Source organism: Planococcus soli (assembly GCF_016881065.1).
Lineage (GTDB): Bacteria > Bacillota > Bacilli > Bacillales_A > Planococcaceae > Planococcus > Planococcus soli.
In genome coordinates this window covers 1-57382 of record NZ_WXYN01000003.1, presented here as the reverse complement: position 1 = coordinate 57382, position 57382 = coordinate 1, and the positions used below count along the sequence as shown (strand labels likewise).

The 57382-nt window shown below is 45.5% G+C and carries 58 protein-coding genes, 1 rRNA gene and 1 riboswitch (1 of these 60 cut by a window edge); of the genes, 40 read left to right on the top strand and 19 right to left on the bottom strand.

Annotated features, from left to right (window positions below; translation table 11 throughout):
* The 6 genes from GJB59_RS00845 to GJB59_RS00825 all read left to right on the top strand — a co-directional run.
* A protein-coding gene (locus GJB59_RS00845) for a cytochrome ubiquinol oxidase subunit I (protein ID WP_142829879.1) crosses the window boundary here: on the top strand, positions 1–453 show its end. The gene continues 894 nt to the left of window position 1, outside the view; 453 of the gene's 1347 nt are visible here — the last part of the coding sequence; the start codon falls outside the window, past its left edge; its stop codon occupies positions 451–453.
* Positions 450–1478, top strand: a complete 1029-nt coding sequence (locus tag GJB59_RS00840; protein ID WP_142829876.1) for a cytochrome d ubiquinol oxidase subunit II — start codon at positions 450–452, stop codon at positions 1476–1478. The genes GJB59_RS00845 and GJB59_RS00840 overlap by 4 nt, the downstream gene beginning before the upstream one ends.
* 14 nt (positions 1479–1492) lie before the next feature.
* Entirely contained in the window at positions 1493–1603 is a 111-nt protein-coding gene (cydS, locus tag GJB59_RS19365) for a cytochrome bd oxidase small subunit CydS family protein (protein WP_407676716.1), read from the top strand.
* Between the two features lie 73 nt (positions 1604–1676).
* A complete protein-coding gene (gene rlmD / locus GJB59_RS00835; protein ID WP_142829874.1) occupies positions 1677–3038 on the top strand; it encodes a 23S rRNA (uracil(1939)-C(5))-methyltransferase RlmD in 1362 nt (453 codons plus the stop codon).
* Between the two features lie 146 nt (positions 3039–3184).
* Complete coding sequence (fbpA, locus tag GJB59_RS00830; protein ID WP_142829872.1) at positions 3185–3343, top strand: Fur-regulated basic protein FbpA; 159 nt, start codon at positions 3185–3187, stop codon at positions 3341–3343.
* 44 nt (positions 3344–3387) lie between these two features.
* A complete protein-coding gene (locus tag GJB59_RS00825; protein ID WP_142829869.1) occupies positions 3388–4836 on the top strand; it encodes an amidase family protein in 1449 nt (482 codons plus the stop codon).
* A 33-nt stretch (positions 4837–4869) separates the two neighbouring features.
* Here the strand turns inward: GJB59_RS00825 and GJB59_RS00820 are convergent, their stop codons facing one another.
* On the bottom strand, positions 4870–5730 hold the full coding sequence (locus tag GJB59_RS00820; protein ID WP_142829867.1) for a TetR/AcrR family transcriptional regulator: 861 nt from the start codon (positions 5728–5730) through the stop codon (positions 4870–4872).
* A gap of 174 nt (positions 5731–5904) precedes the next feature.
* Between GJB59_RS00820 and GJB59_RS00815 the strand changes: the two genes are divergently transcribed.
* From GJB59_RS00815 to GJB59_RS00800, 4 genes are all read left to right on the top strand, one after another.
* On the top strand, positions 5905–7374 hold the full coding sequence (locus GJB59_RS00815; RefSeq protein WP_142829865.1) for an MDR family MFS transporter: 1470 nt from the start codon (positions 5905–5907) through the stop codon (positions 7372–7374).
* A 106-nt stretch (positions 7375–7480) separates the two neighbouring features.
* Positions 7481–8641, top strand: a complete 1161-nt coding sequence (locus GJB59_RS00810) for a DEAD/DEAH box helicase (protein WP_142829863.1) — start codon at positions 7481–7483, stop codon at positions 8639–8641.
* Positions 8638–9867 (top strand): aminopeptidase, encoded by a 1230-nt coding sequence (locus tag GJB59_RS00805; RefSeq protein ID WP_142829861.1) that lies wholly within the window; start codon positions 8638–8640, stop codon positions 9865–9867. The genes GJB59_RS00810 and GJB59_RS00805 overlap by 4 nt, the downstream gene beginning before the upstream one ends.
* Positions 9868–9879: 12 nt before the next feature.
* Complete coding sequence (locus tag GJB59_RS00800) at positions 9880–10791, top strand: SGNH/GDSL hydrolase family protein (RefSeq protein WP_142829859.1); 912 nt, start codon at positions 9880–9882, stop codon at positions 10789–10791.
* Between the two features lie 93 nt (positions 10792–10884).
* On the opposite strand, the gene yxzF is transcribed toward GJB59_RS00800, so the two are convergent.
* Both yxzF and GJB59_RS00790 read right to left on the bottom strand, forming a co-directional pair.
* A complete protein-coding gene (yxzF, locus tag GJB59_RS00795) occupies positions 10885–11031 on the bottom strand; it encodes a small protein YxzF (RefSeq protein ID WP_185960110.1) in 147 nt (48 codons plus the stop codon).
* A gap of 67 nt (positions 11032–11098) precedes the next feature.
* Positions 11099–12172 carry a M20 family metallopeptidase gene (locus GJB59_RS00790; RefSeq protein WP_142829942.1) on the bottom strand — a complete coding sequence of 358 codons (1074 nt, stop codon included), beginning with the start codon at positions 12170–12172 and terminating at the stop codon, positions 11099–11101.
* 147 nt (positions 12173–12319) lie between these two features.
* A riboswitch (TPP riboswitch) is annotated at positions 12320–12418 on the top strand.
* A 97-nt stretch (positions 12419–12515) separates the two neighbouring features.
* On the opposite strand from GJB59_RS00790, the gene thiT reads away from it, so the two are divergent.
* A complete protein-coding gene (gene thiT, locus GJB59_RS00785; protein ID WP_142829857.1) occupies positions 12516–13091 on the top strand; it encodes an energy-coupled thiamine transporter ThiT in 576 nt (191 codons plus the stop codon).
* A gap of 134 nt (positions 13092–13225) precedes the next feature.
* Positions 13226–13978, top strand: coding sequence for a type I methionyl aminopeptidase (gene map, locus GJB59_RS00780; protein ID WP_142829855.1), 753 nt, complete (start codon positions 13226–13228; stop codon positions 13976–13978).
* A gap of 125 nt (positions 13979–14103) precedes the next feature.
* Here map and GJB59_RS00775 read toward each other — a convergent pair whose 3' ends face one another.
* Positions 14104–14838, bottom strand: a complete 735-nt coding sequence (locus GJB59_RS00775; RefSeq protein ID WP_142829853.1) for a TspO-related membrane protein — start codon at positions 14836–14838, stop codon at positions 14104–14106.
* A 194-nt stretch (positions 14839–15032) separates the two neighbouring features.
* Between GJB59_RS00775 and GJB59_RS00770 the strand changes: the two genes are divergently transcribed.
* The 3 genes from GJB59_RS00770 (at position 15033) to GJB59_RS00760 (ending at position 17950) form a co-directional block, all read left to right on the top strand.
* Positions 15033–16832: a M3 family oligoendopeptidase gene (locus GJB59_RS00770; RefSeq protein ID WP_142829851.1), complete on the top strand. Its 1800-nt coding sequence runs from the start codon at positions 15033–15035 to the stop codon at positions 16830–16832.
* A gap of 1 nt (position 16833) precedes the next feature.
* Positions 16834–17382 (top strand): GNAT family N-acetyltransferase, encoded by a 549-nt coding sequence (locus GJB59_RS00765; RefSeq protein ID WP_142829849.1) that lies wholly within the window; start codon positions 16834–16836, stop codon positions 17380–17382.
* 85 nt (positions 17383–17467) lie between these two features.
* The gene (locus tag GJB59_RS00760) at positions 17468–17950 is read left to right on the top strand and encodes a DinB family protein (RefSeq protein ID WP_142829847.1); all 483 of its coding nucleotides are present in this window, start codon (positions 17468–17470) and stop codon (positions 17948–17950) included.
* A 7-nt stretch (positions 17951–17957) separates the two neighbouring features.
* Here the strand turns inward: GJB59_RS00760 and GJB59_RS00755 are convergent, their stop codons facing one another.
* The 4 genes from GJB59_RS00755 to GJB59_RS00740 all read right to left on the bottom strand — a co-directional run bounded on the left by GJB59_RS00755 (position 17958) and on the right by GJB59_RS00740 (position 21838).
* Positions 17958–18524 (bottom strand): beta-class carbonic anhydrase, encoded by a 567-nt coding sequence (locus GJB59_RS00755; protein ID WP_142829844.1) that lies wholly within the window; start codon positions 18522–18524, stop codon positions 17958–17960.
* Positions 18525–19189: 665 nt separating this feature from the next.
* On the bottom strand, positions 19190–20197 hold the full coding sequence (mreBH, locus tag GJB59_RS00750; RefSeq protein ID WP_142829842.1) for a rod-share determining protein MreBH: 1008 nt from the start codon (positions 20195–20197) through the stop codon (positions 19190–19192).
* Positions 20198–20379: 182 nt separating this feature from the next.
* Complete coding sequence (locus tag GJB59_RS00745; protein ID WP_185960109.1) at positions 20380–20520, bottom strand: hypothetical protein; 141 nt, start codon at positions 20518–20520, stop codon at positions 20380–20382.
* A gap of 85 nt (positions 20521–20605) precedes the next feature.
* Entirely contained in the window at positions 20606–21838 is a 1233-nt protein-coding gene (locus GJB59_RS00740; protein WP_142829840.1) for an aminopeptidase, read from the bottom strand.
* Between the two features lie 147 nt (positions 21839–21985).
* On the opposite strand from GJB59_RS00740, the gene GJB59_RS00735 reads away from it, so the two are divergent.
* The 4 genes from GJB59_RS00735 (at position 21986) to GJB59_RS00720 (ending at position 26390) form a co-directional block, all read left to right on the top strand.
* Complete coding sequence (locus tag GJB59_RS00735; RefSeq protein ID WP_142829837.1) at positions 21986–23080, top strand: carbohydrate kinase; 1095 nt, start codon at positions 21986–21988, stop codon at positions 23078–23080.
* Positions 23077–23988, top strand: a complete 912-nt coding sequence (locus GJB59_RS00730) for a pseudouridine-5'-phosphate glycosidase (RefSeq protein ID WP_142829835.1) — start codon at positions 23077–23079, stop codon at positions 23986–23988. Before GJB59_RS00735 ends, GJB59_RS00730 begins: the two co-directional genes overlap by 4 nt.
* Before the next feature lie 111 nt (positions 23989–24099).
* On the top strand, positions 24100–25407 hold the full coding sequence (locus tag GJB59_RS00725) for an FAD-dependent oxidoreductase (RefSeq protein WP_185960113.1): 1308 nt from the start codon (positions 24100–24102) through the stop codon (positions 25405–25407).
* Positions 25404–26390 carry a class I SAM-dependent methyltransferase gene (locus GJB59_RS00720; protein ID WP_142829831.1) on the top strand — a complete coding sequence of 329 codons (987 nt, stop codon included), beginning with the start codon at positions 25404–25406 and terminating at the stop codon, positions 26388–26390. Before GJB59_RS00725 ends, GJB59_RS00720 begins: the two co-directional genes overlap by 4 nt.
* Positions 26391–26714: 324 nt before the next feature.
* Here GJB59_RS00720 and GJB59_RS00715 read toward each other — a convergent pair whose 3' ends face one another.
* A complete protein-coding gene (locus GJB59_RS00715) occupies positions 26715–26936 on the bottom strand; it encodes a DUF1128 domain-containing protein (protein ID WP_142829829.1) in 222 nt (73 codons plus the stop codon).
* A 58-nt stretch (positions 26937–26994) separates the two neighbouring features.
* Positions 26995–28356, bottom strand: a complete 1362-nt coding sequence (locus tag GJB59_RS00710; protein ID WP_142829827.1) for an alanine/glycine:cation symporter family protein — start codon at positions 28354–28356, stop codon at positions 26995–26997.
* Between the two features lie 189 nt (positions 28357–28545).
* Between GJB59_RS00710 and GJB59_RS00705 the strand changes: the two genes are divergently transcribed.
* Both GJB59_RS00705 and GJB59_RS00700 read left to right on the top strand, forming a co-directional pair.
* Positions 28546–29085 carry a YtxH domain-containing protein gene (locus GJB59_RS00705; RefSeq protein WP_142829825.1) on the top strand — a complete coding sequence of 180 codons (540 nt, stop codon included), beginning with the start codon at positions 28546–28548 and terminating at the stop codon, positions 29083–29085.
* Positions 29030–29992, top strand: coding sequence for a YihY/virulence factor BrkB family protein (locus tag GJB59_RS00700; protein ID WP_236015325.1), 963 nt, complete (start codon positions 29030–29032; stop codon positions 29990–29992). Before GJB59_RS00705 ends, GJB59_RS00700 begins: the two co-directional genes overlap by 56 nt.
* A 26-nt stretch (positions 29993–30018) precedes the next feature.
* Here the strand turns inward: GJB59_RS00700 and GJB59_RS00695 are convergent, their stop codons facing one another.
* The 3 genes from GJB59_RS00695 to GJB59_RS00685 form a co-directional block, all read right to left on the bottom strand.
* A complete protein-coding gene (locus GJB59_RS00695; RefSeq protein WP_142829822.1) occupies positions 30019–31887 on the bottom strand; it encodes a heavy metal translocating P-type ATPase in 1869 nt (622 codons plus the stop codon).
* A 202-nt stretch (positions 31888–32089) separates the two neighbouring features.
* Positions 32090–32284, bottom strand: a complete 195-nt coding sequence (locus GJB59_RS00690; RefSeq protein ID WP_142829820.1) for an SE1561 family protein — start codon at positions 32282–32284, stop codon at positions 32090–32092.
* A 332-nt stretch (positions 32285–32616) separates the two neighbouring features.
* Positions 32617–32997, bottom strand: a complete 381-nt coding sequence (locus tag GJB59_RS00685; protein WP_142829818.1) for an OsmC family protein — start codon at positions 32995–32997, stop codon at positions 32617–32619.
* A gap of 79 nt (positions 32998–33076) precedes the next feature.
* Here GJB59_RS00685 and GJB59_RS00680 point away from each other — a divergent pair, with 79 nt between their 5' ends.
* Positions 33077–34255 carry an MFS transporter gene (locus tag GJB59_RS00680; RefSeq protein WP_142829816.1) on the top strand — a complete coding sequence of 393 codons (1179 nt, stop codon included), beginning with the start codon at positions 33077–33079 and terminating at the stop codon, positions 34253–34255.
* 427 nt (positions 34256–34682) lie between these two features.
* Here the strand turns inward: GJB59_RS00680 and rlmD (GJB59_RS00675) are convergent, their stop codons facing one another.
* Together rlmD (GJB59_RS00675) and GJB59_RS00670 are read right to left on the bottom strand one after the other, a co-directional pair.
* Positions 34683–36047, bottom strand: coding sequence for a 23S rRNA (uracil(1939)-C(5))-methyltransferase RlmD (gene rlmD, locus GJB59_RS00675; RefSeq protein WP_142829813.1), 1365 nt, complete (start codon positions 36045–36047; stop codon positions 34683–34685).
* 41 nt (positions 36048–36088) lie between these two features.
* Complete coding sequence (locus GJB59_RS00670) at positions 36089–36988, bottom strand: TIGR01777 family oxidoreductase (RefSeq protein ID WP_142829811.1); 900 nt, start codon at positions 36986–36988, stop codon at positions 36089–36091.
* Positions 36989–37197: 209 nt separating this feature from the next.
* Between GJB59_RS00670 and recX the strand changes: the two genes are divergently transcribed.
* The 3 genes from recX to GJB59_RS00655 are packed head-to-tail and all read left to right on the top strand — an operon-like array spanning position 37198 to position 38585.
* The gene (gene recX / locus GJB59_RS00665) at positions 37198–38004 is read left to right on the top strand and encodes a recombination regulator RecX (RefSeq protein WP_142829809.1); all 807 of its coding nucleotides are present in this window, start codon (positions 37198–37200) and stop codon (positions 38002–38004) included.
* Complete coding sequence (locus GJB59_RS00660) at positions 37997–38329, top strand: YfhH family protein (protein WP_142829807.1); 333 nt, start codon at positions 37997–37999, stop codon at positions 38327–38329. The genes recX and GJB59_RS00660 overlap by 8 nt, the downstream gene beginning before the upstream one ends.
* A 4-nt stretch (positions 38330–38333) precedes the next feature.
* Entirely contained in the window at positions 38334–38585 is a 252-nt protein-coding gene (locus GJB59_RS00655) for a YfhJ family protein (protein ID WP_142829804.1), read from the top strand.
* Between the two features lie 104 nt (positions 38586–38689).
* Here the strand turns inward: GJB59_RS00655 and GJB59_RS00650 are convergent, their stop codons facing one another.
* Positions 38690–39670, bottom strand: a complete 981-nt coding sequence (locus tag GJB59_RS00650) for a metal-dependent hydrolase (protein WP_142829802.1) — start codon at positions 39668–39670, stop codon at positions 38690–38692.
* Positions 39671–39817: 147 nt separating this feature from the next.
* On the opposite strand from GJB59_RS00650, the gene mutY reads away from it, so the two are divergent.
* The 9 genes from mutY (at position 39818) to GJB59_RS00605 (ending at position 49840) form a co-directional block, all read left to right on the top strand.
* Positions 39818–40867: an A/G-specific adenine glycosylase gene (mutY, locus tag GJB59_RS00645; protein ID WP_142829800.1), complete on the top strand. Its 1050-nt coding sequence runs from the start codon at positions 39818–39820 to the stop codon at positions 40865–40867.
* Between the two features lie 2 nt (positions 40868–40869).
* Entirely contained in the window at positions 40870–41616 is a 747-nt protein-coding gene (gene fabL, locus GJB59_RS00640; RefSeq protein WP_142829798.1) for an enoyl-[acyl-carrier-protein] reductase FabL, read from the top strand.
* 103 nt (positions 41617–41719) lie between these two features.
* Positions 41720–42265: a nucleoside tri-diphosphate phosphatase gene (gene ntdP / locus GJB59_RS00635; RefSeq protein WP_142829796.1), complete on the top strand. Its 546-nt coding sequence runs from the start codon at positions 41720–41722 to the stop codon at positions 42263–42265.
* A gap of 59 nt (positions 42266–42324) precedes the next feature.
* Positions 42325–44070, top strand: a complete 1746-nt coding sequence (locus GJB59_RS00630; RefSeq protein WP_142829794.1) for an ABC transporter ATP-binding protein — start codon at positions 42325–42327, stop codon at positions 44068–44070.
* Positions 44071–44221: 151 nt separating this feature from the next.
* The gene (locus GJB59_RS00625; protein WP_142829792.1) at positions 44222–45241 is read left to right on the top strand and encodes an ABC transporter ATP-binding protein; all 1020 of its coding nucleotides are present in this window, start codon (positions 44222–44224) and stop codon (positions 45239–45241) included.
* The gene (locus tag GJB59_RS00620; RefSeq protein ID WP_142829789.1) at positions 45216–46199 is read left to right on the top strand and encodes an ABC transporter ATP-binding protein; all 984 of its coding nucleotides are present in this window, start codon (positions 45216–45218) and stop codon (positions 46197–46199) included. The genes GJB59_RS00625 and GJB59_RS00620 overlap by 26 nt, the downstream gene beginning before the upstream one ends.
* Positions 46200–46228: 29 nt before the next feature.
* Complete coding sequence (locus GJB59_RS00615) at positions 46229–47845, top strand: ABC transporter substrate-binding protein (protein ID WP_142829787.1); 1617 nt, start codon at positions 46229–46231, stop codon at positions 47843–47845.
* An 85-nt stretch (positions 47846–47930) separates the two neighbouring features.
* Entirely contained in the window at positions 47931–48935 is a 1005-nt protein-coding gene (locus tag GJB59_RS00610; protein ID WP_142829938.1) for an ABC transporter permease, read from the top strand.
* A 53-nt stretch (positions 48936–48988) separates the two neighbouring features.
* On the top strand, positions 48989–49840 hold the full coding sequence (locus GJB59_RS00605; protein WP_185960111.1) for an ABC transporter permease: 852 nt from the start codon (positions 48989–48991) through the stop codon (positions 49838–49840).
* Between the two features lie 32 nt (positions 49841–49872).
* Here the strand turns inward: GJB59_RS00605 and GJB59_RS00600 are convergent, their stop codons facing one another.
* Positions 49873–50958, bottom strand: coding sequence for an FUSC family protein (locus GJB59_RS00600; RefSeq protein WP_142829782.1), 1086 nt, complete (start codon positions 50956–50958; stop codon positions 49873–49875).
* A gap of 40 nt (positions 50959–50998) precedes the next feature.
* On the bottom strand, positions 50999–52285 hold the full coding sequence (locus tag GJB59_RS00595) for a glutamate-1-semialdehyde 2,1-aminomutase (RefSeq protein ID WP_142829780.1): 1287 nt from the start codon (positions 52283–52285) through the stop codon (positions 50999–51001).
* Between the two features lie 125 nt (positions 52286–52410).
* Here GJB59_RS00595 and bcp point away from each other — a divergent pair, with 125 nt between their 5' ends.
* The 4 genes from bcp to perR all read left to right on the top strand — a co-directional run bounded on the left by bcp (position 52411) and on the right by perR (position 54962).
* Entirely contained in the window at positions 52411–52887 is a 477-nt protein-coding gene (bcp, locus tag GJB59_RS00590; RefSeq protein WP_142829778.1) for a thioredoxin-dependent thiol peroxidase, read from the top strand.
* A gap of 14 nt (positions 52888–52901) precedes the next feature.
* A complete protein-coding gene (locus GJB59_RS00585) occupies positions 52902–53843 on the top strand; it encodes a D-2-hydroxyacid dehydrogenase (RefSeq protein ID WP_142829776.1) in 942 nt (313 codons plus the stop codon).
* Between the two features lie 2 nt (positions 53844–53845).
* Entirely contained in the window at positions 53846–54397 is a 552-nt protein-coding gene (locus tag GJB59_RS00580) for a cob(I)yrinic acid a,c-diamide adenosyltransferase (protein WP_142829774.1), read from the top strand.
* 121 nt (positions 54398–54518) lie between these two features.
* Positions 54519–54962, top strand: coding sequence for a peroxide-responsive transcriptional repressor PerR (gene perR, locus GJB59_RS00575; RefSeq protein ID WP_142829772.1), 444 nt, complete (start codon positions 54519–54521; stop codon positions 54960–54962).
* A gap of 77 nt (positions 54963–55039) precedes the next feature.
* Here perR and GJB59_RS00570 read toward each other — a convergent pair whose 3' ends face one another.
* Positions 55040–55393 (bottom strand): YgzB family protein, encoded by a 354-nt coding sequence (locus GJB59_RS00570; protein WP_142829770.1) that lies wholly within the window; start codon positions 55391–55393, stop codon positions 55040–55042.
* A gap of 268 nt (positions 55394–55661) precedes the next feature.
* Here GJB59_RS00570 and GJB59_RS00565 point away from each other — a divergent pair, with 268 nt between their 5' ends.
* Both GJB59_RS00565 and GJB59_RS00560 read left to right on the top strand, forming a co-directional pair.
* Complete coding sequence (locus GJB59_RS00565) at positions 55662–56528, top strand: nucleotidyltransferase-like protein (RefSeq protein ID WP_142829768.1); 867 nt, start codon at positions 55662–55664, stop codon at positions 56526–56528.
* A 628-nt stretch (positions 56529–57156) separates the two neighbouring features.
* A 16S ribosomal RNA gene (locus GJB59_RS00560) occupies positions 57157–57382 on the top strand; the annotation flags it as partial.

The following is a 57382-nucleotide window of genomic DNA, read 5'->3' as shown; positions in this document are numbered from 1 at the left end:
GCTGAAGTTACCGGGCTCAATGAATTCCCGGAAGATGAAAGGCCGCCGCTGTGGATCCATTATCTTTTTGATACGATGGTCACCATCGGCATGTGGCTGGCATTCTTCTCCTTTGTCTATGTCGTTGCCGCTTTCCGCAATTGGTCGTTCATCCGGACAAGATGGTTCCGCTGGCTCACAGTGGCGGGAGGGCCATTGGCGCTCATCGCCATTGAGGCAGGATGGTGGTTCACGGAAGTTGGACGCCAGCCATGGATTCTCAGAGGCCATATGAGGGTAAGTGAAGGAGCAACCACCAGCGGAAACGTAGATCTCATGATTGTGTTGTTTGCTGGTCTGTATATTATTCTCGGTATTGGTACAGCTGTCGTATTAACCCGCATGTACAAGCGCAATCCGGTTGAAAAAGAGTTGGCAGCACGTGAAAATGCCAAAGGCGGTGAAGAAGAATGACATTAGAAATTGTTGGCATATCCGTTCTTTGGCTGTTTCTGTATCTGTATGTCATCGTGGCGTCGATCGATTTCGGCGCCGGCTTCTTTAATGCCTATAGCTCTTTTGTCGGCAAGCAGCACATTTTGACAGGGGTCATCCAGCGTTACTTGTCGCCGGTCTGGGAAGTCACCAACGTGTTTTTTGTATTCTTCTTTGTCGGGATCATTGGATTTTTCCCGCAAACCGCTTTTTACTACGGCACGACCTTGTTGGTTCCAGCCAGTCTGGCGCTGATCCTGTTGGCAATCCGCGGTTCTTATTACGCGTTTGCGACTTACGGGGCTAAAATCAATCATAGAGGCTATATTTATATGTACGGCCTGTCTGGACTGTTGCTGCCGGCTGCCTTGTCGCCGGTGCTGGCTATGTCAGAAGGCGGCTTTATCCAAATGGAGAACGGCCAGCCTTATCTGGACTATTGGGCACTGTTCACCAGCCCGTTGATGTGGAGTATTGTGGTCCTGAGCTTAACGGCAGTCCTGTATATTTCAGCTGTGTTTTTGACCTGGTATTCTTCAAAAGCGGGCGATGCCAAAGCCACTGATTTAATGCGCAAATATGCGCTGGTTTGGGCTGCGCCTGCCATTATCACAGCAACCGGGATTATATATGAACTGCGCGGCCACAACCCTGAGCATTTCGCTCGCATTCTCGACTTATGGTGGGTATTTGCTGTATCATTCCTGCTGTTTGCGGGAACGGTCTACCTGATCTGGAAAAAACGCCATTACGGCTGGGCTTTCATTTTGTTGATGGGGCAGTTCTTTACCGCATTTTTCGCATATGGGGCGTCGCACTATCCGTATTTGCTGTATCCGTATTTGACGATCTATGACAGCTTTACGAATGAAGCCATGGCGATTGCATTGATCATTGCGTTTATCGCTGGACTTTGCCTGTTGCTGCCATCGCTGTACTTATTGTTCCGTCTGTTCTTGTTCGATAAAGATTACATCGAAGGAAAATCGGATTACCACGCATAGAGGAGGCATTATCCATGCAGGATTTCATGATATTTTATGCACCATTTTTAGTTTTGTTTGGTGCCATCATTTTTGGTTTCTGGTTCTCACTGAAAGACGGTCCCGTTACGAAAGACCGGGACTAAGAGCGCGTGCAGGCTTTTGCCTGCCGCGTTTTTTTGTTGTATGATAGTTAGATGTGAAATGGAGTGAATATTTTTGAAACCAGTAAATAAAAATGACCAGATAACGGTCCATGTAGAAGACTTGACGCATGACGGTGCAGGCGTAGCGAAAGTAGACGGATACCCGCTGTTCATCCCAGGCGCCTTGCCGGGTGAAGATGTGTTGGTGCATGTATTAAAGACCTTAAAATCTTATGGCTTTGCGAAGCTAATTGAAATACAGCAGGCTTCACCTTTTCGTGTCGAAGCTCCATGTCCGGTATTCGATACGTGCGGAGGCTGCCAAATACAGCACCTGTCTTATGAAGGACAGATGACGTTCAAGCAGAAGTTGGTGCGCGATGCCATTACCCGAATCGGCAAGCTGCCGGACGTACCGGTTCATCCAGTGAAAGGCATGGAAGATCCATGGCGCTACCGCAATAAATCCCAGATTCCATTTGGTACACAAAATGGCAAAGTGGTGGCCGGATTTTATCAGCCGAGATCGCATGACATTGCAGACACAGACATCTGTCTTATCCAGACGCCAGAAGCGGACGCCATTATGGTGTCGCTGAAAAAGAATTTGGCTGAACTCGGGATCGAACCCTATGAAGAGGCGACGCACCGGGGCATGCTGCGCCATGTGGTTGTCCGAAAAGCCCGGGCGACCGGAGAAATTATGGTAGTACTCGTGACTAAGAAAAAGAAATTCTCGCAGGCGGCGCAGGCGATTGAGTTGATCCAAGCGACCGTGCCGGAAGTGACATCAATTGTCCAGAACATCAACAGTGAAAAAACGAATGTTATTTTTGGTGATGAGACTTTGACGCTATGGGGCAAAGACGTGATAGAAGACCAAATCGGGGATGTCCGTTTTGAAATATCCGCCCGTTCTTTTTATCAGATCAATCCCGAACAGACAGAAGTCTTGTATGGCCAAGCGCTCCAATATGCCCAGTTGACCGGCAATGAAACCGTAATCGATGCATATTGCGGCATCGGAACAATTTCTTTATTTCTGGCCCAGCGTGCTAAATTTGTCATGGGGGTCGAAATTGTCCCGCAGGCGATAGAAGATGCAAAGCGCAACGCCGAGCTGAATGGATTAGCCAATACGCTGTTCGAGGCGGGTCCGGCTGAACAGGTCATACCGCGCTGGTATAAAGAAGGCAAGAAAGCTGATGTATTGGTCGTTGATCCTCCAAGAAAAGGCTGTGATGAACAATTGCTGAGGACCATCCTCAAGCAGCGCCCGACGCGTGTGGTTTATGTGTCTTGCAACCCGGCAACCTTGGCGCGTGATTTGCGCATACTCGAAGACGGCGGCTATCGCACGAAAGAAGTACAGCCAGTTGATATGTTCCCGCAATCCACGCATTGTGAAGCGGTGGCTTGGCTGGAGCTGGCATAATGCAACAATCCGATCAGTGATCCATGCTGATCGGGTTGTTTTATTATTTCCGGTTAATAAGTGCAATTTTGATCAAATGAGGGTTTTAACTGAACAGCCTACAGGGTAAAGAAAAGGGAATACTTCTTGAAGGAGAGAACGGATCAATGGAACGCATACCCGAATCAAAGTTTACAGATAAACGTGAAACCATCATACAAGGATTGGTTGAACAGAACGTATTTAAGATAAATGGGCGCCAATTATATGAAACTTCACTTTATGAATTAATGAAAACCTATACAGATACTAATCAAGCCGGCTGACTCCGGCTTTTTTCAATGGCTTATATTGAATGGGAGGAAAAACCATGCACAATAAAAAGTTGGAAGAGTATCGCCTTGAGCGGCTCGACGAAATGACAATAGCGGATATGCAGGAAGAGATGGACCAAGGCAACTTGACTTCCGAAGAACTGGTGCTGATGTATAAAGAAAATATCTCATTGCGTGGCCAACATACACACGCTGTACTTGAGTTGAATCCAGATGCGTTATTGATTGCGCAGGCACTTGACTTTGAACGCCGCCAAACCGGTCCGCGGTCAAGGCTTCATGGCATTCCAATCTTGCTGAAGGACAATATAGATACTGGGGATAAGATGCATACGAGTGCGGGATCTCTTGCAATGAAGGACCATTATGCACTGCGTGACGCCAAAGTGGCAGAAAAGCTGCGCCAGGCAGGTGCTGTGATTTTGGGGAAAACCAATATGACGGAGTGGGCCAACTTCATGTCGGATAAAATGATCAATGGCTATAGCTCCAGAGGGGGGCAAGTAAAAAATCCTTTTGGTGATTTTGATGTTGGCGGTTCGAGTTCTGGTTCGGCAGCTGCTGTTGCTTCGAATTTGGCAGCAGGAGCGATCGGAACGGAAACCTCCGGATCGATTATAAACCCCGCCGCACAAAACAGTTTGGTTGGCATTAAACCTACAGTCGGCATGGCCAGCAGGACAGGAATCATTCCGCTGTCACACACGCAGGATGTGCCGGGGTCTTTAGCACGAACCGTTGCTGATGCTGTGGCTCTTTTTGAGGTCATTGTCGGTTGCGACCCGGAAGACCCCATTACAACTTTTGCAGCACCGTTCGAAGACTATAACTGGAAGCAGCACCTGAAAAAAGATGGTCTGCAAGGTGCGAAGCTGGGAGTAGCAAGAGGGTTATTCAAAAAAATCAACGATGAACAGGCCGTGCTGTTTGAAAAGGCACTGGAAGCACTGCGCGCCAATGGTGCGGAAATTATTGATGGGATCGATTTAGGTGTTGAGCAGGAAGATTTGGGATTTGCGGTGCTGCAGCATGAGTTCAAGGCAAACCTTAACGCCTATTTGGCAAAGTCCAATCCGAACCAGCCGATCCGTTCCATGGAGGATGTCATCGCATTTAATAATAAACACCCGGAAAAAATGCTGAAGTATGGTCAAAATATGCTGGAGCAAGCGAATGGCATGACGGGCATGCTGACAGAGCGGGAATACGTGGAAGCACTTGAACGCAACCGCTTTTTAGCTGCAGAGCCGGGGATGAAGAAAGTGTTAAAAACAATTGGAGTAGACGCTTTGGTACTGCCACAGGATTATGGCTGCAATATCGGTGCATCCGCCGGGTTCCCATCGATTACCGTGCCATTTGGATATTGTGAAAAGGGCGAGCCTTTTGGCCTCACATTTTCAGGCCTGGCGTTTACCGAGCCGTCGTTGATCGAATATGCCTATGCATTCGAACAAGCTGTCAAAGGACGGCGCAAACCATAAAAAAGAGCGAAGCCTCAATGGCTTCGCTCTTTTTTATGCAATGTCAGCTAAATGCTTCCAAACCTGTTCAATCATAATCGACAGCTCAGATTCAATCCGGTTATCATTGGCAAGCGTAGTGAGAACACTTTCAATCAATACTTTTCTGGGAGTTTCCGCTGCCAGCTCTGCTGCCAGAAATTGCGCGAGCTGTTTTATGTTGTCCTGGTCTTTTAGCTTTTGGGCATACTTTTCCAGCAAGGGAGCGAGCTCTTCTAAAGTGACGTCGTCAGCAGAAGCGGCAAGCGGCAGTTTTAAATTGCCAAAAAAAGTATCTTTTGCGGCTATTTGAAGGGCGATGGTCGCCTGCAGTCGGCGGATGACGAAAGAAGAAAGTTTATCTGCCGGCAAATTATCGACAGAAACAAGGCGCCACAAGTGAATAAGCTGTTGGACATAACCGTGGACGAATGCCGCATTTTCCAATGCATAGGGCGCTGCTTCTTTGCCGAAAACATCAACGATTCGTGAAGAAATCCATTCCATTTCGAGTGAGTACTGTTTGACGGAAAAGGATTTTAATTCCGGATCCTGTGAATAGAAAATGCTTTCATAAAGCGCAAAAAGGTTTTTTTCAAGGTTCAGCTTAATGCGGATATACAGTTGTTCTGCCAATACCTCTGGATCATTTGCAGACATGCCGACTGCTGCTGCCATCCGCCGCTGCCGGATTTCACTGCCAATGGATTCCATGATTGCCATGAGGCATTCCGATTTGGATCCGAAATAATTGTAAAACGTTCCTTTTGAAACTTTGGCTTCGTCCAGAATGTCCTGAATGGAGGAAGAGTTATAGCCTTTATTGATGAAAAGATCATAGGCTGCATTTAGGATCTGTTGTTTTTTAGGGTTCATTTACCTCACCTTTATACCGTTAGTCTATTTTCATTATAACTTGAAAACACTTTCATATCAAGGTTTTGAAATATTCATAACGAAATACTTGAAATAAATATACAGCAGGTATAGAATGATGAAATGGAGAAACAGAAAAAAATATAGAGTACCATTTACGGAGGAAGTATCAATATGAAAGAACAGAAAAAAACACCTTATGGCATCATTGCCATTCTCTTTACCGGCGCATTCGTAGCCATCTTTAATCAGACCTTACTAAACATTGCACTGCCTGAAATCATGCTGGACTTGAATATCGACGCTTCTACGGCGCAATGGCTTGTGACAGGATATATGCTGGTCAACGGGATTTTGATTCCGGCCAGTGCTTTTTTCATTCAGCGCTATTCGAACCGTTCAATTTTTATAGTCGCGATGTCGCTGTTTGCGCTCGGAACATTATTGGCGGCAGTAGCGCCTGTATTCAGCATCCTGCTAGTGGGCAGAATGATTCAAGCTGCCGGTGCAGCATTGATGATGCCATTATTGATGAATGTCATGCTGGCTGCTTTTCCAGTTGAAAAACGCGGATCTGCGATGGGCGTGTTCGGATTGGTCATGGTTGTTGCACCTGCAATCGGACCGACGCTATCCGGATTTATCGTAGAGCATTACTCGTGGCGAGTGCTTTTCTGGATTGTCTTGCCGGTCGCTTTGGTTCCGCTTGCTTTAGGGATTTTCAAATTAAAGAATTTAACATTCCAGAACAGGGAGATATCGCTTGATAAAGCTTCGCTGGCACTTTCTAGTTTAGGTTTCGGGGGAGTGCTGTATGGATTTAGCTCTGCCGGGACGATGGGCTGGACCGATCCGGTAGTTGTGGTGACCATTGCAATCGGTATTATTTCACTGATTGTTTTCGGCTTCCGCCAGTTGAAACTGGATGAACCTTTATTGGAAATCCGAATTTACAAATACCCGATGTTCGCTTTGTCATCAGCAATCTCAATTGCATTATCCATGTCGATGTTCTCGGCAATGATCCTGATGCCAATTTATATTCAGACCATTAAAGGCATATCGCCAATCGACTCGGGATTATTGATGCTGCCCGGCGCGTTGGCCATGGGCTTTATGTCTCCGATTACCGGACGGCTGTTCGACCGGTTTGGCGCTAAAGTGCTTGCCATACCTGGTTTGGCCATTGTTGTGATCACGACGTATATGTTCAGCCAGTTAAGCTTGGATTCCAGCTATATCAGCATCATGCTGATGTACACATTGCGGATGTTCGGCATTTCGATGGTGATGATGCCGGTCATGACGAACGGCTTGAACACGTTGCCGATGAAATCTTATCCACATGGAACGGCAATCAACAACACGTTGCAGCAAGTAGCGGGTGCGGTTGGATCTGCCTTTCTCATCACCATCATGAACACACGTACGGATTCCACAGCACAAACCCTGGCAGCAGAAGGGGTTGCTCCTGAAAGCATCATGAACATTGCCATGCTTGACGGCATTAACTTCGCCTTTTTCGTCTCGACGTTTATAGCGTTGGTAGCATTGATCCTGGCTTTCTTCATTAAAAAACCGGTACGGCCGGTAACTGAAACAGAGAAAGAGATTGTTTATAGACAACAAGAAGCAACTGAATAATCCAGGAGGCCAGCCCCTAAACAGGCTGGCTTTTTGCATGCCAAAAAAGGCGTTAAAACAGCTAATATGGTACACTAAAAGCATTGAAAAAAAGGTGGAATCGCAAATGACTTTTATAAATGAATTAAGCCCATTGTGGCAAGAAAAATGGGAAAAGGCTGGATTTGATGCGTTAATGCCAATTCAGGAACAGATGATTCCAGAGATGCTGGCAGGCAATGATATCGTTGCAGAATCTCCAACGGGATCAGGCAAAACTTTGGCATATGTTCTGCCAATATTGCAGCGGGTCAACCCTGAAAAAAAGGCAATTCAAGCAATGATTGTAGCTCCGTCCCAGGAATTGTCGATGCAGATCGTCAATGTATTGCGTGAGTGGACAGAAGGAACAGATGTCACGGTGACGCAATTGATCGGCGGAGCGAACATCCAGCGGCAATTGGATACGCTCAAGAAAAAACCGACCATTGTTGTAGGTACGCCAGGACGTCTAAATGAATTGGTGAAAACCAAAAAGCTGAAAATGCACGAAATCCGGATTTTGGTATTGGATGAAGGCGATCAGCTGATGGCGCGTGAACACCGCGGCATTATGAAAGACTTGATTGAAAAAACGCAGCACGACCGTCAATTGGTCTTGGTGTCAGCTACGATCACTGAAGAAATCGAGTTGGTGGCGGAACGTTTGATGCAGCATCCGACACGCCTGCAGGTAACTGCGGAGGATCTGCCGATGTTCGGCAAAGTGACGCATTCATTTATCAAAGTGGATGAACGCGACAAGACCGAAATGCTGCGCAGCATTTCGCATATCCCGGGCATGAAGGGATTGGCATTCGTCAATAACCTGGATCAATTGCTGATGAAGGAAAATAAATTAAAATTCCGTGATGCGAAAATTGTCACCCTGCATTCCGAAATGAAAAAAGATGAACGCAAAAAAGCATTGGATGCTTTCCGGAAAGGCGAAGTGGCTGTGTTGATTGCGACAGAAGTAGCGGCGCGCGGATTGGATATTGACCAAGTAACGCATGTCATCCATGTCGATGTTCCGCAAACGGTCGAGCAGTATTTGCATCGCTCTGGCAGAACGGGACGAGCCGGAGCAGACGGCGAAGTGCTGACACTCTTGGCATATTCCGATGAACGCCATTATAAGAAGTTCACAAAAGAACTGCCTTCCAAACCTGTCCAGAAAGTAATCTATGGCGGAAAGCTGATAGAAGGTTCCAGCAAAACCATCGCGGCAAAGGGGAATAAACGATGAATTTCCAAGAAAAACTTGAACAATATGCCGATTTGACAGTTTCTATGGGGTTAAATGTTCAAAAAGGGCAATTGGTCGTGATCAATACCACGACCGATACGCTGGAATTTACACGGATCGTCGTCAAAAAAGCCTATGAAGCAGGCGCCAAACGAGTCCAGGTCAACTACGAAGATCCAGTCCTGACACGGACACATTTTGAATTGGCGCCGGAGGATGCTTTCAAGGAATACCCGGAATGGTCTGTCGTCCAGCGTGATGAAGTGATCAATACAGGCGGTTCTTTCCTATGGATTGATGCGGAAGATCCAGATTTGTTAACAGGTATTCCGGCGAAACGACTGGCTGATTCGCAAAAATCTGCCGGAAAAGCATTAGAACGATACCGCCAGGCAGTGGGAACAGATAAAATCGCATGGTCGATCGTAGCCATCCCATCGCCGAAGTGGGCGCAAAAAGTCTTTCCGGATTTATCAGCTGAAAAACAAATGGATGCGCTTTGGCAAGCCATTTTTAAAACCGTCCGCATTGGCGAAGGGGATGCAGTCGAGGCCTGGAAAAACCACATCGCTTTATTGGAGCAGCGGGCTAGTCAATTAAACAACAAACGCTACGTGAAATTGCACTACAGCGCACCAGGAACAGATCTGACCATTGAGCTGCCAGACAAGCATATTTGGATGTCCGGCGCGTCAAAAACGCCTCAAGGCAATCCGTTTATCGCCAATATGCCGACGGAGGAAGTCTATACCGTGCCGTTAAAGCATGGAGTAGACGGCACGGTCCGCAATACAAAGCCTTTGGTTTATCAGGGGAATATCATTGACGGCTTTACGCTTACTTTTGAAAAAGGAAAGATTGTTGGTGCAAAAGCAGAGTCGGGACAAGAATTACTCGACGAAATGATCAGTGCAGATGAAGGAGCGGCTTATTTAGGGGAAGTGGCATTAGTGCCATTCCATTCGCCAATTTCTGATTCGAACATACTGTTCTACAATACCCTATTCGATGAAAATGCTTCGAATCATTTGGCAATCGGGGATTCTTATCCAACCTGCTATGAAGGGGCACGCGATTTGGAGCGCAAACAACTGGCAGCTATCGGCTTGAATACCTCAATTGTCCATGAAGATTTCATGATAGGCAGCGAAAACATGGATATTGACGGCATTACAGCAGATGGTTCAAAAGAGCCCATCTTCCGAAATGGAAACTGGGCATTCTAAGAGGTGATCGAAATGAAGAAGTATTGGATTGCGGCAATGACAGGATTTCTGTTATTCAGCGGAACAGCTGCTGCACAGGCAGAGCTTCAAATTCCAGCAGCTTATATAGCCATCGGCGACTCGCTCGCAGCGGGGCAGACACCCGACCGCCAAATAGATGCCGGTTACGCGGATTTGATTGCCCAGGAGCTGTCGCGCAATCAACCTGTCGCGTATTATTCGAAAAACCTGGCATTTCCGGGATTTACCACTACGGATGTATTAGAAAGCATCCAAAGCGACGAAGCTGAGGAAGTTCTGTCTTCAGCCAATCTCATCACTGTATCAGCTGGGGCCAATGATTTACTGCGACTGGTGCAGAATGATTCAGCGCAGGGTTCTTTGGTTTTCCAGCAGGTCCAGGTAGACTTTGCACTTAACGAGGCAAGAAAGAACATGGACTTGATTCTGGCAGAGCTTGCTGAACAATCTCCCGATGCAACGGTCTACGTGATGGGCTATTATTTTGCTTATCCGCATGTTCGAGAAAGCCAAAAGAACGGGACTGCCAAACAGCTTGACCGGCTCAATGAAATTCTTCAGCGATCGGCTGAAAAGGCAGGTGCCGTTTTTGTATCGGTGGACCAGCCGTTTGGAGCGAATGCTGTGGATAAAGTTCCGAATCCATCTGACGTCCACCCGAACGCAGCCGGTTATCAGGCGATGGCAAATGCATTTTTCACTGAATACCAGGAAGGCTGGACGGTGGAGGATCTTGAACTGCCGCCGCCAAATCCATTGTCTTTCGAGGAAATCATGGAAGCACAGGACCAGGATGAGCAAGAGGCTTCTGAGAGTAATGATGCAGAAGAAACAGCGCAGCGGCCTTCCAGCGGCAGCCCAACCGGCTACTTTGCGCTGCGCGAAGCAATGCCTTATTTATAGAAAAGCGGAAGCGCCCGTCTTATGATCAATGAATTGGAGTCTTAATCCATAAAAAAACGTTCCGGCAAAGGTATGCCGGAACGTTTTTTATTTTTAGCGTTTTCTGCCACGCGTATCAGGCTGTTGTGGAGCTGATTGTCCCGCTTTGCCTTGTTTTCTTTTATTTAATACTTTACGGATGATCGGGTATGCGATCGGACCGTATTTTATCGCTGATTTCAGTAGTCTTCCAATTGCCATTTAAATCTCTCCATTCATAGGGGTTAGTATATGTTACTTTCCCGAATTCCACAGGATGCAAACCTTTTTAAGCAGATTGTGCATGTGCCAGCAGGATGTCCTTGTATGAGTGGACACTTGATATCAAGACATATTCAGCGTTGCCATGCCAATCATCTCCGCTCGGACCAAATTCTATTGCACCTTCGCCGCCAGTTACCGCCGCATAATAGCGGGTATCTGCAGCACCGTGCTGGCCGAATAAAACAGGTTCTTGCTGAGTCGTGTCCAAAATCGCTTTTTGCAAGCTTTGAATATACGGGTTGTCTTTAGTTGTGGTAAGGGCAGGTGTGGAGCCGGAAGCTTTGTACTCCATATCGACATCCAATTTGTCGGCCAAGTCAACCAGCTGGCGAACTATCTCATCTTTATCCTGGCCTGGCATAAAACGGATGTCATACGACATTTCACAAATTTCAGGAACGACATTGTAGCGTTCTCCTGCTTTGATGATAGGCAGGTTGACAGAAGGCTGCTCGTAATATTCGGTTGATTCTTTCCGGAAAGGAAGATCTGCAATAGCCATATGGAACTTCATCGCTGATTCAATGGCATTGATGCCTTCCCATGGACGGCTGCCGTGAGCAGGCTTGCCTTTGAATGTCATATCCATCCGCAGAATGCCTTTAGACTGCAATCCGACTTTTAATCCAGTCGGTTCACCGCAAATGACGAAGTCACCGTGGTAACCTTGTTCCACAAGCCATTTCGATGTATTGCGGCCGCCAATCTCTTCATCGGTGACGATGTGCAGTTGGACGATGCGGTTTAAGCTGGAGCTGTCGAGCTCGATAAATGCCTGCATCATCGCTGCTACCCCAGCTTTCATATCTGCAGAGCCGCGGCCATAGATGCGGTCCTGTTCTTCAACTGGAACAAATTGTTCCTGATGGCCCGGAACGACGTCTACATGGCCATTCCAAATAATGGTCTCATTGCCTTGCCCTTTTGTGGCTGTCAGCATTTGATAGCCGTTGTTGTCATGAATAGTGACGGTTTCGCCTTTTTCCTTTAACCAGTCTGCACAAAAAAGAAGAGCTTCATTGGCCCCTTCTTTTGTGTCACTTTGAATTTTAATCAGTTCTTTTAACAGTTCAATCATTTTTTCGGCAAGCCCAAACTTCCGGCTGCCTCCACCACCTTTCAAATAGCTTCACTATTCAACTCTTTACCCTATCAGATTATCTTAAAACAGCCTTGCATTAAAGGGAAGGCTTGTGTAAAATACAGGTGAAAGTAAAATATCTGTATACACCACAAGGGGAGCTTTTGCTGAGAGTGAACAAATTGTTCTTACCCTTTGAACCTGTAAGTTAACACTTGCGCAGGGATGTGGATGGAAACCGGCCCTTACAACGGCGCCAGGCTCTGTCCTGGCGCCGTTTTTAATATGGTTTTATTCACGGCCCTTCTGGTGATGTGCAAAACACATTAAGGAGGAAGTCATGAGAAATAAAAAAGTATTGTTAATGATGGAAATAGCCATTTTTGCGGCTCTAGGATTTGTACTGGATTTCATTTCGTTCCGGATGCCGCAGGGCGGTTCGGTCAGCCTAGTGATGATTCCAATCGTATTGATCGCATTCAGAAGAGGTGTCGGTGCAGGAGTGCTGACCGGATTTCTGGTTGGGCTTCTACAGATTGTTTCCGGATTTATATCTGTAACTCCTTTGTCGTTTGGATTCGTTGTGATGCAGGTCTTGTTGGACTATCTTCTGGCATATGGAGTGGTTGGGCTGGCAGGTGTCATGCGCACAAAATACATGCAGCATGCGCAAGCAAAGCAAACAGGAAAAATGCTTGCTGCTATAGTGGCGGGCGTGCTGATTGCTTCAGTTCTCCGCTATCTCGTCCATGTTATTACGGGCATCTTGTTCTTCGGCATGTTTGCTGAAGGCAATGTGGTGATCTATTCGGTCGTCTACAATGCCACTTATATGATACCTGTGTTTTTGCTGGCGGCTTTTGTCTGTGCTGCGCTTTTTGCAGCCGCTCCAAAATTGGTCGATGCAGAAGCTTAAAATTTGGAAGGCTGTCTTTTGGCAGCCTTCTTTTCTCTGTCCGTTTCCGGAGATTTGTTGAACCGGACAGAGAGCCAGTGATTTAATTTTGTGGTATAATTCTTGAATAGAAAAGCTTGAAAGAAGGGTCATTGATGATAGCAACTAATGAAAAAGATATCGAAATGTTAAAGAAAGCCGGCCAAATGGTCGCTGAAATTCGCGAAGCGATGAAAGCCGCAACAAAAGCGGGCGTTACTACGAAGGAAATTGACGACTTGGGCGGCAAACTGTTCGAAGAGTTGGGCGGCGTCTCCGGTCCTAAATCAGAATATGATTTTCCGGGATTCACATGCATCAGCGTCAATGAAGAAGTGGCCCATGGCATTCCGGGTGACCGCGTGATTCAGGATGGCGATATTGTCAATATCGATGTTTCTGGCTCCTACGAAGGATTTTTTTCTGACACAGGCATCTCATTTGTTGTTGGGGAAGGGCATGCGGATAAAGAAAAAATCTGTGAAGCGGCAGCTTCAGCCTTTGACCGTGCGATGACAAAAGTCAAAGCCGGCGCCAAACTCAACCAAATCGGCAAAGCTGTGGAACGTGAAGCAAAAGAACAAGGCTTGTTCGTCATCAAGAATCTGACTGGGCATGGCATTGGCAAATCACTGCATGAAGCCCCTCAGCACATTTTAAATTATTATGATGCGTGGGAGACGACCATCCTGAAAGAAGGCATGGTGCTGGCAGTAGAGCCGTTTATTTCACAGAAGGCAGAGCACATTATAGAATCAGGTGACGGCTGGACATTCATCACGCCGGACCAATCTTTGGTGGCGCAGATCGAACATACCGTTCTTGTCACAAAAGGCGAACCTATTCTGCTTACTAAGCTTGATAAATAAAAAATTTCATAAACAGACGACGAAAGATCCGGAATATTAAACCGGATCTTTTTTAATTAATGGAAAAGTTTTTTCCGCATAAAAAAACTGCAGATCCACTCGTTTTAATCGAGTAGTCCGCAGCATTATTGGACTGCCGGAGCAGCTTTTTTCTTTATTAATAAAATACCGGTTAATATGACGCCGCTTAAGAAAATGGAGGCTGTGGTTACCAGCATTTCACCCGTGCCGTGCTTGACGGCGATCCCGATAAATGCCCAGATAAAGACCAGTGCAAAAGGAATGTCAAAGTGATGGAAACGGATATGCAGTGCAAGCGCAGTCGCCACTGTCAGCATGATCACTGTCCATAGCTGGTCACTGAGCCCCCATCCGTTCCAATTATAATAAGTCAGAACAAAACTGATATTGGCAATGGTTGCGACACTGATCCAGCCCATGTTCACTGAAATTGGCAGCCGTTCCGTAAATGTTCTCTCCGAATTGCTGTATTGCAGATAAAGCGCGATCAAGGCTAACAGGTAGCCGAGCATCGTGGCTATTGACCAGGCAAAAAATTCATAATGCCACAACAGCAGCCAGCTGATATTAAAGACGCAGCTTAAAATGAAAAATAAGGCAATCTTGGTTGAGGGGGTCTGTCCCTTTCTTAAGCGCACCCAGAATGCAATGATCCAAACAGCCAGCAAAAGATAGATGATGGACCATATCGAAAATACATAACCGGCGGGAGTGAACAGCACAAGAAGCCGGTTAGAAATTTCGCCTGTGGTTTGGCCATTCAGCGGCATGGTGTTTGCTAAAGTATTCATGACAATTACAGCGATAAAAGCGATTGTCATAAGCAAAATACGAATCATGCGAAATCCCTCCTTCATTTCAGTATAACGGTAGCCGTTTCAATCAACAATTATCCTTTTCCAAAAAATTTCCTAAAAATGGCGATAAGGTGAAGTGTTTTATGGTGAAGTGGAATATTGTTCCGGTTTCGGAAAGAAAAATGATATACTAAAGGAGCGTTTTTAGAAAATTTAGTTTACCAGGGGGCAGAATCATGACAGTTAACTATCCGGAAGTATGGGATTTGGATACGCTTTTTCCAGGAGGCAGCGAATCACAGGAATTGCGGCTACATATGAACGAAGCAGTAACAAAACTTTCAGCGTTTGAAGAGCTGGTCCACAACTTCAAAGTGCCGGCTGCAAAAGAAGATGCTCAAAAAGTAGCTGACTTGCTTGAACACATGAGCGGTGTGATGCGGCATCTTAGCCAATCCGGTGCATTTATAGGCTGTCTGATGGCACAGAACACACAAGATAAAAAAGCCGGAATTTTGGAAAGTGAAGCGTCTTCTCTGTCGGCACGTTTTCAAAACTCGTTCCAAAAAATCCAGCAGGACCTGTCGAAAACAGAAGATGGGGCATGGACAGAGCTGCTCGAAGAAAAATCCTTGCGTGAATTTACCTTTATCTTGAACGAATGGCGCGAAGAAGCAAAAATGCTGCTGTCTGAAAAGGAAGAAAGTTTGATTACGGCTTTAGGCGTTGACGGCTACCATAGCTGGAGCCAGCTATACGATATGCTGGTCGGAGAAATCAATGTCACTGTCAGCGTCGACGGCGAGTCCAAATCGTTATCAGTGGGGCAGGCAAATAACTTAAGCTCCCATAAAGATGCAGCGGTACGCAAGGAATCCTACGAGAAATTGGAAGAGGCTTGGACGGATAAAGAAGAGTTTTTTGCCAAGACCTTAAATTCCATAGCCGGTTTCCGTTTGGAGACTTATAAAAAGCGCGGATGGGACAACCCGCTGCAGGAGCCATTGCATATCAACCGCATGAAGCAGGAAACACTGGACGCCATGTGGGGAGCCATCAGCAACAACAAACAGCCTTTCGTCGATTATTTGGATCAAAAAGGCAAACTGCTTGGAAAAGATGGACTTGATTGGTATGACGTGGATGCACCGGTAACTGAAAGCACGCAGCAATTTTCTTATCAGGAAGGCGCGGAATTCATACTCAAACAGTTTGGCAAATTCGGCCCTGAACTGGAGCAATTTGCACAGCAGGCATTTGAAAAAGGTTGGATTGAAGCGGAAGACCGTCCAAATAAACGCCCAGGCGGATTTTGCACCGGCTTGCCGTTAAGTGAAGAATCACGCATTTTCATGACTTACAGCGGATCCATGTCCAATGTGGCTACCTTGGCGCATGAACTCGGGCATGCGTTCCATACGTATGCGTTGCGCCCGGTCCACTCCTTGAACCGGTCATACGCGATGAACGTAGCTGAAACCGCGTCGACATTCGCTGAAATGATTGTGGCAGATGCGGCTGTTAAAAATGCGCAGTCCAAGGAAGAAAAAATCGCATTGTTGGAAGACAAAGTCCAGCGCAGTGTGGCGTTCTTTATGAACATCCATTCTCGCTTCCTTTTCGAAACCCGTTTCTATGAAGAACGCAAAAAGGGCGTTGTTCCGGCATCCCGATTAAATGAATTGATGGAGCAGGCACAAACAGAAGGATTCGCTGGTGGATTGGCATCAACGCATCCGCATTTCTGGGCATCTAAACTGCATTTTTACATTACGTATGTGCCATTTTATAACTTCCCGTATACGTTTGGCTATTTGTTCTCTTTGAGTGTATATGCAAAAGCACTGGAAGAAGGAAGCGGCTTTGAAGAAAAATACTTGGCTTTGCTTCGTGATACAGCAGTGATGTCAGCAGAAGACTTGGCAATGAAACATTTGGGCGAAGATATCACGCAGCAGGCTTTCTGGGAAAAAGGAATCGCTTTATGTGTCCAGGATGCCGAAGAATTTATTTCGCTGACATCTGCTGAGGCCTAATATGAACTTGCTTTTCGAAGGACAGACTTGTTACCTGCGCAGTTTAACCGTCGACGATGCAGAAGAGATGATGGAATTGCTGCTGCGCAACCGGGATTATTGGTCTGTGTACGAACCGCGCCACCGGGACAGTTATTTTTCAGCAGCCGTTCAGCGGGAAAAAATTCGGGAATCGATCTACCAGGCGAGAGAAAATCGGGAGTACAGTGTAGGGATTTTTGAATATGGCACGAAAAAGCTGATTGGCCACATTTCCGTATACAGTGTCAAGCGCATGCCTTTTTTAAGTGCATTGGTCGGTTATTCCATTGATGAAGCATATATTGGCAAAGGCATTGCAACAGAAGCGGTAAAACTAATGACTGTTTTCGGGTTTGAAGAGCTTCGCCTCCATCGGATGGAAGCCTATGTTTCACCAGAGAATGAAGGCTCTATACGGGTATTGGAAAAAACCGGATTTCGCCGGGAAGGCTTGCTTAAGGAGTTTCTCTATATCAATGGTGAATGGAAAGACCATTATTACTATGCCATGATTGAGAAAGAATTTTGAAAGGGCAAGGCCACCTATAAAAAATGGTGGAAAGAGATGCAGCGCTGGTTTGAAACGTGAATAAAAGTAGAGGAAGGTGCGTAAAATGGATAAAGAAAAAATGTTCTCTTATCATAAATGGGCGACACTGGCTTGCTTGGAACATGTTCAAACCTTGGGCGAGGACTTATATCAGAAAGAAGGAGCAAATTCTTTTGCTTCGATTCATGCGACAGTTGAACACGTGATCGGAGTGGAAAAACTGTGGCTGCTCCGAATGATGGGGGTAGCTAAACCGGCATTTGAGCATTATGAAGTGGAAACAACCCAAAAAGCGATGGAGGCATTAATGCTGCTGCATGCTGAAATGGAATTGTTTTTTGCATCATTGTCGGAAGAACAGTGGCAGGAAACACTCGATTACCAAAATATGCGTGGAGACGATTTTTCCTCAACACGGGAAGAGATGCTGTTTACCATTGTCAATCATGCCAGCTATCATAGAGGACAGATTGCCTCGTTTCTCCGGCAATTCGGCAAAGAGGGAACAGCCCTCGATTATATTTATTACCAAAAACAAAACCGCTGAGAATTTCTCAGCGGTTTTTGTTTCCGTTAACGACAACATCCAGTTTGCCTGTGGTCGGATCGATGACCAGGCCATGGACAGGAACCGTGGTGTCGAGCAGAGGGTGGTTGCGGACCATATTGACGCTGTGGGCGACGCTTTCCGTCACATCATCAAATCCGCGGAGCCAGCCTTTCAAATCCACTCCGGAATACTCCATCATATCAATGGTCTTTTCATCTACGCCCCGATGTTTCATCTTTTCCAGCATTTTTTCAGGATTAATGGAAGCCATGCCACAATCGTGGTGTCCGATAATGTAGATTTCATCTGCATTCAACTCGTACACAGCAACAAGCAGGCTGCGCATGATGCCGCCGAATGGGTGGTTGATGACAGCCCCGGCGCTTTTGACGATTTTAATGTCGCCGTTTTTAAAATTCATCGCTTTTGGCAGCATTTCAAACAGGCGCGTATCCATGCATGTCAATATAACAACTTTCTTGTCAGGAAATTTGGTGGTCATAAACTCTTCATAACGCTTTTCCTTCACAAACTCTTCGTTATACTCCAGAATTTCATCTAATAAAGCCATTATGCTTCCCCCTCATTGAGTGATACCTTTTAAGTTTAATCCAAATTTCTGAAAAAGACGAATGGAAATGATAACTATAAAGAAAATTAGGGGAAAAGTCATTCCTCGGAAGTGTTTTTTGATAACACAATGCTTTTTATAGGAAACGAATATATATTGATGGTCCTGATGCAGCAAGTTTCTATAACTATAAAAACTGAAGACAATCCGATTATCTCGTCATGTCATCAGTTTTCTTTTATTGTCCATTTTCTTATGGCACAAGTTGGAGTTGCATGGCGCTTGCGCTTTTCTTTATGTCTAGACTCCAGCACCCAGCTCTTCGGTCATAAGCCAGCCCAACTATGCGGCAAAAAGTGCCGCTTCGCCGGTCCGTCTTATGCCCGTCAGAGCTCCACAGGCGCTTGCGCTTTTCTTGTTGTCCAGCTCCAGCAGCCAGCCCCTCGAGTCGCTTCAGCCTTACCAGCAATGGCGAAGACCGCCATTATCGGTAAGGCTTCCAGCGCTTGTCGGGGCTAAACGGCTGCTTGCGCATTTTTTTGTGTCCAGCTCCAGCACCCAGAATCTAGGGTCATAAGTCACTCTGGCTGTGCGGCTGAAGAACGCCGCTTCGCCCGAGCGTCTTATGCCCGTCGAATCTCCACGGGCGCTTGCGCTTTTCTTTGTTACCGGGACATTTTCTCTAATTGCTTAATCATGTCTAGTGACAGGCCTGTTCCGATGGCGACCGATTCGAGAGGCTGCGGGGCAATATGAACTGGGACAGATATTTCTTTTGACAGCCATTCCTGCATGCCTTTTAGAAGAGCGCCGCCTCCCGAAATGACGACTCCCTGGTCAACCATATCGCCGGACAATTCGGCCGGGCAATTTTCCAAGGTGGCGCGGATGCACTCCAAAATAGCGGATAATGATTCCTTAAGTGCTTCCTGGGTTTCAAGAGAACTCAACGTGATGGTTTTCGGCAAGCCGCTCATGATGTCGCGGCCTCGGATTTCCATATGCTTCACTTCATGGGGAACTGGCGCATAGCCGATTTCCTTTTTGATATTTTCGGCAGTGCGTTCACCGATCAGGATATTGTAATGCTTGCGGACGTATTGGATGATGTCTTCGTCCATGCGGTCGCCGGCCACTTTGACAGTGTTTGAAGAAACCACTCCGCCAAATGAAATGATGCCGACTTCTGTGGTGCCGCCGCCTATATCCACAATGACGCTTGCGACCGGTTCACTGATGGGCAGATCTGCGCCAATAGCAGCCGCTACGGTTTCTTCGATCAAGTGAACGGTTTTAGCACCGCTTTGTTTTACCGCATCGTGGATTGCGCGGCGTTCTACTGTCGTGGCTCCAGAAGGCGTACAAACCATAACATTGGGTTTCCGGTAAGCACTGCCGAGTTGTTTTGCTGCTCTTTGCATAATGATTTTCAAGAGGTCTCTGGTGACATCAAAGTCTGCAATGACTCCGTCTTTTAAGGGGCGGATAACCAGGATGGAGTCGGGAGCTTTGCCGAGCATGGCTTTTGCTTCATCTCCAACTGCCAGCACTGCGCGTGTTTTCGCATCCAGTGCTACGACAGAAGGTTCATTTATGATGATGCCTTTTGCTTTTGTATAAACTAATATATTCGCGGTTCCTAAATCGATACCGATATCTATTGCAGAAAACATATATAAATTCCTCCTATGAATAAAGACGCTAACTAGTACGGATTTTACCATTGCCAAAGAGTAAGCGAAAGAGCCGAAGGGACCTAAAGGGCAGAGAAATGGATAAAACATTTATATTTTATCCGGCTTACGTAGCAGAGAACATAAAAACCGGCTTCAATGAAGAAGCCGGTTTTAGTCGCTTAGTATTTTTTTTCAGGAATAGGGTCTACATGCTCCGCGTCGTGCGGATGCAGCTCTTTCCCAAGAAAGTGTAGAAGCGTGAAGAAAAACAAGAAAATTACGACCATAAAGCCGAGTGTGACAGTAATGCCATAAAACATAATGATAACTCCTCTCTAAACTGTAATTATCAATGTTAAGTATACATGATTTTACCGGAAAAAATAAGTGTCGAATTATCGATACTTAAAATGCCCAATTGCCGCCGCGGAAAATTGCCTCACGCGATCCGTCTTCCAAGATTCCATCGATGTCCATTTCTGAAGAGCCGACCATGAAATCGACATGCGTGATGCTTTGGTTCAAGCCATTTTTCAACAACTCTTCCTGGGACATCGTCTTTCCGCCTTCAATACAGAATGCGTAAGCGCTTCCGATGGCAAAATGGTTTGATGCGTTTTCATCGAACAAGGTGTTATAGAATAAAATATTCGAATCGGAAATTGGTGACTGATGGGGAACCAATGCCACTTCGCCAAGGAAATGCGATCCTTCGTCGGTTGCAACAAGTTGTTTCAGGACGTCTTCGCCTTGCGCAGCTGTCACGTCGACAATTTTTCCGTCTTTGAATGTGACTTTGAAATCGTCGATGATGTTTCCTCCATAGCTCAAAGGCTTTGTACTGGATACATAGCCGTTTACACCCGTTTTATGCGGTACTGTAAACACTTCTTCAGTTGGCATGTTCGCCATGAAAGCATCGCCTTTTTCATTGATCGATCCAGCTCCACACCATAGATGGCCATCTGGAAGAGCCACTTCCAAATCAGTTTTCGGTGACGTGTAATGAAGTTTGGCGTATTTCTTGCCGTTCAAATAATCGACCTTTGTATGAAGCAACTGGTCATGCTCACTCCATGCCTCAATCGGCTGATCGAGATCTGCGCGGACTGCTTTAAAGATCGCATCCCATAGCGTATCAATTTGCTGCTCTGCCGGTACATCCGGAAAGACTTTCGCAGCCCATTTTTGGGAAGGAGCTGCAATAACAGTCCAGCTGATTTTATCCGATTGGACGTATTGGCGGTATTTGCTCAATGCCTGCCCAGTCGCTTTTTGGAAAGCGGCAATGCGCTTCGAGTCGATTCCGGCTAAAAGGTCCGGGCTTTGTGATACGACACTGATAAAAGCAGCCCCTTGGTCAGCCAATTGCTCCCGTTCCTGTACTTTCCAGGCCGGATACTCTGAAAACGAATCTTCTGGCGCCATTTCAAAGCGCAGACGTGAAATGGCATCATCGTTCCAGTCGACATACACTTGCTTAGCTCCTGTTTCGTAAGCTTTTTGAGTAATCAAACGAACCAGTGGTGCAGCCTCAATTGCAGCAGCAATATAAAGCTGCTGGCCAGATTGAATATTTACTCCCACTTTTACAGCCAGTTCAGCATAGCGGGTTAACTTTTCATTAAAAGATGTCAAATAAATCTCTCCTCTCATCTCCTCTATAGTAGCAATTTTCAGTCACCCCCTGCAATGTTTTATAACGATATTCGAAATAATATTTCCCTTGCCTTTTTCGTTATAAAAGTTTATGATTTAAACAAATGTTTGAACGGAGGTGTTGAAATGAATCAGAAAGAAGTGGAAGTGCTGGAACTGATACGCCGCAACCCATATCTATCCCAACAGGAAATGGCGGAGCACTTGAATATGTCCAGGCCATCGCTTGCCAACTTTATTTCGAATCTGATGCGCCAAGGAAAAATTCTTGGGCGTGCATACGTTTTGCCGGAGGAAAAAACGGTAATTTGCATCGGCGGCGCCAATGTCGACAGAAAATTTTTGATGGACCAGCCTGCACAGATGGGAACCTCAAATCCTGCATCGGTTTCAGGCAGTGTCGGAGGTGTCGCACGAAACGTTGCTGAGAATCTGGGGCGGCTTGGCCGTTCCGTCAAACTCTTGTCGATTGTCGGCAATGATCCGGAATGGAATTTAATAGAGGCTGCTTCGAACTCTTTTATGTCGACTGAACTGACAAAAGCCATTGATGGGCTTTCAACAGGGACATATACAGCAATCTTGGAGCCGGATGGCGAAATGCTGCTGGCCATGGCGGATATGAAAATCTATGATTTAATGACGCCGGAATACGTCGCTAAAAATGAAAGTGTCCTATTGTCGGCTGCTTTTCTCGTCATCGATTTAAACAGTCCGCTGGAAACGCTGGAATATGTTCGGCGACTGGCTTTAACCAATAAAATTCCACTGGCAGTGATTCCGGTGTCTGCACCAAAAATGGAGCGGTTGAGCGATGATTTGACAGGCATAAGCTGGCTGATCCTGAACCGTGACGAAGCAAGCAAATATTTGCAGCAATCCATTGATTCGCTGGATAGCTGGCATCAGGCTGCTGAGCAGCTCTTGGCACGGGGAGCAGAAGCCGTGGTGATCACAGGCGGAAAAGATGGAGCAGTAGCTGGAAATGCTGACGGTATCCGCCATTACCACTCGATGCCAGTCGAGCAGGTTACGGATGTAACGGGAGCTGGCGATGCATTTTCCAGTGCTATCATCCACAGCGTGATGGATGGCCAGGAATTTGAGTTAACTATTCAAACGGCTATGGTCAATGCAGCCAAAACATTGGAAAGCAATGCGACAGTACGTCTTGAATTAAACGCTGCACAACTACAAAAAGAACTGGAGGAATTACAATGACATCAATGATTTCCTATTCAACTGAAGTACAACAAGCAATAGAGGGCAAAAAACCGATCGTGGCGCTCGAATCGACCATCATCTCACATGGCATGCCTTATCCGCAGAATGTTGAAACGGCCCGTATGGTAGAGCAGATCATACGTGACAATGGAGCAGTTCCTGCAACCATCGCGATTATGAACGGCAAAATCAAGATTGGTTTATCCGAGGAGGAATTGGAGTTGCTCGGCAACAGCCCGGGCGTTTCCAAAGTGTCGAGAAGAGATATCGGCCAATTGATTGCAACAAAAAAAATTGGTGCTACAACAGTAGCGGCAACGATGATTTGTGCAGAGCTTGCAGGCATTCGGGTTTTCGCTACCGGCGGGATTGGCGGGGTGCACAGAGGGGCTGAGACAACGATGGATATTTCAGCTGATTTGGAAGAACTTTCAAACACTGGAGTCGCAGTCGTTTGTGCAGGAGCGAAGTCGATTTTGGATATTGGTTTGACATTGGAATACTTGGAAACGAAAGGCGTTCCGGTCATAGGGTTCCAAACAGATGTAATGCCGGCATTCTATACCCGTTCAAGCGGTTTTGACCTGACGTTCCGCAGCGATGACTCAGCCGAGCTCGCCAAAGTGCTGAAAGCAAAATGGGATCTGGGAATAAAAGGCGGAGCAGTTATCGCCAATCCGATTCCAGCAGAACATGCTTTGGAGGAATCGTTCATCAATGGCATCATCGCTCAAGCAATGGCTGAAGCGAATGACAATGGCATTTCAGGAAAAGAAGTGACGCCATTCCTTTTAGGTAAAGTCAAAGAGCTGACTGAAGGGAAAAGCCTGGTCGCCAATATCGAACTGGTTAAGCATAATGCGAAAGTCGGAGCTCAGCTCGCTGCAGCTTATAACCAACTTTAAGAATAATTTGTGAAAAGAAGTCCATCCTTGGGCTTCTTTTTTTGTTAGGGAGGTTTTATGGGTTTTCAGTCTCATAAAGGTAGGGTAAGGAGAAAGAAGGGGATGAAGCAGATGAAAACTGACGTATTTATAGGCGGGGGTGGAATCGGTGGATTGACGCTCGCTTTAAAATTGGTGCAGCGCGGAATCGATGTGGTTCTCGCCGAACGAATGGCTGTTAAAGCGCCTACCTACAAGGGCGAGCTTCTGCAGCCAAAAAGTATGCAGATATTTGATGGCCTCGGACTGTACAAACAAATATGTGATCGTTCAAATGAAATTAAAGTACTGGATATGCTTGAACTTTCAAGCACCCTGCAAGTGAAAGACCAGGCATTCATGGATTACAGTGTGCTGCCAGGCAAGTATAATGCAGCATACATGATGCATCACGAAGAATTGAAATCCGTTATTTTAAAAGCAGCTTCAGAATATGAAAACTTTCATTATTTAAAAGGTACTTCCTGCAAAGGCTATGGAGAAAAAACGGCTTTGCTTCAAAAAGGGACAGAAAAATTCGAAGTAGAGGCACAATTTTTCTTTGGTGCCGAGGGTCGGTCTTCGGTCACGCGAAAAGCGATGGAAATCGAAGTTAAGCAGACCACCTACAATCATCATTTTCTGACAGTGACGTTTCCGCGTTCAGAAAGTTTTACAGATGGGAAAATCATATCCACCTACAATCGCTTTTTGGGTCTTTTCCCGCTGCCTGACGACCAAGTGCGCAGCGTGTATTTGATTCCGCCTGGAGATTACAAGCAGTTGAAAGAAAAGCCGATAAGTCACTTTCATAAATTGTATACCGATCTGGCACCCGCAGTAGACGGTTATGTTCAGAAATTGACGGATTGGAAGAAAATCCAATTGATGATTCCGGTCATGTATCATGCCGATTCTTATGTAAAAGGCACCAAGGCAATTATTGGCGATGCCTGCCATGCTGTGCATCCGATGGCAGGTGAAGGAATGAATATGGCAATTCAGGATGCTGATATTCTGGGTGAATTGGCGGCAGATATGTTTAAAGAAGGAAAAATGAACACCAGTAATTTAAAGTGGTTTGAAACTGTCCGCTATAAGCGTGCAGACCATGTAATTCAGCTGAGCCATTTGGCGGCACTTGCCTACTCGTTCCCGTTCAAACCGGTGAGCTATTTACGCCAGCGGACATTCGAGCGTATGGAGGAAGATCCAATTCTCCACTTTAAGCAGATGTTGAACGTTTCGGGACTTGGCATGTGGAAAGAGAATTTCCGTGACCGCTTTATCCAGGGGGGCATTATGCCTGTCCGCATGAAAGATTTGACGGATGACACAAAAGAAATGAAATATTATACACAGGAAGAAGATTACCCATGGAAAGCGGAGGGACTCATATGATTGATGTCATGAAAATGTTTAAAGCAAGAATGTACATGAAGCGCAACGAACCTTTTTTATACAGCTGGCACGCGTACGTAGGCTATGAATTGGATTTATTTAAAGCTTTCGAACGTCCGGTAACAAAATTTGATGTGGCGGATGCCTTGCAATTGGACGAAGATCTGCTGAACCAATGGGTGAGGGTTGGAGTATCCATCGGCCACCTGAAAGAAGCAGGAAGAAATCGCTATAAAACATGGAACGCCTGGAAGTTGCCGAAACCGAAAGGCAATAATTCTTCCGGGGTGCTGCTGAAGGAAATGATGGAGCTGCATATTCCGACATTATTGAATTATCCGGAAATGATGCGCAAGCAGGAACGTCTGCATTTTGATGAAGAAAAGCATGCGCCGACCGTTGCTGAAACGAGCCGATTGCTGGAAGTACTGGCATTGCCGAAGATGTCCAGACGCCTAAAAGGGAAAGATGTTGATACTGTATTGGATATCGGCTGTGGAGAAGGCGGCTATATCAAGAAATTGGCTGAACGCTTTCCGAATACGCATTTCACCGGAATTGAGATTAGCCCTGCTGTAACCGAAGTTGCGAAAAGCCTGACCAGAGATAATCAGAACGTTTCCATTGAAAATGCTGATCTATGGAAATACAAACCTGTCCAACTGCAAGGAATGGTCATGATGAACAACGTCATCCACTATATCGACCTCGAAAAACGCCAGGACCTCTTCACTGAACTGTCCAGCTGGATAAAAGAAGAAGGAATTCTTTCGGTAGTAACGCCGATTGCTGGAGATAGCGATAGTACCCCATTCGCTAACGTCTTCAACAGCTTCTTCTCATCATTCGACAACCTCTACCGCCTGCCCGCGCGCCAAGAGTTAGCCCAGTGGGGAGAACATGCAGGACTCGAATTGCTCAGCATCCAAACCGTCATAAAAGAAGGCGGCTGGTATATTGTGCAGTATGAAAAGAAAAGCTGAGGCGATCGTTTTGCTCCGACAGACATAAGCAGCACTTCCGAAGCGGGGTATTTTGCCGCACAGGAAGTGCTGCTTATGATCCGAGGAGCAGGTCGCTGAAGCTGGACAAAGAAAAGCTGAAGAAGCCGTTAAGGTTCGACAGGCATAAGACAGACCGGCGAAGCGACGTGTTTTAGTCGCACAGACGGGTTGGCTTATGACCCGAGAACCTGGCTTCTGAAGCTGGACAGAGAAAAGCTAAGGCGACCGTTAAAAAAGTGTAAATATTCGATTCAGCAAAAAAATGCCCTGAAGGAACATTCCTTCAGGGCATTTCAATTTGCCTTATTTGCGCAAAGAACCAAGTTCCGTTGCGATGGCCTGCATTTCACTTGTACTGAACTTGTCACGTGTTGAGACCATTTCATACAGTTCATGCAAGTCTTCGTACTGTGATGCGTTGAAATGTTCAGCTTTCATTGCGTCGACATTAACCATGCGCAATTTCGCTTTTATTTCTTCAATCATATAGCTGACATTTTCTGGAGATGGTTTTGATAAGTCCATGATAAGTTCCTGCCTTTCAGGTGGATATGCTTTATCATTTCATTATTCAAATGCAATGTCAATTGCCAGCACGTTCGGCTTCTTTTTCTTCTTTGATTTTGGCGATGATGCGTTTTGTCTCGTAAACAATGACGCCGGACAAACCAAGGAGTCCGATCAAGTTCGGGAACGCCATCAGACCATTCATAACATCAGAGAATGTCCAAACAACATCTAGAGAAACGGTTGCACCGACAAACACCATCAATACGAAAGCGATGCGGTAAACGACAAGCAATGCCGGGTTTTTAAACAAGTACTGGAAACATTTCTCCCCGTAATAAGACCAACCAATAATCGTAGAAGAGGCAAAGAAAATCAATCCGATGGCTACAACAATTGGTCCTGCGCCTCCGAGGAATTGTTCAAAAGCAGCTGTTGTCAATGCTGCGCCTTCTAATGATTTATCTGTATAAAGGCCTGACATAACGATTGTGACACCTGTAATTGAACAGATGATGATGGTATCGAAAAACACCTGTGTCATGGAGACCAATGCCTGGCGTCCAGGAAGATCCGTGATAGCGGCAGCGGCAGCAATCGGAGCAGATCCAAGCCCTGCTTCGTTGGAGAATACGCCTCGTGCCACACCATAGCGGATAGCGGCACCAATAGCGCCACCGACTGCAGCTTCACCAGTAAATGCCGCACTGAAGATTGTAGCAAACGCTCCAGGAATCAGCTCCATATTGAAGATCATAATAATAATTCCTGCGATTATGTAGAAAAGCGCCATAAAAGGAACAAAGTATGAAGTGACGCGGCCGATACTCTTAATGCCGCCAAGCAATACCAATGCTGTGAAAATAGTTAAAATAATTCCAGTAACCCATGTCGGAACGCTGAAAGTATCACGAACAACTGATGCTACAGAGTTTGATTGCGTACCGTTTCCAATTCCAAAGGCGGCAATCGCCCCAAAAACAGCGAACAAGACAGCAAGCCATTTCTGTTTCAATCCATGCTCAAGATAGTACATCGGTCCGCCAGCCATTTGGCCTCTGGCATCGACTACACGGTATTTGACTGCAAGCACGGCTTCACCATATTTAGTGGCCATTCCGAAAAATGCAGAAAACCACATCCAGAAGACGGCACCCGGTCCGCCTAGAATGACCGCTGTTGCGACACCGACGATATTACCGGTTCCGACCGTCGCCGCCATTGCGGTGGAAAGAGCCTGGAAATGACTGATATCCCCTTTAGAAGTTGTATCCGTATTTTTAGTGAAAACCAATTTCAAGGCGTAAGGCAATAGACGGACCTGCAGAACGCCGAGTCGGACAGTTAAGAAAATTCCAGTACCTACTAATAAAATCAATAAAGGCGGTCCCCATACGTAACCGCTGATAGTGCCCAATAATTCTTCGATCTGTGCCATTGTTTCTCCTCCTTTTCTTAACTTTTCTTTCTTTAAAAACCTCCTGTAAGCATAATATTCCGAAAGTTTTTCAATATAGTCAAGTTATTTTTAAAAAATAACTTATACATAAGTGTTTAGAATTTCAAAGATTAGGGAAAATTCCTAACAGATGTGAAAATCTTATTTTATTATTGGGAGGAATTTAGGATGAGCCAAAACAAATTAATGACAGGTTTATTAGTAGGAGCAGCAGTGGGAATTATTGTCTCACTACTTGATAAAAACACGAGAAACGATGTTGTGAACAAATCGAAAAAAGCAAGCAGCAGTGCAAAATACTACGCTTCAAATAGAGACGAATTAGTGCAGGCTTTCCAGCAACAAGCTGAAAGAGCACAAAATCTGTATTCACGTATCTCTGAAGATGCTTCTTATGTGGGCAGCAAAGTAAACGAGTTGAAAGATATGACTCCGCAAGTGAAAGAAATGGCACTGGAAACAAAAGAAGCATTTATGGATACGAAAAATGCAGTTGTAGAAACGAAAGATGATGTTATCTCAGCAGTTAAAGAAGACAATCCATCTCCAACTTCTTCACTGACAGATGATAAGGGTTCTTCTTCAAAATCAAATAACAGCTCATCATCAAATAACAACTCATCGAGCAACAATTCATCAACATCTAATAACAATGCCGGGAAAAGCAATCAGTCTGGCAACAATTCAAATTCCGGGAATCGGTCATAAGCCGATTACTCCCTTAAAACCTGCAGGACAGCAAAGGGACCAAGACCGTGAGCATGCAGTCAGTTATGATGTGACAACGGGAAAAGGTTTTTTGAAAGAATTGCTTCAGCGGATTAAAGACGTCGACGTGCCAGGACTTGGAGCACAGTTGGCGTTTTTTTTCCTCTTGTCAATTTTTCCTTTGCTGATTTTCCTGGTAACCCTGTTGCCGTATTTATCTTTATCGCAAGATCAAATATATAGTTTCATGGAAGAAGTTGTTCCAGCAGAAGTCTATGTACTGATTGAAAGTACTTTAGCAGAAATTTTAACCAGTCAAAACACTGGATTGTTGTCATTTGGTATTTTAGCGACGATTTGGTCGGCAAGCCTAGGTATGGATGCCTTGATCAAGTCTTTGAATCTTTCTTACAAAGTAACAGAAAATCGCCCGCTTCTTATAGCTCGGGGAATGTCGATTCTGATGACTATACTGTTGATTTTTATTTTGATCGTAGCTTTGGCATTGCCTGTTTTTGGCGAGCAGCTAGGGTTATTGATATTTTCATTTCTGGGTTTGGAAGCAGGATTTCTGACTTTGTGGAGTTCAATTCGCTTTACCATCCCGGCAGTCATCACATTTGTCGCTTGCGCCATCATCTACTGGCTAGCCCCGAATGTAAGGATGAACATTCTGAGCGTTCTGGGAGGTGCCGCATTTGCAGCCATTGGCTGGATAGTGACTTCCTATTTGTTTTCCATCTACATTAGCAATTTCGGTAACTTTTCAGCCACCTATGGCAGTATCGGCGGTGTTATCATCCTGATGCTATGGCTGTATATCTCCGCCATGCTATTGATAATTGGTGGACAAATTAATGCTGTGATGAAAGAGCGCCGGCATTTCAACAAAAAGAAGGCATCTTGAATGATTAACATTCAGGATGCCTTTTTCTATACGTGCCGGTTTAGCATGCGCAAGCCGTTTAAGATGACCAAAATTGTGCTGCCTTCGTGTCCAATGACGCCAATGGGAAGTGTGATGGCTTGAAAAAAGTTGGAAATAATCAAGAGAATGATTATCGAAACAGAAAAGAAGATGTTCTGCTTCACAATGCGCTGCATTTTACGGGACAGGCGGATTGAATAGGCAATACGCGACAAATCATTTTTCATGAGGATGACGTCGGCCGTCTCTAAAGCAATATCGGTTCCAGCACCCATTGCGATGCCTGTCGTTGCAGTTGCCAGGGCAGGTGCATCATTTATGCCATCGCCTGTCATGGCCACATACTTATACTTTTCCAATAGTTTTTTCAGCTCTGTTACTTTATCAGCCGGCAGACATTCAGCAATGTAATCATCAACGCCTGTTTCTTTGGCAATCACAGCTGCTGTTTTGCGGTTATCACCCGTCAGCATGATGCAGTAAATGCCTGCTTTTTGCAATTCTTCAATTGTTGATTTGGTAATATCACGGACCGTATCCTTTAAGGCCATGGCAGCAAGTATTCCTTGATTGTCCCGGACAAATGTGACTGTTTTCCCCTGATTGGCCAGTTTAGCCAAAAGACCATTTTCAAATGCTTCTGCAAGGCTTTCGCCTACAAACTTTGGCTTTCCAACGAGAAACTTCTCCCGGCCAATAGTTGCTTTCAAACCATTGCCAGGAACATCTTCAATGGTCAAATTCTGCAGCGGAACAACTCCTTTTGAAACAATAAAGTCATGGATGGCTTTGGCTAGCGGATGGTTCGATTGAGATTCGATGCCGGCAATTTTCGCCATCGCAAGTTGAGAATCTGCTCCTTTTCGAATGACAAAATCTGTGACTTCCGGCTGGCCCCGCGTCAATGTGCCGGTTTTATCAAAAGCGATAGCCCGAACCACACTCAAGTTTTCGAGGTGCATGCCGCCTTTAAAAATAATGCCGCTTTTAGCCCCGTTGGAAATGGCGGCAAGCGTGGCAGGCATGATGGAAGCGACCAGCGCACAAGGTGACGCTACGACCAGTAAAACCATTGCGCGGTAAAAGGTCGTATTCCAATCCCAGCCCAGAAGATAATGCGGCATAAACAGCATAAGCACAAAGGTAGCGAGCACCACTTTTACATAACGGCCTTCAAAACGCTCGATAAATTGCTGGGAAGGGGATTTCTCACTTTGCGCCGATTGAACGAGATCAATAATCTTTTGGAACATGGTTTCAGAGCTGGGCTTGGTCATCACCATGGTGATAGCGCCAGACAAATTTACAGTACCTGCGTAAAGTTCATCTTTTTCATATTTTGAGACAGGAAGTGCTTCTCCGCTGATGGCAGACTCATCTACAGCGGTTTGGCCGATGTGCAAAGCGCCGTCCACTGGTATCCGTTCTCCGGGCTTTACGACGATAAGATCCCCTGTAGCCAGTTCTTCGATTGGGACACGCGCCGTGCGCCCTTCTTTAAGCAGCCAAGCAGCTTCAGGCTGGAGTTCCATTAAGGAAGTAATTTCTTTCCGGCTTTTGTTCATCGTATAGGTTTCCAAGGCACCGCTTAAAGAGAAGATGAAAATTAGGATAGCACCTTCTGTCCAGTAGCCGATGATGGAAGAACCAACTGCTGCTAAAATCATCAAGATTTCAACATTCAGCTGCCGGTCTTCGAGTGTTTTCAGAATGCCGTATTTCGCTTTCGCATAGCCGCCAATCCCGAATGCCAGCAAATAAGTAAAAACCGAATAAGTGAAGTATTGCTGTGTTTCCAAAGTAAAGGCGAGGACAATTAAAATTCCTGAAAAAATTGATGCAATCAATTCGATATGAGTTTTTAAAAATACCATAAGTGCCACCCGGCTTCCTTGGAATTATTGCAGATTTGCAGAAGGAAAAGAATCTACAAAGTGCTAGCAAATCTTGGAGCGGAGTTTAAATATTCTGTATTTATTCTATTTTATCATGGTTACTCCAGACTATGAGAGCAGGGAATGTCTTAATAGAGAACAAAAGAAAAATCCAATGCCGGATAGGCAAAGGATTTTCTGCTTACTGCTCTTCAGTTGGACGATTCTGAAATTGCTTCATCTTGTCATCTAAGTCATCGACCATCGCAATTAAGCGATCAATATCTTCAAGTTCTGTGTTTTCCGGTTCAATAGCATCTAATACTTCTAAAAACATGCTTAAGCGCTGTTTCATATAAGAGACCTGCTGTTCTTTGTTCGTAATGGATTTCCCCAATGGATACACCTCATTTCGCATGTTAATCGTAACGGATAATGGAGACGATTTCAATAACTATAGGTAGAACTAATTATTTTACTAGTTTATTTATTTAGAATATTTACTTAATATAAAGTTTGTGTTAAAGTAGGCTTATTCAACAGAGAGGGGAGGCCGAAGGGAATCAGCGAAACCAAACCACAACATCAGGAATTCCAAAGGAGGCGGTTCGCACATTTCATCGGTGCCTTAACCGAAAATGGGATTATGAAAGATAACTTAACTGTATACAAAACATAAAGGCTCATCCAAAATCTGAAATCAGATGCGGAATGAGCCTTTTATGATGGCTAACGAATTTCGAAAGTTTCAATGATTTCAATTGAATCCTCAACAGACTGCACCATTGAACAGTTTTTTCGGGTCAGTTCCATAATACGCGGCATTTTTTCTTTGTTGATATTGCCCGCAATTATAAAATGCAAATGGACTTTTTCAACCCGGTCTGCCTCTTCTTCATTGCGCACAATCTCTTTAACCTCGATTTGAATATCTTCAGCAGGCATTCTCATTTTATCAAGCACTTTCCTCATCACTCCGCCGCTGCAAACTGCCAATGAGGAAACCAGTAATTGATATGGACGGAAGCCATATTCTTCATTACTTGAAATTTCGAGCTTGCCAAAAGGCAGATGCCCCGTAAAGCCATTTTTGTTCATTGAATAATTCATCTGTTAACGCCTCCTTATGTTAGAATTGTATCTGAATTCTTATTAAATACAAAAGAACGTGCTTGTTCGGGGAGGCATCATGAAAAGTTTTTTAAAAAGTGAACGTGGCCGTTTTTGGATTTTGGTGGCCATCGTCTCCATATCCGGTTTTTCGCAAGGGATGCTGCTGCCGCTGATTGCGGTTATTTTTGAGCAGGACGGCGTTTCGTCTGCATTGAATGGCTTGAGTGCCACCGGTTTGTATGTAGGAACCCTATTAATCGCGCCATTTATGGAACCGCAGCTGCGAAAGTTTGGCTATAAGCCGCTGATTTTATTGGGAGGGGGATTAGTCATCCTGTCCCTTTTGCTTTTCCCGCTGTGGAAATCGGTACTGTTTTGGTTTGTCCTTCGCATATTAATCGGTATAGGTGACCAGGCGCTGCATTTTTCAACTCAAACCTGGATTACCAGTACATCGCCGCAGCACCGGCTGGGGCGCAATATTGCCATTTATGGAATGTCGTTCAGCATCGGTTTTGGAGCAGGCCCTCTTTTCGTGCCGATGGTGGAAGTATTTGAAGCATTGCCGTTTATCGTCTCCGGCTTACTTTGTCTGGTCGCCTGGTCGCTGGTGTTCCTGTTAAAAAACGATTTTCCGGAATTTTCAGGAGGCAGTATGACTGCGAAAGGTACATTGGGACGCTTTAAAGCAGCTTTGATTATAGCGTGGGTCGCATTCTTGCCGCCCCTCGGCTATGGCTTTTTGGAAGCCTCGCTCCATGCCATCTATCCAGTCTACGCTTTGCGGCAGTCGATAGAAGTAGGAATGGTTTCCATCATGCTCGCTGCTTTTTCCCTAGGCGCGATTGCCACGCAATTGCCGCTGGGGAATTTAAGCGATCGGATTGGCAGAAGAAAAGTGTTGTTGCTGATTTTAGCGGGAGGAGCGGCAACATTTGCAACCGCCAGTTTCTATGAATCGAATGCCTGGCTGACTGTCGGATTTTTTGCACTGGCTGGCATGTTTGTCGGATCTACGTTTTCGCTTGGCATTTCTTATATGGCGGACTTAATGCCGAAAGATCTATTGCCTACGGGTAATTTACTGTGCGGCATCGCTTTTAGCATCGGCAGCCTGGCAGGACCGTCGCTGGGTGGATTGTTTATTGAATACTCAGGAGGACTCAGTTTTTTGCTGTTGATCGCAGGGATGCTGCTGCTGATCCTGCTGCTAATCGCCATGAAAGGCAATACGAGAAGGGCAGAATCACTATAGAGTATTCCAACAAAAAAGCTGGACCAGAGAATAAAATGCTCTGGTCCAGCTTTTCTTATTGTCCAAATTCCAGCGCCCGGGTCCTAGGGTCATAAGCCACTCCGATGTCCAGTTGCAGTGCCTAGCTCTTCGGGATGTAAGCCACTCTGGCTGTGCGACTGAAACACGCCGCTTCGCCAGAGCGTCTTACACCTGTCAGAGCTGAACAGGCACTTTCACTTTTCGTGCTGTGCGGCTTAAGAAACGCCGCTTCGCCGAAGCGTCTTCGGCCCGTCGGACCTACACGGACGCTTGCGCTTTTCTTTAGTGTCCAGACTCCAGCAGCCAGCCCCTAGAGTCGCTTCACCCTTACCAGCAATGGCAAAGGCCGCCATTACCAGTAAGGCTTCCAGCGCTTGTCGGGGCTTAACGGCTGCTTACGCTTTTCCTATTTCAACACCAATTTCGTTACTGATTCCACTTGTGCGGTTTGTGGGAACATGTCGACCGGTTGGATATATTCGATCCGGTAGATCTTCGTCAATTGCTGCAAGTCCTTTGCCAATGTGGAAGGGTTGCAGGAAGTATAGACAAAGCGTTTCGGTTTTACTTTCAAAATGGTTTCCAATAGCGAATCAGCCAATCCGGTGCGTGGTGGATCAACTGTCAGTACATCAGGAACAAATCCTTCGTTGCTCCAAAGCTCCAGCCATTTTTCGGCTGTGCCGGTTACATATTTTGCTACATAACCTTGTTTTTTGGCATTTGCTTTTGCATCAACGACACTTTCATGAAGAACATCCATTCCGCGGATTTCCTTGGCGCCGTCTGCCAGCCAAAGACCGATGGTGCCGACGCCGCAATAAGCATCGACTACTTTTTCCTGCCCAGTCAAATCAGCAGCACGTTTAATTTCATTGTACAGGCGAACGGTCTGTGTCGGATTGAGTTGGAAAAAAGCACGGGCCGACAAATCGAATGCCAATTCACCCAGCTCTTCATGGATGGTATCTTTGCCGAATAATGTAATCGTTTCATCTCCGAAAATGAGCGAGGTTTTTTCTTTGTTGATGTTTTGGACGATCGATACCAGGTTCGTATCAATTTTTTTCAAACGTTCCAGCAATAATTCTTTTTGTGGAAGTTTTGATCGTGTCGTCACCAAAACCAATTGGATTTCGCCGGTTTTGACGCCGGTTCGAACGACGATGGTACGGATAATGCCTTTCATCGTCTTGCCGTCGTAAATCGGCATTTTCAGTTCTTCCAGAATCCGTTTGACGGCATTGGTGATAACTGTCGTGTCAGGATGCTGAACGATGCATTGTTCGATGTCCAGTAGTTGATGGGAGCCTTCTGCAAACAAGCCAGCAATGACTTTCGTGCCTTTCAAGCGTGTTTGGAACTGGCTTTTATTGCGGTAATGCCACGGATCTTCCATGCCAATGGTTTTCTCGACATGAACTTTTGTGCCTTTCAAGTACCGTTCCAATGCTTGTACCACAAGATCCCGTTTTTCGACCAGCTGCTGGTCATAAGTCATGTGCTGCAACTGGCAGCCGCCGCATGCTTCGTAAATAGGGCAGGGCGGTGTCTGGCGGTGAGGCGATGCTGTGCGCATTTTGACGATGCGGGCTTCAGCAAAATTGCGCTTGACCACAGTCACTTGCGCCGTAATTTCCTCTCCCGGCAAAGCTCCTGGTACAAATACCACATTGCGTTTAAAATAGCCAATGCCTTCACCGTTGATGCCGAGCCGTTTGATGGTCATCGGAAATTTTTGGCCTTCTTCAATAATGGGTTTATCGTTCATGGATATCACGTCCTTCGGTTAATCATCCCCCCATTATAGCCTTATTTATAGATATCAGCCAGTGCCGATCGTAAATTGGGAAACTTGAACTGGAAACCATGCTGTTCGAGTACGGTAGGCAGGACCCGCTGTCCCTCAAGAACCAATTGGCTTTTATCGCCTAAAGCCGTTTTCAATGCGAACGAAGGGACTGGAATCCAGTGAGGACGACCGAGCGCATGTGCAATTTCTTTTCCGAAATCTTTCATTTGTTTTGGCTGCGGGGCTGCAACATTGAATGCACCGTTCAGCCCATCGTTATCGATCGCAAAGATTAATGCCCGTGCTGTGTCTTTGACATGTATCCATGACAGCCATTGCTTGCCGGAACCAACTGTGCCGCCTGCAAAAAGTTTGTATGGCAAAGCCATCAATGGCAGAGCCCCTTCATCTTTTCCGAGAACAATGCCAAATCGGCCGCACGCTACACGCAAGCCGGCTTCTTCCGCTCTGGCCGCTAGTATCTCCCAGTCGCGAACAGTTTGCGCCAGAAAATCAGAACCTCTGTCGGCGGAAGCTTCTGTATAAGTCACCGTTTCAGAAGGCGGATAAATCCCAATGGCGCTGGCATTCACAAGCACTTTCGGTTTTTTTTCGAGTTTATGAAAAATCCGCAGCAATTCGTTAGTGGCATCCATGCGGCTCGAGTAAATCAGTTTTTTCTGTTCTTCGCTCCAGCGACCGTCATTTATGGATGCGCCAGCCAAGTTGACAAAAGCTTCTACGCCTTCCAGCTGTCTTTCAGGAACCGCATCTTTTGTCAGCCATTCGACGTATGTAATTTTATCGGCAGGGGCTTTCGGCTTTCTTGTCAAAATAACTACTTCATCGCCTCTATCCAGCAGCAAACGGGTCAGTTCTCTGCCTACAAATCCAGTGCCGCCAGTAATTGCTATTTTCATTTTGAACACCTCCAGTTTTAATTGCACAAATCGGGCAAATACCCTTTTGCTCTTGGTCTTTTATTACGCAGCGCTCTTAAATCCAATGCCGCTGCCCAGAACGCCGGCATAAAAGGCAAATATATATACAGCATACCCTTTTAGGCGTCAGGCTATGCCATTGTTTGCTTGAAAGGTGTATAATATGAGAAGAAGAGAGGTGCCAGTAAATGCCGATTATTTCAAAAATCACGCAGGGAAAGAAAAACCCTGAAAGGTATAATATCTTTTTTGAAGATAAATATGCTTTTAGCGTGGATGAAGCGGTGCTTGTCAGGCATCAGCTCACAAAAGGGAAAGAGCTGGACCAATGGACCATCGAAGAAATTAATTTCGAGGATGAAGTCCGAAAAGCCTATAACAAAGCGCTGTACTACCTGGGATTCCGCATGAGAAGCGAAGGGGAAGTACGCCAGAAGCTGAAAGAAAAAGAATACGGGGATGCCGTAATAGATGAAGCCATCAAGAAATTGTATACGCATAACTTTCTGGATGACCAGCAATTTTCAGAGGCGCTGATGCGAACGCAAATCAACTCGGGCAAAAAAGGGCCGCGTGCAATCCAACAGGATATGCAAAAGAGAGGAATTGATAAGCAAATGCAAAAAGACGTTCTGGATTCGTATTCGGAAGAAGAACAATTGGAAGTTGCCAAAGTCCTTGCAGAAAAAATTGCGGCTAAAGAAAAGATGAAAACACCAAGCCAAATCCATCAAAAAATTACTGACACTTTGCTGAGAAAAGGCTATAACTATTCGCTGATCAAACTGGCGATTGAAGATCTGGAGCTTGAAAAAGATGACGATCAATGGACGGAGATTGTCACTGAACAAGGGGACAAATTATGGCGCAAGCACAGCTCAAAGCTGTCAGGCTATGATTTAAAGTCAAAAGTGAAACAGGGATTATACCAAAAAGGTTTTCCTGGTGAAGTGATCACTGACTACCTGGATAAAAAGGAGCTTGAAGATGACTGAAGAAAAGCGTTACAGCGACATGACAGAACATGAACTACGTGGGGAAATTGCGCGCCTGAAAGAAAAAGCCAGAAAAGCTGAACAGCTGGGAATCGTCAATGAGTTTGCAGTGCTGGAACGCAAAGCCATGATGGCGGCAACTTATCTTATAGACCCTGCCGATTTTAAAAAAGGCGAAGTATACCGAATTGAAGGAGATCCCAATGTCTACTTTCAGATCGATTACTTAAAAGGCCGATTTGCCTGGGGTTACCGGATGGGCGGAGAAAAACATACGGAAGCGCTGCCGATTTCCATGCTGCGTCCGTTGAAAGAAGGGAAGTAAGCAGATGAAAGAAATTATCGAGCAACTGACAATCGAATTACTGGAAAAGAACCCGAATTTAACAGAAGAAAAAGCACGGATCTGGATTGAATTGCTTGCTTCTGATTTTGAATCTTCCTACGCTAAAGCAGGATATGACTACCAGGGTACAGCAGTTGTTGAAAAAGTGATGCGCCAGTGGATTGACAGCTATGGCGACAAAATACACGAATTTGCCAGCACCAATCCTAAGTACGCTCATTTGTTGAAAGATTAATGCAAAAGTGTAGGATCCCGATTTACAGCGATTTTCAATGCACTGCTGTACTTTAAGCTTGTTAAGCGTAAAAAAGAAAACGCGCACCCAGGGGTGTGCGTTTTCTAGTTATGGCTGAAATCCAATTTTTTCCTTAACTTATCTTCGCTGAAAATCCACCCCGTATAGGAGTTGATGATTTTGCATTCCTTATCCAAATGGGCGACAGCGACAAAAGGGTAATAGTCATTGCTGCGGTAACGCAGGTCAATCAGCCGCACTTCGAAGACATCACCATATTCGTTGATTTCCCAACGGTATAAAGGCGAAAATGAAATGAAGGCCGAGATGTTTTTATCCTTCATTGCCGCTTGGATCAAATTGTTTTCAGGCATCTCTTTTTTCATGAACTTATCATAGATGTTGATGGTCCGGCCGTATGCTCGTCCGACATAATGGTGCTGTTCTGTATTGGCGGCAACACGCCAGTGAAAAAAGCGCATCGTCGGTGCCACAAAAACGTCAGTAGCGCCAGGGATGGTGTTGCGGACAGCATGTATGATGGCTGCCTGTACTGCAAATCTTGCAATATAGTAGAAGAACATGGCAACATAAAGAATGCTGATGGTCCAAACCGGGTCAGCACCGAACGCCCAAATCGTCAAAGCCAGTACATGTGCACCGAAAATTATCGGGTCGAACGTATTGATAACGCCAAGCGCAACCCATCGGTTGGAAATCGGCCTGAGCGCCTGAGTGCCATAGGAATTGAAGATATCAACAAACACATGCATAAAGACAGCCAGGAAGGTCCAGAGCCATAGATGGAGAAAATTGGCTTCAGGGAACACAAGAGATAATGCCCCTGCAATCAAAATTGGCCACAGCAGCACAGCGGGAATTGAGTGGGTAGCGCCACGATGATGCCGGATGTATACGGCGTTGTCGCGAAGCTTTAAAACAGTGTCAACGTCTGGCGCCAAAGAACCGATGATAACACCGGAAACGACAGCGGTCATGGTGATGGGGTGGCTGGCGACAGCCGGATCTGCCATTGCGAAGCCGCCAAGGGCAATGCCCATGACAATATGAGTTCCTGTATCCATTGCCTCATCCCCCTCTCTAAAGAAGTAATTTTTATGGGGAACTGAAAAGTTTTGTTAAAATAAACTTAATTCCTCATTTACGTATATACCCGAAATGTACCGGAATAATCAAGCTGAACGGAGGCAAACCTCATTAATATAGAAAAAATGCAATTTCAAAATGACTTGATCAGCTGGTTTGCTGCAGAGAAAAGAGATCTGCCTTGGAGACGTACGGCAGACCCTTACCAAATCTGGATTTCAGAAATTATGCTGCAGCAAACGCGGGTAGATACCGTTATCCCTTATTATAAGCGCTTTATCGAAAAATTTCCCACTTTGAACGACTTGGCAGAAGCCGACGAACAAATCTTGCTGAAACAGTGGGAAGGGCTTGGATATTACTCCCGTGCCCGCAACCTTCAGGCGGGAGTCAAAGAAGTGGCTGAAAATTATGGTGGAATCGTTCCGGATAACCGGAAGGAAATTTCTTCTCTAAAAGGTGTTGGCCCTTATACAGCTGGAGCTGTTTTAAGCATAGCTTACGGCGTTCCGGAGCATGCAGTGGATGGCAACGTGATGCGAGTATTATCCCGTATCCTGTTGATAGAGGAAGATATCGCCAAGCCGAAAACCCGGAAAGTTTTTGAAGAGGCAGTTACTGAAATCATCAGCCATGAAGATCCTTCTTCATTTAATCAAGGCTTGATGGAATTGGGAGCTTTAATCTGCACACCTACTTCACCAAAATGCCTGCTGTGTCCGGTGCGTGAACATTGTGCCGCATTTCACGAAGGCAGGCAGCACGACCTGCCGATCAAAACCAAAGCGAAAAAAACAAAATCATTGCAGTACGCAATGATCGCTATACGCAGCAACGATAAACTGCTGATGGAACAGCGTCCGGCAACCGGGCTGCTGGCAAATATGTGGCAATTTCCAATGCTGGAAACGGCAGAAGGAGTGCTGCCGCTCGAAATCGAAGAGCAGCTGTCTGAAAGTTTGAAAGGCCTGGTGGACAAAGCCGAGAAAATTACTTCTTTCAAACATGTCTTTTCTCATTTAACATGGAATGTGGATGGCTTTATTGCCGACAGTGAAAATATTGCTGCACCTGCTCATATGAGATGGGTGACAGCCGAAGAATTGGATTTATTGCCGATCGCAGGACCGGTCCAAAAAATGAAAACAGCTTTACAGCAAAGAGGAGATGTTTGATGATGGCAGAACAAAAAGTAGCATTGGTGACAGGCAGCAGCAGAGGTCTCGGCAAAGCGATGGCAATCGCTCTTGCCGATCAGGGATACGATATTGTCGTCAATTATGCGCGCAGTAAAACAGCTGCACTTGATACAGTAAAGGAAATCGAAGCAAGAGGGCAAAGAGCGCTATTGGTCCGTGCTAATGTGGGGGATGTCGAGAAACTCCGCGGCATGTTCGAAACCATCAAAGAAGAGTTTGGCCGCTTGGATGTTTTCGTATCCAATGCAGCATCCGGTGTGTTGCGCCCAATCATGGAACTGGAAGAATCGCATTGGGACTGGACCATGAACATCAACGCGAAAGCGATGCTGTTTGGTGCCCAGGAAGCGGCAAAGCTGATGGACAAAGGCGGCAAAATCGTCGGCATCAGCTCGCTTGGTTCGATTCGGTATTTGGAAAATTATACGACGATAGGAGTTTCAAAAGCAGCGGTAGAGTCCATTACACGCTATTTGGCTGTTGAGCTGGCCCCGCTAGGAATTGCCGTCAATACAGTGTCGGGGGGAGCGCTTGATACTGAAGCATTAAAGCATTTTCCGAACCGTGAAGACTTATTGAATGATGCCCGTGTCAATACGCCTGCAGGGCGAATGGTTGAAATTGAGGATATGGTCAAAGCTGCGTTATTCCTGATTTCATCTGACTCTGATATGATCCGCGGCCAGACGATTATTGTGGACGGCGGACGTTCCGTCGTCATGTAATCCTTTGGTTCTTCCGCCTTATTGCTGTATGTTTTCAGAATTGATTGATATAATACTGAAATAGCAGATAAACAAAGGCTTGGACAAGAAGGTGGGATAGTACATGGCGATTCCTGCGGAGGGTGAAACAATCCAAATCCACAGTTATAAACACAACGGCCGAATCCACCGTGTCTGGCAGGAAACAACTGTACTGAAAGGTACGAATAATATTGTAATTGGTGCAAACGAACGGACGCTAGTGACAGAATCCGATGGCCGAACCTGGTTGACGCGCGAACCGTCAATCTGTTATTTTCACGCAGAGCATTGGTTCAACATCATTTGTATGCTCCGAGACGACGGTGTTTATTATTATTGCAATGTCAGTTCTCCATTCGTTTATAATAATGGCTCGTTGAAGTACATCGATTATGACTTGGATGTAAAAGTGTTTCCAGACATGTCTTACACGCTGTTGGATGAAGACGAATATGAAGACCATAAGCGGCAAATGGGTTATCCTGAAGTGATTGATCAAATTCTTCACCGAAATGTGGAAAAGCTGATCGGCTGGATCAAACAGCGCAGAGGGCCATTTGCCCAGGACTTTATCGAAGTATGGACGAACCGCTATGAATTTCATAGACTAAACCGGATTCGTGATTAAGATGAAAACCTGTTGCTTGCCAACAGGTTTTTCGTTTTGAAAAGAATGGAGTGAAAGTTTTGAGCAGTATGAAACGCTATATGCAATTCGTCAAACCTTATTATTGGCAGATTGCGCTGACGATTTTTATCGGGATATTCAAATTTGCAATTCCGCTTTTTATTCCGCTGCTGATCAAAATCGTCATTGATGATATTATCGGAGCTGATGCATTGTCGAATGCAGAAAAGCTGGAACAGCTGTATTTATGGCTTGGAGGAACAGCGATTGTCTTTTTCCTGCTGCGTCCGCCCATTGAATACTACCGCCAATATTATGCGCAATATGTCAGCAACAAAATTCTTTACGACATCCGCGGCTATCTCTACGGCCATTTGCAGCGCTTGAGTTTGCGCTATTACGCCAATACACGTGCAGGGGAAATCATCTCTCGCGTCATTAATGACGTTGAGCAGACCAAAAACTTTGTCATGATCGGCCTGATGAATGTCTGGTTGGATCTGGCGACAATTCTGATCGCCATCGTCATCATGCTGACGATGGACGTGTCGTTGACGATTGTTGCATTACTGGCGTTTCCGTTCTACGCGTTCAGCGTCAAGTATTTCTTTGGCCGGCTTCGCGATTTGACACGTGAACGTTCACAGGCTTTGGCTAATGTCCAAAGTTATCTGCATGAGCGTGTGCAGGGCATGAGCATCATCAAAAGTTTTGCGCTTGAGAAGCACGAACAGAAAATTTTTAACGATACAAACGATCAGTTTCTGGAAAAAGCAATCGACCATACGAAATGGAATGCGAAAGCATTCGCCGTTGTAAACACCATTACTGATGTTGCACCGCTATTGGTTATCGGTTATGCCGGTTATCAAGTTATCGAGGGCAATTTGACGCTTGGTACGATGGTAGCGTTTATTGCATATATTGAAAGGCTCTATAATCCGCTTCGCCGATTGGTCAATTCTTCAACAACGCTGGTGCAGTCGCTGGCCTCTATGGACCGGGTCTTTGAGTTGATCGATGAAGATTATGATGTGACCGACAAGGAAAAAGCACACGATTTGAAAGTAGTCGACGGCAAATTGGAATTCCGCAACGTCTCTTTCCATTATAATGATGGTGGTTCGGAAGTGCTGACTGATTTAAACTTTACCGTGAAACCGGGAGAAACGGTTGCTTTTGTCGGGATGAGCGGTGGCGGGAAATCGACCATCGTCTCCTTAATCCCACGCTTTTACGATGTAACAAGCGGCGGCATCTATATGGATGGCCACGACCTGCGGGATGTGACGACCCATACATTGCGCGACCAGATCGGTTTGGTTTTGCAGGACTCCATTCTCTTCAGCGATTCTGTGAAAGCTAATATCCTGATGGGGAAACCGGGAGCCACTGATGAAGAAGTAATTGCGGCTGCGAAAGCGGCCAATGCAGACGAATTCATTTCACAACTGCCGGAAGGCTATGATACGAAAGTTGGAGAGCGCGGCGTGAAATTATCCGGTGGACAAAAACAGCGCGTCGCAATTGCGCGCGTGTTCTTGAAAAATCCTCCGATTCTGATTTTGGATGAAGCTACATCCGCACTGGACCTTGAAAGTGAAGCATTGATTCAGGATTCGTTGGAGCGTTTGGCACATGACCGGACGACGCTTATTGTCGCGCACCGTCTTTCGACCATCACGCACGCAGACCAAATACTTGTGATCGACCACGGCAAACTTGCTGAAAGCGGCACACATAACGAATTGATGAAACAGCAGGGCGTTTATTCGAGCCTGTTCCAAGTTCAGCATTTTGATTGAAACATCCGAAAGCCTCCAATATTTTGGAGGCTTTTTTCTATACATTCAGCTTCCAACAAATTCAAATAAGATATTGCATTAATAATAATATTACGTATAATTAAAAGAGGGAGAATAATCTGAATCATTTTTGTGCAAAAGGGGGAGCATCATGAACGAACGTAAAACCATCTTAGACGTTAAAGGTTTGAAAACATCCTTTTTCACAGATGATGGAGAGATACCAGCGGTAGATAATGTAGATTTTCACATAAGGGAAGGCGAAGTGCTCGGCATTGTCGGAGAATCCGGATGCGGAAAAAGCGTTACTTCGCTATCGATAATGGGATTGGTTCCAAGTCCTCCAGGAAAAATCACAGGAGGCGAAATTTTATTTCAGGATAAAGATTTAACCAAACTACCTGAGAAAAAAATGAGGGAAATCCGGGGCAATGATATTGCGATGATTTTCCAGGAGCCAATGACTTCGTTAAATCCATTGTTTACGATTGGCGATCAGCTTCGTGAAGCGATTAAGATCCATAAAAAGGATTGGTCAAAAAAACAGATTCAGGAACGCGGCATTGAAATGATGAAATTGGTGGGCTTGCCCCGGCCGGAAGGGTTGATGAAGGAATATCCGCATCAGCTGTCAGGCGGGATGCGCCAGCGCGTCATGATTGCAATGGCGTTATTGTGCGACCCGAAAGTATTGATTGCGGATGAACCGACGACGGCATTGGATGTAACCATTCAGGCGCAGATTTTGAAACTGATCAAAAATCTGAATGAACGTTTGAATACTGCAGTTTTGTTGATTACCCACGATTTAGGTGTTGTCGCTGAAACCTGTGAACGGGTAGTTGTCATGTATGCGGGCAAGGTGGTTGAAGAAGGGCCGGTCCGTACCATATTTAACGATCCGCAGCATCCTTATACAAGAGGATTGCTGGAATCGGTTCCGGATATGCGCTTTAAAAAAGAGCGTCTGTATTCGATCCCGGGAAATGTTCCAAAGCCAGGAACAATCAAGACAGGCTGTAAATTTGCAGCGCGCTGTGAATTTGCTTTTGACCGCTGCATAGGAGAAACACCGGAACTGTACCAGACAGCGGATAATCATCAAACCCGCTGTTTCCTATTCGACCCGAAGGAGGTACAGTCTCATGACAGAACCGTTGTTAAAAGTTGAAGGGCTGAAAAAGTATTTTCCGATTAAATCCGGTATTTTGGGCAGGGTAAACAACCATGTCAAAGCAGTGGATGATGTGTCATTCACCGTTCAAGAGGGCGAGACTTTGGGAATTGTCGGCGAATCGGGATGCGGAAAATCCACGACCGGACGCATGCTGATGCGCCTTTTGGAACCGACCGAAGGCACCGTAACCTTCGACGGCCAGGAATTGACCAGTTTGTCGAACCACGATATGCGCAAAGCGCGGCGAGATATTCAGATGGTTTTCCAGGATCCCTACGCGTCATTGAACCCGCGCCATACAATTGAAAAAATCTTGATGGAGCCGCTCAATGTCCATAATATAGGTGATCCGAAAGAACGTAAAAAGAAAGTTCACGAGTTTTTGGAAATAGTCGGCTTGAGCAGCTATCATGCCAAACGCTATCCGCATCAGTTCAGCGGCGGGCAGCGTCAGCGGATCGGCATTGCACGCGCCTTGATGACGAATCCAAAACTGATAATTGCCGATGAACCTGTATCCGCCCTTGATGTATCAATTCAGGCACAAGTTTTGAACTTGATGCAGGATCTGCAAAAAGAGTTGAAGCTGACTTATATTTTCATTGCCCACGATCTAGGAGTGGTTCGCCATATCAGCGACCGCGTAGGCGTCATGTATCTTGGACAAATGGCGGAGCTTGCCGATACCGAAGACTTGTACGAAAAACCTTTGCACCCGTATACGCAAGCTTTATTGGCTGCTGTACCCGTTCCTGATCCGGAGTTTGTGCGGGAAGAGGTTGTTATTTCAGGTGATGTACCGAGCCCGGCTAATCCACCTAGCGGATGCAGGTTCCATACGCGCTGCCCGTTTAAGATGGATATTTGTTCCCAGGCCGTACCGGTGTTTGCAGAAGTTGAAAAAGGTCATTCTGTAGCTTGCCATCTTTACGAAGAGTGCAGGCCGCAATGATAATAAATAGAAAAAATGGAGGGGTTAATTTGGGAAAGAAAAAGTTCTTATCGTGGGCATTCCTGGTGCTCTTATTAGTATCGACAGCTCTTTATGGCTGTAGTTCTGATGATGCATCAGAAAACGGCGAAAGTGGCAGTGAAGGGGAATCTGCTGAAGAGAAAACATTGATCTTTGGACGTGGAGGCGACTCGGTTTCTCTAGATCCGATTACAGTAACAGACGGTGAATCTTTTAAAGTTACAAAAAACATTTTCGATACTCTTGTGAACTTTGGTGAACAGGATACAGAGATTGAACCCGCATTAGCTTCTGAGTGGGTGGCTTCTGAAGATGGCTTGACCTATACTTTCACATTGGAAGAAGGCATTAAGTTCCATGACGATACTGATTTCAACGCAGAAGCAGTAGTAAAGAACTTTGAACGTTGGGCAGCCGGTGATGGGGAGCAATTTCCTTACTACGGTTCGATGTTCGGTGGATATGGCGATGACGAAGGACATGTCATCGAATCTGTTGAAGCGACAGGTGATTACGAAGTGGTCTTCACGCTAAAACGCCCGCAGGCACCATTCCTTAAAAACTTGGCAATGAGCCCATTCGCGATTGCATCACCAACTGCCTTTGAAGCAGCAGGCGATACGTTCGGCGATAACCCAGTTGGAACAGGTCCATTCGAATTTGTTGAATGGAAACGCAATGACACCATCACTATCGCAAAATTTGACGATTATTGGGTAGATGGCGAGCCGAAATTGGATCAAGTGGTATTCCGCGCGATTCCTGATAACTCTGCTCGTTTGAACGCTTTACTTTCCGGAGAAATTGATTTGGCAGACGGAATTACTCCTTCTGATGGCGCGACAATCGAAGGAGATGAAAATCTTCAATTGTTTGAACGCCCATCTATGAACGTTGGCTATCTTGGCATGACCGTAACACGTGAGCCTTTTGATGATCCATTAGTACGTCAGGCGTTTAACCATGCAATCGATAAGCAGGCGCTTGTAGATGCATTTTACGAGGGACGTGCAGAAGTAGCGAAAAACCCGATTCCGCCGGTAATCAGCGGATATAACGACAGCATCGAAGGCTATGAATATGATCCTGAACGCGCGAAAGAATTATTGGCAGAAGCAGGTCTTCCTGACGGCTTTGAAATGGAACTTTATGCAATGCCAGTTCCACGTCCGTATATGCCTGATGGCCAAAAAGTGGCAGAAGCCATTCAAAAGAACTTGGCTGATGTCGGCGTAACTGCTGAAATCGTGTCATTTGAGTGGGCGACTTATCTTGAAAAAGCTGCAAACGGAGAAGCTGATGCATTCTTACTGGGATGGACTGGCGATAACGGCGATGCTGATAACTTCCTTTATGCGCTGCTTGACCAAGACAACGTCGGCACAAACAACTACACGTATTATGAAAGCCAGGAACTGCATGATGTCTTAATTCAAGCGCAATCCGAAGTAGATGAAGATCTGAGAAATGAATTGTATATGCAAGCTCAGGAAATCATCCACGAAGATGCTCCTTGGGTACCGCTTGCGCATTCTACACCGCTATTAGCCGGTGGGAATAACGTAATCAATTTCAAAGCACATCCAACAGGTTCTGACAAATTGGCTTCAGTAGATTTAGAGTAGGCAATTCCCAGGGAGGAAGTCGGATGATTTCCTCCCTTTTTTTCTTCCTGTTATACATATTGCAAGAGATGGAGAGGTGAAGAAGATGCTTCACTATATCGGCAGGCGGCTTTTACAGTTAATCCCGGTTTTACTCGGTATGACATTTATCGTATTTATGATCATCCGTGCAATTCCTGGTGATCCTGCACAAGTCATCCTTGGCCAGCAAGCATCCGAAGAAGCGATAAAAGCATTGCGAACAAATTTGGGGTTGGATAATCCCTGGTATATCCAGTATTTTGATTATTTAAAAGGGCTGGTGACAGGCGATCTGGGAGAGTCACTTCGTACACGTACTCCAGTAGTAGATGAAGTATGGCCATATTTGGCTGCAACAATCGAACTTTCTTTATTCGCAATTATTATTGCAGTCGTTATCGGAATCAATGCAGGCATCATTTCAGCCTGGTTCCAGAATTCATGGTTCGATTATACGGCAATGATTGTTGCATTGATTGGTGTATCGATGCCAATCTTCTGGTTGGGATTAATGAACCAATGGATTTTCTCGATCGAACTGGGAATTCTTCCGACAACAGGCCGCGAAAATGTTCGCGATCCCGTAGATGTCATCACGAATTTCTATGTGATTGATACCTTGATCGCAGGAGATTTTGATCAATTGGCTACTGTTTTGAAACACCTTGTGTTGCCGGGGACAGCTTTAGCAACGATACCGATGGCGATTATTGCCAGAATGACGCGTTCAAGCATGCTGGAAGTAATGCGTTCAGATTATGTCCGTACAGCCCGTTCAAAAGGCTTATCGATGTTCTGGGTTGTTTACAAGCATGCGCTTAAGAACGCCATTATCCCTGTGTTGACAATTATCGGGCTTCAGATGGGACTGCTGCTTGGCGGTGCTATTTTGACAGAAACCATTTTCGGATGGCCGGGAATCGGCCGTTATATCTACGAAGCGATAGGTTTCCGTGATTACCCGGTCATTCAGTCTGGAATTCTGATAGTCGCGTTTATCTTTGTTATGATCAACCTGTTTGTCGATCTGCTGTATGGCTTGGTTGATCCACGCATCAAATATGATTAGGAAGGAGGAGACGTACATTGGCTGAAACAGCAATCAAACAAGACAAAGCGGAAATGCAGAAAGTCGCTGGCCCCTGGAAAGAGGCGTGGCGCGGTTTCCGCAAAAGCAAAGTAGCGGTTGTCGGAATGGGAATCGTCATATTTTTTATCCTGTTGGCGATTTTCGGTCCGCTCTTTACGCCGCAAGGCATCAATGAACAAAACCTGTCTCAACGGCTTATGCCTCCTTCTTCCACAAATTGGATGGGGACAGATGATTTTGGCCGGGATATCTTATCCCGCGTAGTATATGGCGCTAGAATTTCGTTATGGGTCGGATTTTTAGCCGTGATCGGATCGGTTGTAGTGGGAAGTATTTTAGGGATTTTAGCAGGTTATTACGGGCGCTGGGTAGATACGATCATCTCCCGCATCTTCGATATCATGCTGGCATTTCCAAGTATTTTATTGGCGATTGCGGTGGTATCGGTTCTTGGACCTTCGCTTCGCAACGCATTAATTGCCATTGCAATCATTAACGTGCCGAACTTCGGCCGTTTGATCCGTTCAAAAGTATTGAGCATTAAAGAAGACGAATACATCATGTCGGCAAAAGCAATCGGCATGAAAGACAATCGGATCCTGGTATCGCACATCCTGCCGAATTCCATGGCACCAGTGATTGTCCAAGGGACACTTGCCATTGCGACCGCTATTATCGAAGCGGCTGCACTCGGATTCCTTGGACTAGGCGCACAGGCTCCCTCACCGGAATGGGGCAAGATGCTGGCAGATTCGCGTTCGTATTTGACCAATGCACCTTGGACCATGATTTTTCCAGGGGTTGCCATCATGTTGACAGTCCTTGGTTTTAACTTGATGGGTGACGGCTTGCGAGACGCTTTAGATCCGCGAATGAAATCATAAAAAACGTGTGGGGCAATTGCCCCACACGTTTTTTATATGGAATTCTCTAAATCGCTGTCAACTTCTTCTGAATGGTAATTCAAGTAAGCAATAATAAGCAAGTCAAGATGTTCCAGCTGCTCTTCGTAATCCAATATCGCCGATAACACATGCATTAAATGATATACCGAGAACTCATCATCATTTTCCTCATGCGCTAAATTGATTTCTTTTACAAAAATTGTCATTACCTCATTGCGTTTCATAATGGCATCTGCCCCCGAACCTTCACTGTGGTCCGGCCGCAGTTTGCCGACGTATTTCATATAAAGCTGCTCATGGTAGCTGGCTAAACTTTCCAGTCGTTCTTGGACCATCATATGAAAGTGGTCAGGAAGCTCCATCAATTCATTTTCAAATCGATTCAGGCGCCTCAGAACCTCGAGACTTTTCTTTGATGTTGCAATCATTTGGCGGTAAAGTACCAGTTTTCGTGCTTTTGCATATTGTTGTTTCTTGGTGTAGCTGCGCTCTTCCTTATAAAACAAATACCATTGGTCGACTTTCAACAGTTTTTCCGTCAGTTTATCAATGTCTTCTTTAACCGATGCATGATCGGATGCGTGGCGAATGGAGACACGAATCCAGCGAATCACTTCTTCGCTAACTTCATGAATTGACGTGAAAAGCCGAGTTTCGTATTTCGGCGGGAGAAAGATCATATTGACGACAAAAGCCGATAAAATACCAAGCATGACGGTGCCAATTCTCAACGAAGCGAAGGTCAAAAAGTTCTCGGAATGGGAATCCATGATGATGATAATGGTTACCAAAGTCAAAGGTACGGTGTTTTCCAGCTTGAGCTTCAGCATCAGCACTATAGCCAATATCGCAGCGGCGCCAATTGTTAAATAATTGTTGCCCAACGTCAATACAAAAATAATGGCAATGGCTGCACCGATCAAATTGCCGTAAATCTGATCAAGCAATGTCAAGTAAGAACGGTAAATCGAGGGTTGAATAGCGAAAATGGCGGCGACTCCTGCAAATACAGGGGAAGGCAATCCCAATAAGTTGGCCAGAAACAAGGCCAAAGAAATGGCCACGCCAGTTTTTAATATACGTGCACCTAATCTCATTGACTCTAGGACTCCTTCCGCTAAATGTGATTTTTATTAATTATAACTGTTTAAACGCTTCGCGGACTGCTTGAATTGAAACTTCTACATCTTCTTCGGTATGTTCAGTGGTCAAAAACCACGCTTCATACTTTGAAGGTGCTAAATTGATTCCCTGTTCCAGCATCAGTTTGAAGAAGCGGCCAAAGATTTCTCCATCAGTAGCTTCAGCTTGTTCATAGTTTTCAACTTTTACGTCAGTAAAGTAGATGGTCAGCGCGCCTTTCAGGCGATTTACGGTAATGGTCACACCAAATTCCTCGGCAGCGGCCAAAATGCCTTTTTCAAGAAGTGCACCGAGTTTGTCCATTTTATCGTAGACCCCGTCTTCACGTAGTACTTCCAAACAGGCAATGCCGGCTTGGATAGAGGCGGGATTTCCAGCCATCGTCCCCGCTTGGTAAGCAGGTCCTAAAGGAGCTACCGTTTCCATAATCTCTTTTTTTCCGCCATAAGCCCCGATTGGCAATCCGCCGCCAATGATTTTTCCGAGTGCTGTCAGGTCGGGCACTAAGCCGAGCATGTCCTGAGCACCGCCGTAATGGAAGCGGAAAGCTGTGATGACTTCATCATAGACAATCAAAGCACCTTTTTCATGAGCGATGCGATGAACTTCTTCAAGGTAGCCGGGTTTTGGTTCAACGATTCCGAAGTTGCCGACAATCGGTTCGACCAACAGGCAAGCGATTTCTTCACCCCATTGATCCATTGCTTCCGAAAATGCCTGCGGATCGTTGAATGGGATCGTAATCACTTCTTCTGCGATTGACTTTGGGACACCTGCTGAATCTGGTGTTCCGAGAGTCGCAGGACCGGAACCGGCAGCGACAAGGACCAAATCGGAATGGCCGTGGTAGCAGCCGGCAAACTTCATGATTTTTGTCCGTCCGGTATAGGCGCGAGCCACCCGGATCGTCGTCATGACCGCTTCCGTTCCGCTATTGACGAAACGCACACGGTCCATGTTGGGCATGGCGTCTTTCAACATCTTGGCGAAAGTGATTTCATGGCGTGTCGGAGTGCCATACAGCAGTCCTGTTTCCGCTGCCTGCGTAATTGCCTGTGTAATATGAGGATGCGCATGCCCGGTAATGATGGGCCCATAAGCTGCCAGATAGTCTATGTATTTATTGCCATCGACGTCCCAAAAATAAGCGCCTTTGCCGCGTTCCATCGCGATGGGAGATCCGCCGCCAACCGCTTTGAAAGATCTGGATGGACTGTTGACGCCGCCTACGATATGTTCTAATGCTTCCTTATGGAGCGTCTCTGATGTTGTATGATTCATTGAGTAAAATGCCTCCTATAGATTAATCTATTCCTTATTGTAGACAATGTCGTTCAGAAACGCCAAAGAAATTGAAACTGGAGTCACGGTTCGGTACGATAGAGAGAAGAAAAGGAGTGATGGAGATGACTGCATTGGAAGGTACACACGCACCGGAATTTTCATTAAAGAACGAAGCAGGGGAAACAGTTTCACTGAAAGATTTTTCCGGCAGCAAATACGTGGTTCTTTATTTCTATCCAAAAGATATGACACCTGGCTGTACGACACAGGCTTGTGATTTTCGCGATGCCGAGGCCGATTTTTCTGCACTCAACGCAGTGATTTTAGGCGTCAGCGCCGACTCAGAAGACCAGCACAATAAATTCATTGAAAAGCACGGTTTGCCATTTTCGCTCTTGGTGGATGAAGACCATCAAGTCTCAGAAGACTACGGGGTCTGGGTGGAGAAGAATAAAGACGGAGAAAAATCCATGGGCATTGAACGTGCGACGTACTTGATCGATCCAACAGGGACTGTTGTAAAAGAGTGGCGCAAAGTTAAAGTTCCAAATCACATCCAGGATGTACTGGAGACATTGAAGACCATCAGCAATCAATAAGAAAGGGGACAGGCATGGAAATTCTGTTTACATTCATTCCAAAAGAAGAGCAGCAGCAGAGGCTGGAAACCGAGTTTCCGCAAGTCGATTTCCATTTCCTCTATAAAGACAAGACACGATTGCCGTCTGCCGATATTATTGTCACCTACGGAGAAGACCTGACGGCGGAGGATATTGCAGCAGCTGAAAAAGTGCAATGGATCATGGTGGCCAGTGCCGGCATTGAAAAGCTGCCTCATCAAGCCATCGAAGAGCGAGGCATTACCGTATCCAATGTCAAAGGCATTCACAAAATACCAATGGCTGAATCTGTCTTGGCTCATTTATTGTCCTTAAAACGTTCACTGCCGACCATTTATGAAAATCAGCGCAGCCAGGAATGGAACAGAAAAATCCGTTCTTCAGAGCTGCATGGCTCCACAGCGCTCATTCTGGGGCCGGGGGCAATTGGTTCAGAAATAGGGCGATTGCTGCAAGCGTTCGGTGTCCGAACCATCGGCTGCAACCGTTCCGGAAAGCAAGCTTTGCACATGGACGAAATGGTTTCGTTTGAACACATTTTGGAAAAGCTTCCGGAAGCGGACTATGTTCTGTCAATTTTGCCGAGCACCGACGAAACAAAACAATTATTAACAACAGCACATTTCAAAGCAATGAAAAACACGGCCATCTTCATGAACTTTGGAAGAGGAGACCTGGTCTCGGATGCTGTTCTTCTGGAAGCGCTTGAAAGTGAAGAGATTGCTTGTGCTGTTCTGGATGTATTCGAACAGGAGCCGCTGCCAACAGATCACCCTTATTGGACAATGGACAATGTGGTAGTGTCACCCCATGTCTCCAGCCACTCCGGCAAGTATGTGGAACGTGCACTGGACATCTTTATTCCCAACCTTAAAAAATGGCTCGCCGACCAAACGATTCCAGCAAATTTGGTCAATATGGAAAAGGGGTATTAAGCATGAAGATTTATACGAAAACAGGCGATAAAGGCACCACTTCTTTGGTTTACGGCACAAGGGTCGCAAAAAACGATGCAGTAGTTGAAGCATATGGAACGTGTGACGAAGCGAATTCATTGATCGGCCTGGCAATCGGGCACATGAATGCCGAATTTTTTGAAGAAAAGGAAGCGCTTTGCGAAGTTTTTCACGAAATCCAGACGACTTTATTCCACGTAGGGGCCGAATTGGCTACGCCGAAAGGCAAAGAAGTAAAATGGAAGTTGGAAGAACAGGATGTTTTTAAGCTGGAACAATGGATCGATCAGTATGATGCTGAAGTTCCGCCTCTCAGCAACTTCATATTGCCGGGGGGACATCCGTCCGGTGCCGCTCTTCATGTGGCACGGACTGTTGTCAGAAGAGCTGAACGTACAGTTTTGTCGATCGGTCCCGATATTTCTCCGAATGTCTTAGCCTACTTAAATCGTTTATCCGATTTTTTATTCGTCGCAGCGCGTCTGGTCAACCAGCGTCTTGGACGGAAAGAAAAAGGGCTGCACGAAAAGTAAAGAGGATCACGTGTGGCAAACGGCGGCACTATAGTGATTTCTTGACATCCACCACTCTCATTAGGTACACTGTTTATAACAATTACAATGTAAGAATATCTATGAAGTGAGGTGCACGGCGATGTCTGAATTAAAATTAAAAGACGCGCTTGATGCTTTGAAGTCTACAGGTGTAAGAATCACACCCCAACGCCACGCGATTTTGGAGTATATGATTCATTCAACAACGCACCCAACAGCGGATGACATTTATCGCGCGCTTGAAAAAACGTTTCCTAATATGAGTGTTGCAACTGTTTATAATAATTTACGCGTCTTTAGAAAAGCGGGGCTGGTAAAAGAATTGACTTACGGAGATTCTTCAAGCCGTTTCGATTTTGTCACACATGACCATTATCATATTATCTGCAACGATTGCGGAAAAATAGTTGATTTCCATTATCCGGGACTGGACGAAGTAGAACATTTAGCTTCCCATGTCACGGGCTTTCAAGTGGATTACCACCGTCTTGAAATTTACGGGACATGCCAGGGATGCTTAGGCAAAACGGCAAAGGCCCAATAGCTTTTATTAAAAGAAGCTTGCCGCTATTTTGCGGATATGAAAAAACATCCAGCGAATTTGAAATTCGCTGGATGTTTTTATTGTTGTGAGCTTTTCTTGTTGTAGTCTTGGTTAAACTCTTTTCCTTCAAGAGAACGGTCCATCGTTAAAGGCTCATTGCAATGCATGCAAATATCTACACGGCCCAGCATTTTTGTATGTCTTCCGCAATTGGGACATTCAACCGGTACAGTTTTCATAGACAACAAACCGATCCAGCCATAGACAGCTGTACTTCCGATAATCGCAACAACACCCAGCAACATGAAAATCACCATAACAATAGGATGATTTCTGAAATAAATGCCGACGTACATGATGACGATTCCGATGAAAATAAGCGCTAATGCAAACGTCCGAATGCGATTGATTTTATTTTTATAAGGTTTCATGGTTTATTTCCTCCTTGCATCCATCATACTATATCATAAATGCCCTTAAAAAGTGATATCGGTTTTCAAATGAAGGAATCGGCAATAAATATGTCGAAATAAAGAAAAGCAGAAGCCAGTATGTATGGCTTCAATGTCTGAGAAACAGAGAACGGGGAAACCCGCAGACCCGCAGACCTTAGGGAAAGTGAAAACACGCTGCAGTTCATTACCATCCACGCTACACTGTATGGCGGTATGCGATGGAGACAGCAAGGAGTGAAAGTTGATGGAACAAATCCTACGACCTATTTACCAGGAACGCGCCAGCCAGGAAAGTACGCTAGGGGTGATCCTGGTGGAAAAAAGAGAAAAAGTCAGCCAGATCACGGATACCTTTGATTCGGTTCTACTGATTATCACCAAGGAAAACGAAACGCCGGTGTTCACTAAGCATTATACGTATTTAGATAAAAAGGCTGCAATGCATATTGTTACTGAAAAGCAACTACATAAATGGCTGCTGCTCGGAACAAACCGGAAAATTGTTGACTGGCTTTTTTACGGCCGTGTCATTTACGATCGCAATGAATTCATGGAAAAGTTGAAAACAGAGCTGAAAGACTATCCTTTCTACGGCCGTAAAATCAAAATGGGCATGGAGTTTGCCAAGCTGATTCGCCGATATATGGAAGGAAAAGTGTTTTTTGAGGAAAAGAACTATATGGATGCGTATCACCATATGGTAGAGTCGCTGCATCATCTGGCGCGATTAGCGGTACTTGAAAACGGATTGCCGCCAGAAGTGACGGTCTGGTCTCAGGTCAAACAGATGGAGCCCGCCATCTACAAACTATACGAAGAATTGATATCGAGCGACGAGCCGATTGATAAGCGGCTCGAGCTGCTGTTTCTGGCAAGTGAGTTTTATATTCATTCGCGAACGCAGGACGGGGCTCTTCATATAAGGGAAGTCATGGAGAAACAAAGCAGCTGGACAATCCAAGAATTGCATGAACAGGAAGAATTGAAAAATTATTCGTCCAACCTTGAAGTTTTTATTGAATACCTTATAGATAAAGATCTGATTTTTATAAACGGTGTTACCACTAAAAGCGAAGGGATCTTTCATCGCTATTATTACGTGAAGAACTGAATAGAGGGTAATGGTGGATAACAACTTTTTTAAGGAGAGATGCGGATAGTCCTTTCCTTCAAAATGGTAAGTAGATGTTTTATTTTTAACTAGTAAGTTGAACTAATAATCTTTAATTGGCGTTATCGCTTTTCTGCTCCTATGTTCAAAAGTGACCGTGAAAAATATTAGCTTACAATTTTTGTACAACTATCTTAGTGCTGGCCTGTCTACTGGCATATCGAGCGATTCCCAAAGCGGCATTTGAATTATTATTCTTAAGTTCAGTTTATGCAGATGGATAAAAAATTGGAAAAGCGAAGAGAATATTCACCCCTCTGACGCTGATGAGTAGATGGTTAAGGTGTTCAAAGCTTAAGAATAATATGAAGAAGAAAAAAGAAGCTGCTGTTAAAATCCGTTCATCCGGCTTTTAACAGCAGCTTCTTTTTTCGTAGTGGAAATGATTTAAGGGGCAAAGGAATAATGATTTATTAATATGTTTACTAGTGTAATAAAGATTCTTAAACTTTTTTTGCTTTAATCATTGACATTCTTTGATAAAATATATTATGATAATACACGTCGCTAAGAGAAATTAAGTTTTTCGCAATAATAAAAAGGCTTGACTCTTTTCTTAAACGATGATAACTTAGAGAAGTTGCTTTTACAGGACAAACACNTAATACATGCAAGTCGAGCGGAACTTTTGGAGCTTGCTCCAAAAGTTTAGCGGCGGACGGGTGAGTAACACGTGGGCAACCTGCCCTGCAGATCGGGATAACTCCGGGAAACCGGTGCTAATACCGAATAGTTTGTTTCACCTCCTGGTGAAACACGGAAAGACGGTTTCGGCTGTCACTGCAGGATGGGCC

Bases quoted from the DNA above. Each gene is read 5' to 3' on its own strand.
- GJB59_RS00840 (WP_142829876.1), top strand. From the start codon at position 450: ATGACATTAGAAATTGTTGGCATATCCGTTCTTTGGCTGTTTCTGTAT.
- cydS (WP_407676716.1), top strand. From the start codon at position 1,493: ATGCAGGATTTCATGATATTTTATGCACCATTTTTAGTTTTGTTTGGT.
- fbpA (WP_142829872.1), top strand. From the start codon at position 3,185: ATGGAACGCATACCCGAATCAAAGTTTACAGATAAACGTGAAACCATC.
- GJB59_RS00825 (WP_142829869.1), top strand. From the start codon at position 3,388: ATGCACAATAAAAAGTTGGAAGAGTATCGCCTTGAGCGGCTCGACGAA.
- GJB59_RS00820 (WP_142829867.1), bottom strand. From the start codon at position 5,730: ATGAACCCTAAAAAACAACAGATCCTAAATGCAGCCTATGATCTTTTC.
- GJB59_RS00815 (WP_142829865.1), top strand. From the start codon at position 5,905: ATGAAAGAACAGAAAAAAACACCTTATGGCATCATTGCCATTCTCTTT.
- GJB59_RS00810 (WP_142829863.1), top strand. From the start codon at position 7,481: ATGACTTTTATAAATGAATTAAGCCCATTGTGGCAAGAAAAATGGGAA.
- GJB59_RS00805 (WP_142829861.1), top strand. From the start codon at position 8,638: ATGAATTTCCAAGAAAAACTTGAACAATATGCCGATTTGACAGTTTCT.
- GJB59_RS00800 (WP_142829859.1), top strand. From the start codon at position 9,880: ATGAAGAAGTATTGGATTGCGGCAATGACAGGATTTCTGTTATTCAGC.
- yxzF (WP_185960110.1), bottom strand. From the start codon at position 11,031: ATGGCAATTGGAAGACTACTGAAATCAGCGATAAAATACGGTCCGATC.
- GJB59_RS00790 (WP_142829942.1), bottom strand. From the start codon at position 12,172: ATGATTGAACTGTTAAAAGAACTGATTAAAATTCAAAGTGACACAAAA.
- thiT (WP_142829857.1), top strand. From the start codon at position 12,516: ATGAGAAATAAAAAAGTATTGTTAATGATGGAAATAGCCATTTTTGCG.
- map (WP_142829855.1), top strand. From the start codon at position 13,226: ATGATAGCAACTAATGAAAAAGATATCGAAATGTTAAAGAAAGCCGGC.
- GJB59_RS00775 (WP_142829853.1), bottom strand. From the start codon at position 14,838: ATGATTCGTATTTTGCTTATGACAATCGCTTTTATCGCTGTAATTGTC.
- GJB59_RS00770 (WP_142829851.1), top strand. From the start codon at position 15,033: ATGACAGTTAACTATCCGGAAGTATGGGATTTGGATACGCTTTTTCCA.
- GJB59_RS00765 (WP_142829849.1), top strand. From the start codon at position 16,834: ATGAACTTGCTTTTCGAAGGACAGACTTGTTACCTGCGCAGTTTAACC.
- GJB59_RS00760 (WP_142829847.1), top strand. From the start codon at position 17,468: ATGGATAAAGAAAAAATGTTCTCTTATCATAAATGGGCGACACTGGCT.
- GJB59_RS00755 (WP_142829844.1), bottom strand. From the start codon at position 18,524: ATGGCTTTATTAGATGAAATTCTGGAGTATAACGAAGAGTTTGTGAAG.
- mreBH (WP_142829842.1), bottom strand. From the start codon at position 20,197: ATGTTTTCTGCAATAGATATCGGTATCGATTTAGGAACCGCGAATATA.
- GJB59_RS00745 (WP_185960109.1), bottom strand. From the start codon at position 20,520: ATGTTTTATGGCATTACTGTCACACTCGGCTTTATGGTCGTAATTTTC.
- GJB59_RS00735 (WP_142829837.1), top strand. From the start codon at position 21,986: ATGAATCAGAAAGAAGTGGAAGTGCTGGAACTGATACGCCGCAACCCA.
- GJB59_RS00730 (WP_142829835.1), top strand. From the start codon at position 23,077: ATGACATCAATGATTTCCTATTCAACTGAAGTACAACAAGCAATAGAG.
- GJB59_RS00725 (WP_185960113.1), top strand. From the start codon at position 24,100: ATGAAAACTGACGTATTTATAGGCGGGGGTGGAATCGGTGGATTGACG.
- GJB59_RS00720 (WP_142829831.1), top strand. From the start codon at position 25,404: ATGATTGATGTCATGAAAATGTTTAAAGCAAGAATGTACATGAAGCGC.
- GJB59_RS00715 (WP_142829829.1), bottom strand. From the start codon at position 26,936: ATGGACTTATCAAAACCATCTCCAGAAAATGTCAGCTATATGATTGAA.
- GJB59_RS00710 (WP_142829827.1), bottom strand. From the start codon at position 28,356: ATGGCACAGATCGAAGAATTATTGGGCACTATCAGCGGTTACGTATGG.
- GJB59_RS00705 (WP_142829825.1), top strand. From the start codon at position 28,546: ATGAGCCAAAACAAATTAATGACAGGTTTATTAGTAGGAGCAGCAGTG.
- GJB59_RS00700 (WP_236015325.1), top strand. From the start codon at position 29,030: ATGCCGGGAAAAGCAATCAGTCTGGCAACAATTCAAATTCCGGGAATC.
- GJB59_RS00695 (WP_142829822.1), bottom strand. From the start codon at position 31,887: ATGGTATTTTTAAAAACTCATATCGAATTGATTGCATCAATTTTTTCA.
- GJB59_RS00685 (WP_142829818.1), bottom strand. From the start codon at position 32,997: ATGAATTATTCAATGAACAAAAATGGCTTTACGGGGCATCTGCCTTTT.
- GJB59_RS00680 (WP_142829816.1), top strand. From the start codon at position 33,077: ATGAAAAGTTTTTTAAAAAGTGAACGTGGCCGTTTTTGGATTTTGGTG.
- rlmD (WP_142829813.1), bottom strand. From the start codon at position 36,047: ATGAACGATAAACCCATTATTGAAGAAGGCCAAAAATTTCCGATGACC.
- GJB59_RS00670 (WP_142829811.1), bottom strand. From the start codon at position 36,988: ATGAAAATAGCAATTACTGGCGGCACTGGATTTGTAGGCAGAGAACTG.
- recX (WP_142829809.1), top strand. From the start codon at position 37,198: ATGCCGATTATTTCAAAAATCACGCAGGGAAAGAAAAACCCTGAAAGG.
- GJB59_RS00660 (WP_142829807.1), top strand. From the start codon at position 37,997: ATGACTGAAGAAAAGCGTTACAGCGACATGACAGAACATGAACTACGT.
- GJB59_RS00655 (WP_142829804.1), top strand. From the start codon at position 38,334: ATGAAAGAAATTATCGAGCAACTGACAATCGAATTACTGGAAAAGAAC.
- GJB59_RS00650 (WP_142829802.1), bottom strand. From the start codon at position 39,670: ATGGATACAGGAACTCATATTGTCATGGGCATTGCCCTTGGCGGCTTC.
- mutY (WP_142829800.1), top strand. From the start codon at position 39,818: ATGCAATTTCAAAATGACTTGATCAGCTGGTTTGCTGCAGAGAAAAGA.
- fabL (WP_142829798.1), top strand. From the start codon at position 40,870: ATGGCAGAACAAAAAGTAGCATTGGTGACAGGCAGCAGCAGAGGTCTC.
- ntdP (WP_142829796.1), top strand. From the start codon at position 41,720: ATGGCGATTCCTGCGGAGGGTGAAACAATCCAAATCCACAGTTATAAA.
- GJB59_RS00625 (WP_142829792.1), top strand. From the start codon at position 44,222: ATGAACGAACGTAAAACCATCTTAGACGTTAAAGGTTTGAAAACATCC.
- GJB59_RS00620 (WP_142829789.1), top strand. From the start codon at position 45,216: ATGACAGAACCGTTGTTAAAAGTTGAAGGGCTGAAAAAGTATTTTCCG.
- GJB59_RS00610 (WP_142829938.1), top strand. From the start codon at position 47,931: ATGCTTCACTATATCGGCAGGCGGCTTTTACAGTTAATCCCGGTTTTA.
- GJB59_RS00605 (WP_185960111.1), top strand. From the start codon at position 48,989: ATGCAGAAAGTCGCTGGCCCCTGGAAAGAGGCGTGGCGCGGTTTCCGC.
- GJB59_RS00600 (WP_142829782.1), bottom strand. From the start codon at position 50,958: ATGAGATTAGGTGCACGTATATTAAAAACTGGCGTGGCCATTTCTTTG.
- GJB59_RS00595 (WP_142829780.1), bottom strand. From the start codon at position 52,285: ATGAATCATACAACATCAGAGACGCTCCATAAGGAAGCATTAGAACAT.
- bcp (WP_142829778.1), top strand. From the start codon at position 52,411: ATGACTGCATTGGAAGGTACACACGCACCGGAATTTTCATTAAAGAAC.
- GJB59_RS00585 (WP_142829776.1), top strand. From the start codon at position 52,902: ATGGAAATTCTGTTTACATTCATTCCAAAAGAAGAGCAGCAGCAGAGG.
- GJB59_RS00580 (WP_142829774.1), top strand. From the start codon at position 53,846: ATGAAGATTTATACGAAAACAGGCGATAAAGGCACCACTTCTTTGGTT.
- perR (WP_142829772.1), top strand. From the start codon at position 54,519: ATGTCTGAATTAAAATTAAAAGACGCGCTTGATGCTTTGAAGTCTACA.
- GJB59_RS00570 (WP_142829770.1), bottom strand. From the start codon at position 55,393: ATGAAACCTTATAAAAATAAAATCAATCGCATTCGGACGTTTGCATTA.
- GJB59_RS00565 (WP_142829768.1), top strand. From the start codon at position 55,662: ATGGAACAAATCCTACGACCTATTTACCAGGAACGCGCCAGCCAGGAA.